Raw genomic sequence first — 55,888 nt, 5'->3', positions numbered from 1 at the left:
CCCGAGCTGACTCAGGCACTGCGTAACTTCAACCGTCAGGCGCTGCATGCCACCATGCTGCAACTGGCTCACCCCATCACGGGGGAAGTGATGCAGTGGCACTCAGCTACACCGCAAGACATGGTGGAGCTGATGGAAGTGCTGCGAGCGGATACTCTCGCCAATCCGGATGATTTAGTCTGGAACTGATGCGATAGGGCCTGCTGCGTCGGTTTCTGGCGTCATCCGGCCCGAACAGATGCCAAACGGGGTTCCCTTGCAGGAGCCCCGTTTTTATATCGGTGAATTGAAGGAGTCACAGATGAAATGGATCGAACCCGACTGGCCAGCCCCGGCGTGTGTCAGGGCGTTGTCGACCACCCGGGATGGCGGCGTCAGTGAAGGGGTCTTTGCCGGTCTCAATCTGGGCGCCCACGTGGGTGACGAACCGGCGCGAGTCGAGGCCAATCGCGCCCGCTTGCAGCAGGCGGCCGCCATCCCGGGACCCCTTAACTGGCTCAATCAGGTGCACGGCACCGTGGTTCATCCGGTCAGCAGCCATTATCAGCAAGCACCGGATGCCGATGCCGCCTGCGCCCATGAGGCGGAGCTGGCCTGCATCGTGATGACGGCTGACTGTCTGCCGGTGCTGTTCTGCGAGCGGGCCGGTACCGTGGTGGCCGCCGCCCATGCTGGCTGGCGTGGACTGAAAGAGGGCGTGCTGGAGGCGAGTATCGCCGCTATGGGCTGCGAGCCGGGCGAGATCCTGGCCTGGCTGGGCCCGGCCATCGGCCCTACCGCATTTGAAGTGGGTGGCGAGGTGCGCGAGGCCTTTATGGCTGAGCAGGCTGAAGCAGAAGCGGCGTTCGTCCCTTCGTCCAACGACGGCAAATGGCTGGCAGATATCTACCAGCTGGCGCGGTTGCGCCTCGCCCGTGCCGGCGTTACCGCCGTCTATGGCGGCGAATACTGCACCTTCAGCGATAGCGAGCAGTTTTACTCCTATCGTCGCGACGGCCAGACCGGCCGCATGGCCTCCCTCATCTGGTTGGCCCGCTAAGCAATCACCCGCCAAGTAATAGCCCGTCTCTCTCAAGAGCAGATTCGTATGGGAGAGGCGGGGATCCTGCACTCTCCCCGCTTTGCAGAAAAAATAACCAGCTCATGCCCTTGAAATAGCCCGTACGGGCCTCATCTTTCATCTCAGAAAGTTATGTTGTTTGCCGCGCAAGCGGCGTCTGCCTGTTTGAAGGGGGAGTGCAATGCGCCTCGATCGCCTTACCAGCAAATTCCAGATTGCTATTTCCGATGCCCAGTCTTTGGCACTGGGTCGTGACCACCAATTCATCGAACCCGTTCATCTGATGACCGCACTGGTCAATCAGGATGGCGGCTCTATCCGTCCGTTGCTCACTCTGACCGGGATGGATATCAATGCCCTGCGCTCCCGCCTCGGCGAGGAGCTGGATCGCCTGCCGCGCGTCAGCGGTGTGGAAGGGGATGTACAGCTCTCCAACGGCCTCGGCCGCCTGCTCAACGTCTGCGACAAGCTGGCCCAGCAGCGCAAGGATCAGTTCATCTCCTCCGAACTGTTTGTGCTGGCGGCCCTCGACGAGAAGGGCACGCTGGGCGAGCTGCTGCGCGCTCAGGGGCTGACCAAAGAGAAACTCGAAGCGGCCATCGACAAGGTGCGTGGCGGCAAGAAGGTTGAGGATGCCAACGCCGAGGAGAACCGTCAGGCGCTGGAGAAGTACACCATCGATCTGACCGAGCGGGCCGAAATCGGCAAACTTGACCCGGTGATCGGCCGCGATGACGAGATCCGCCGTACCATTCAGGTGCTGCAACGCCGCACCAAGAACAACCCCGTGTTGATCGGTGCTCCCGGTGTCGGCAAGACCGCCATCGTCGAGGGGCTGGCTCAGCGCATTATCAACGGCGAAGTGCCGGAAGGGCTCAAAAACAAGCGGGTGCTGTCGCTGGACATGGGGGCGCTGGTGGCCGGGGCCAAGTATCGCGGCGAGTTTGAAGAGCGGCTCAAGGCCGTACTGACCGATCTCGCCAAGGAGGAGGGCAACGTCATCCTCTTTATCGACGAGCTGCACACCATGGTCGGCGCCGGCAAGGGCGAGGGGGCCATGGATGCGGGCAACATGCTCAAACCTGCGCTGGCCCGTGGCGACCTGCACTGCGTCGGCGCCACCACCCTGGATGAGTACCGTCAGTACATCGAGAAAGATGCAGCGCTTGAGCGTCGCTTCCAGAAGGTGCTGGTGGAAGAGCCGAGCGTGGAGGATACCATCGCCATCCTGCGTGGCCTGAAAGAGCGTTATGAGCTGCACCACCATGTGCAGATCACCGACCCTGCCATCGTGGCGGCGGCCCAGCTGTCGCACCGCTACATTGCGGATCGCCAGCTGCCGGACAAGGCCATCGACCTTATCGACGAGGCTGCAGCCAGCATCCGGTTGCAGATCGACTCCAAGCCCGAGGCGCTCGATCGTCTCGAGCGGCGCATCATCCAGCTCAAGCTGGAGCAGCAGGCGCTGATGAAGGAGGACGATGACGCCAGCCGCAAGCGTCTGGAGCTGATCAATCAGGAGATTGGCGAGAAGGATCGGGAATACAACGAGCTGGACGAGGTATGGAAGGCCGAGAAAGCCGCCCTCGCCGGCACCCAGCATATCAAGGCTGCGCTGGAGCAGGCCCGTCAGGATCTCGATGTGGCGCGCCGGGCAGGCGACCTAGGCCGGATGTCAGAGCTGCAGTACGGCCGCATTCCAGAGCTGGAGAAACAGCTGGATCTCGCCACTCAAGCCGAGATGCAGGAGACCAGTTTGCTGCGCAACCGGGTCACTGACGTGGAGATTGCAGACGTCCTGGCCCGCTGGACCGGGATTCCGGTCGCCCGCATGCTGGAAGGGGAACGCGACAAGCTGCTGCGGATGGAAGATCAGCTGCACAGCCGGGTGATTGGTCAGGAGGAGGCGGTCGATGCGGTCTCCAACGCCATTCGTCGCTCCCGTGCCGGTCTCTCCGATCCGAATCGCCCCATCGGCTCCTTCCTGTTCCTGGGGCCCACCGGGGTGGGCAAGACCGAGCTGTGCAAGGCGCTGGCCGAGTTCCTGTTCGATACCCAGGATGCCATGGTGCGGATCGATATGTCCGAATTCATGGAGAAACACAGTGTGGCCCGTCTGGTGGGGGCGCCTCCCGGATACGTGGGTTATGAAGAGGGCGGGTATCTGACCGAGGCGGTACGCCGTCGTCCCTACTCGGTGATCCTGCTGGACGAGGTGGAGAAGGCGCATCCGGATGTGTTCAACATCCTGTTGCAGGTGCTTGATGATGGCCGCCTGACCGATGGTCAGGGTCGCACCGTCGATTTTCGCAACTCGGTGGTGATCATGACCTCCAACCTCGGGTCGGATCTGATTCAGGAGCACCACTCCGAGAAAGACTACGACGAGATGAAGGCCATGCTGATGGATGTGCTGACCCGCAGTTTCCGGCCGGAGTTTATCAACCGGATCGACGAGACCGTGGTGTTCCATCCCCTCGGCGAGGATCACATCAAGTCCATCGCCCGCATCCAGCTCAAGAGCCTGATGGGCCGTCTCGAGGCTCAGGGTTACGAGGTGGAGGTGAGCGAAGCGCTGCTCGAGAAGCTGGTTCACGCCGGGTTCGACCCCGTCTACGGGGCGCGGCCCCTCAAGCGGGCGATCCAGCAGAAGGTGGAGAACCCGCTGGCGCAGGCCCTGCTCTCCGGTCGCATCGTGCCGGGCAAAAAGCTGCTGCTGGGGGCCGACAGCAACGGTCTGACCATGACCCAGTAACCGATCTCGTGTCGATGTTTGCAACGCCAGCCTTCGGGCTGGTGTTGTCATATCTGGTGGCAGGGATTCGGGCGCAAAAAAAACGGCAATCCGAAGATTGCCGGGAGGAATGTAGTGAAGCGACCTGACGTGGGTTGAGCGGGTCGCAGGGGCAAGCCCCGGTTTCGCCGTGGGCCATCAGGGATGACCACGCGACTTACAGCATGTCCGGACTGCGCTCGTTCAGTCCGCACCGCCACACACCTTCAGGGCTGACCCGCGTGCCATTGCGCACAGGCCAGACCGATGAAATCAACGTGTTTACAGCATGCCAGGGATAGCGGCCTTCATTTCAGAGGGCCACACACCGACCTGCACCTGACCGATATGCTCTTTTTGCAGCAGCAGCATGGCCAGACGGGATTGGCCGATGCCACCGCCGATGGTCTGCGGCATCCGTGCGGCCAGCAGGTCCTGATGCCAGTCGTACTGCAGGCGATCCTCGTCGCCTGTGATGGCCAGCTGGCGGCGCAGCGCCTCGGCATCGACCCGGATCCCCATGGAGGAGATCTCGAAGCTGTCTTGCAGTACCGGGTTCCACACCAGAATGTCACCGTTCAGACCCGCCAGACCCAGCTCGCTGTGGCTGCTCCAGTCGTCGTAGTCCGGGGCGCGGACATCGTGACGCTCACCGTGGGAGAGGGCGCCGCCGATGCCGATCAGGAACACGGCCCCCAGCTCTTTGGCGATGGCGCGCTCGCGCCCCTTGGCATCGAGGTCCGGGTAACGGGCCAGCAGCTCTTCGCTGTGCAGGAACTGGATCTCCGCCGGCAGGAAGGGGGTCAGCTCATGTTCGGCGCAGACTGCGCGCTCGGTGGCCTTGATGGCGGCCCAGATGCCGTGCACGGTTTCCTGCAGATAGGCTAGATCGCGGCGCTCGCTCGGCATCACCTTCTCCCAGTCCCACTGATCCACGTAGACCGAGTGGATGGGGGTGAGCTTGTCTTCATCCGGACGCAGCGCCTTCATGTGGGTGTAGATCCCTTCACCCGGGCCGAAGCCGAAGCGCCCCAGGGTCTGGCGCTTCCATTTGGCCAGTGAATGAACCACTTCGTAGCTGTGCTCCGGCAGGGTTTTTACTTTGACCTGCACTGCATTCTCGTGGCCAGAGAGGTTGTCTTGAGTGCCATCACCGACTCGGCTCAGAATGGGGGCTTGCACCTCCATCAGACCCAGTTGTTGGGCGAGTTGGCGGGAGAACATCTCTTTGACGAAGCTGATCTGCTGTTGGCTGCGAATGTAGTGCTGTTTCATGCTGAATTCCTGTTTCAAACCCCGTTGGATGTGGTGATTCTTCAACGGAATGCCAACTAAATTCAATATTCGATAATAGAAATAGGCTTTGTGTATTTTTTTCTTCAAAATGAGCTGTTTTTTAATGAGATATCGTCAACGGGAGTGCAAAAAAATGCCGGAAAATTACCGGATCGATAATCTCGATCAGGCCATCCTCACCGCTCTGATGGAGAATGCGCGGATCCCGTACGCCGAACTTGCGAAACAACTGGCGGTCAGCCCGGGCACCATCCATGTGCGGGTGGAGAAGATGAAACAGGCGGGGATCATCGAGGGGACACGGGTGCAGGTTAACCCCAAGAAGCTGGGTTACGACGTCTGCTGCTTTATCGGGATCAATCTGAAGAGCGCTAAGGATTACCCATCGGCACTGGCCAAGCTGCAGGCGCTGGATGAAGTGGTGGAGGCCTACTACACCACGGGCCACTACAGCATCTTCATGAAGGTGATGACCCGCTCCATCGACGAGCTGCAGATTGTGCTGATCAACAAGATCCAGACCATCGACGAGATCCAGTCCACTGAAACCCTGATCTCGCTGCAGAATCCGATCCTGCGGGACGTGAAGCCTTGAGGTGGGTTGTATAAGGGGTAGGGTGTAGAGATCCATCTCCCGTGCGAAACCCTGACCCCCTTGATCAGGGTTCGATATAGGGGATGGCGTACTTGTCGTAGAGGGCCTTGAGGCTGCCGTTGCGCTTCATGCGCAGCAGTTCGGCATCGTAGGCCGCCATCAGGGCGGGGGTCTGTGCATCCGCTCGTGCGCGGGCCCAGGTGTTGAAGTAGGGACTGCTCTTGAGCGGTTTGGGCAGGTAATCGATCTTTCCCGTCAGCCCCTCTTCCTTGATCTGGGTGAAGGCGGTGACCAGCGGCATCGGCACGGTATCGATCCGTCCGGCCAGCAGTTTGCGCAGTTGCAGCTGGTTCATGGTGATCTCCTGAAACTGATAGGCCGGGTCGGTCATGGCCGCTGCCAGTTCAGGGGTGTAGGAGAAATCCTTGGTCACGCCGATGCGCCAGGGTTTGAGATCGGCCAGCGTCTCGTAACGGATCTTCATCAGGTCCGCCTTGCGCACGAAGAAGTGCCAGCTGTGGCGAAGATGGGCCTGTTGGGGATAGATGAGATAACTCTCCCGCTCTGCCTTGTAGGAGTGGGTCATCACCAGATCGCAGGCGCCGGTTTCGGCATTGCGGGTGAGGCGGGCGCCGGAGTCGGCCAGCTCGATCCGAAAGGGCGTCTCCAGCTTGTCGAAGATGGCGGTGACGATATCGATATCGAGTCCGCGGGGTTTCTGATCGGCATCGAGAAACTTGAGCGGGGGCTCCATGGTGCCGCAGATCACCAGCTCTTTGGCGGGCAATCCGAGTGGAAACAGCAACCAAAACAGGGGGATCACACGCAAACTACGTCTCCTGAGCCCGTTTGAAGATATTCCAAGACCTGATTCCAGTATATTGGATGGCACCTGATCCGTTAGAAGCGACTGTTTATGGCAAATCCTGAAATCGAGAGCCCGCTGGACGGGATCGACAAGTTGACCGTCTCGCTCTACCGCCTTGGCTTGAGTGCAGTTGCCCTGTTGCTGCTCTGTCGCGGTGCGGCGCTGCTGAGCGGGATGGCATTGCTTCCGTCGGCACAATGGTTGATGTCGCTGGCAGTGGCAAGCGCAATCTGCGGCTTCTCGCTGCATATCTACGACAAGCGGATTCGCCTGATTCTGCAGGGATTTGGGTGGGGCGCATTGGCCCTGGCAGCGGTGGGGGCGCCGGATGCGCTGGTGCTGGGGGCGGCGTTGGCGACCCTCTCCGGGTTGGCGTTCAAGGAGCAGTTTTGCTTCGCCATTCCCGGCATCAAGCTGGTGCCCGTGCTGCTACCGGCGTTATGGCTGCTGGAGTGGTTGCGGGTGGAGTGGGCCGCCGCACTGGTGGCGCTGGTCTGCGGCGCCCTGTTGACCTTGCTGGCGCTGGCCAAGTGGCGGATGCCCCTGCACTTTGATATCGGTGACAAGGGGCGTTACCAGATCTAGGTCTGCTGGCACACCTTCATCTGCTGGTTGAGGGCTTGCATCACCTGACGGCGGCTGATGATGCCGATCACCTTGCCCTGTTGCAGCACCGGGTAGATCTTGGGCTTGGCATCGGCCATCTGGCGAGCCAGATCCAGAATGCTCTCATCCGGCCCGACCGAGAGGGGCGAGCGGTTCATCAGATCCTCCACCCGGGTGCGGGTATCGCAGTGGTAGCTGCCGGTGAGCAGGCTGGGGATGCAATCTTGTTCGGAAAGAAAGCCGATCAGCCGTTTCTGTTCATCCAGTACCGGCAAGCCGCCAAGACCCGATTGATGCAGGCGATCCAGCGCTTCTGCCAGGCCGAGTCCGGCAGTGAGGGAGTGGGTCAGGCGACCCATGTGGTGGTGTACTTTCAGCATGGTGGTGACTCCGCAAGAGGGGGATGCCGCCACTATGACGCGGGTGGGTGGCCCGCAACCAATGGCTTGTGCCGCAGGGATTGATAGGCACAAGCCATCGGCGGTGATCCGCTGGCAGGCGGGCTTCGTTCATGCAAGACCATGAAAGGGAAAGGAGATCGTATGCGTGCATTGGTTACGGGCTGTGGCCGTCGACTCGGATTTTATCTCTGTGAACAGCTGGTGTCGGCGGGTTGGCTGGTGACGGGCAGTTATCGCAGCGAGCGGCCGGAGCTGGCCACGCTGGCTGCATTGGGGGTCGAACTGGTGCAGGCTGATTTTGGCCGGGAAGAGGACGTTGGCAAGCTTATCGCTCTGCTGGCAGCCCATCAGGATCTGGCGCTGGTGATCCACAACGCTTCGGCCTTCGAGCCGCAGGCAACTGATCCGGCGGCGCAACTGGCCCAGTTCGAACAGTTCTACCGGGTGCACATGGCGGCCCCCTTCCAGCTAAACCGGGCGCTGGCCCCCCAGCTGGCCAGCAATCCCAACGCCAGCATCATTCATATCACTGATATCTATATCCATGCCCCGGCCCCCCGTTTTGCCAGCTATGTGGCCACCAAGGCGGGAGCCCATTCGCTGGCCATGAGCTTTGCCCGGGAGCTGGCGCCTGCGGTGCGAGTCAACACCATAGAGCCGGGCCCCATTCTGTTTCTCGACGAGCATGACGAGGCGTGGCGCCAGCAGGTGTTGGCGAAAACGCCGCTGGCGCGGGAGGGAGGGCTGGAGCCCATCTGGCAGGCGGTGCAGTTACTGATGGGGAACAGTTATATGACCGGGGCCAGCATCAAGGTAGATGGCGGGCGCGCGCTGGCCACTCTCTGAAGATTTGCCAAGCACCAGCGGCTCCAGCCCGACCTGCCGGGTCAGCAAGCCCTTGCCGGGTTTGAGCTTGCCCGACGGGGCGGGGAGCGTCACTTGCAGCGCCACCTTGGGCTCATGCACCTCGCCATGGCCGTAGAGCTCGGCCAGCAGCTCCGCCAGATAGGAATCGACCTCTGCCGAGGCAAAGTCACCTCTCCTGTTGCTGGCCAGAATATCGATGTCGAGCGGCCGGTCGTGCACCTTGCAGAGCGGATCGCTGCGATCCCGGCCGTGAGCTACTTCAAGGGCGATAAAGTACTGCTTGAGGCTGGTGGCATCGAGCGGGCTCTCCACCACCAGCAGGCAGTTGAGAAAGTCGTGGCTGGAGTGCATTCCCACCGGCTTGGTGCGGATCACCGAACTCAGCCGCAGGGGGCCGACGTTCGCAAACAGCTCGGCCAGCGCGCGGCTGACATGAATATGCGGGTCAATATTGGAACCAATGCTACACAGATAGAACATGCTCACCTTCCCGGGGTTGGGCTCATCTGAAATGTATACGCAGCTCACGGTTATCGGATTAACTATGGCTTAACATTGTCTTATCTATTGTGATCCGGCACTGATTGGCAGAAAGGAGGTTTGCATGAGTGTGGAGCTGAAATGGGCGCTGTTGACCGCCTCGGGCGCGCTGGCGATGATCATGATTATCTGTCTGGCCTCTGTCGCGTTGGCGTGAATCACCACAATCCAGATAATACAAACCGGCCTGTTGGCCGGTTTTGTTTTTTGGGGCGGTGCGGCTATGCTGGCGCACCGGTGAGAATGCAAGAGAAGAGATGATGACCAAGGTTCGCCCACGCTCCCTGCTGCAGGTGGTATTGATGGGATTTGTGCTGGTATTGATGCCGCTGGGCGGCATGATCTGGCACAACAGCACCTCCCTTGCCCACCTCAGTCAGCTCACCAGCGACGAGATGGAGCGGGCGGTCAAGGATACCCGCCGCGCTACCCTGCTGACGGCGCAAGCCATCGATATCGAACGCACCTTGCGCCGCTTCGCGGTGCTGGGGGATCGTCGCAGTCTCACCAGCTACCAGCAGCAACTCGACGGGTATCGGGTGTTGCTGGCGGAACACCGCAACTCCATCACCGACGGCCAGCTTTACAGCGGGCTCGATCAGGGGCTGGCCTGGCTCGACAGCCTGCAGGATGCCGCGCTGGCCCGGGCGGCGGCAGCGGGGGACAAGCTCGAGCAGTTCAACGATGCCAACAAGCAGCTCGAAATAGTCACCCGCAGCCGGGTTGACGAACACATGGATCGGGTGCAGCTCACCATCGCCGGACTGACCAGCGAGCTCTGGTGGGTGAGCGGTGCGGTGGCGGCGCTCAGCCTGCTGATGGTCTTTATCTTCACCTACCTCATCATCCACCCGGTACGACAGATTGAGTCGCGCATCTTGAGTCTGGGTGCCGGGGTCGAACCCGATCCCAAGCCGGTTGACGGCCCTGCCGAGCTGGTATTGTTGGGGGAGCGGATCGTCTGGCTGCACGACAAACTCAAGGAGCTGGAGCTGCAGAAATACCAGTTCCTGCGCCATGTATCCCACGAGCTCAAGACCCCGCTGGCGGTGCTGCGGGAAGGGACGGATCTGCTCTGCGAGCAGCTGGTCGGGCCTTTGACGCCGGATCAGCTGGAGATCTGTCAGATGCTCGACGAGAACAGTCGGCGCCTGCAGACCCTGATCGAGCGGCTGCTCGACTTCAACCGGCTCAGTCAGCAGGAGGCCTTCGAACTGGAGCCCGTCCCCCTGCTGCCGATGTTGTCGGAACTTTCTGCCGAGTACCGGCTGGCATTGGAGTCCAAGCAGATCCGTGTACACTTGCCGACCGTGCCGGTTACCCTGTGGGCGGAGCCCTACCGGCTACGACTGATCCTCGATAACCTCTTCTCCAACGCCGTCAGTTACGGCGCCAGCGGAGGCAATATCTGGATCAGGGCAGGGCAGGATGAACAGATAAGCTGGCTGGAAGTGGCCAACGAGGGGCCCAAGATCCCCGTGGCCGATCAGCAACGCATTTTTGAACCCTTCGAGCAGGGCAGCACTGTGCGGCAAGGTCTCTTGAAAGGCTCGGGCATGGGCCTCTCCATCGCCCGCGAGTCTGCCAACAGCCTGGGGGGGGAACTGGTTCTGGTAGAGGATGAACAGGCGGATGTCTGTTTCAGGTTGACGTTGAAATGAGGACTATGAAGATACAACGCGTATTTCCAGCTCTGATGGCAGGGCTGCTCGCGGGTTGCTCCTTGCTGCCGCAACAGGCAGAGCGGGAGTCCTCCGATATCGCTTTTGCCAAGCGGATGGAGTTTGCCAACAAGGAGATGCAGGTGCGTCTGCAATACTCCGACTGGCTGCTGGCCAGTCACCCCCAGCAACGGGTGCAGGAGCGTCAGCGTCTGAAAGGGGCCGACGATCTGGAGAGCCGGGTCAGTCTGGCCATGGTGGACTCCCACCCCGCCGAATCGGTGGCCAATCGCACCGCCGGTCTGGCGCGCCTGAAGCAGATGCTGCCCGAGCTGGGTCTCGATGCGCAGGCCTTTTTGCGCAGCTGGATCGCCCTCGGCGAGCAGCTGCTGGCCCGCGACAGCCGTCGCGATGACCAGAGTCAGGAGATCCAGCGGCTGCGCCGCCAGATCGAGCAGCTGACCGCTATCGACGACCAGCTCAACCAGCGCAAGCTGAACGAGAATCGTGAGGTAATACCATGAGCCGGATCCTGTTGGTGGATGACGACGTCAGCCTGCTCAAACTGATGAGCATGCGGCTGCGCAGTCAGGGTTATGAAGTAGATACCGCCGACAGTGCGGAAGGGGCCCTCGACCGGTTGCGTCAGCAACGGGCCGATCTGGTGCTGAGCGATCTGCGGATGGCCGGCATGGACGGTCTGGCGCTGTTCGAGCGGATCCAGGCCCAGTGGCTGGGTTTGCCGGTGATCATCATGACCGCCCACGGCACCATCCCGGACGCCATTCAGGCGACCCGCTCCGGGGTCTTCAGCTTTCTGACCAAACCCATCAACAAGGATGAGCTGTTCGCCACCATCGAACATGCGTTGAGTCTGACGCGGCCGAAACAGCAGCAGGAGTGGCAGTCGCTGATCCTGACCCGTAATCCCCAGCTGGAACAGCTGCTGATCCAGGCTCACAGCATTGCCACCATGGAGGTGCCGGTGCTGATCATGGGGCCGTCAGGCTCCGGCAAGGGGGCGATGGCGCAGGCGCTGCATCAGGCCAGTCAGCGGCGCGACAAGCCGCTCCATACCATCAACTGTGCCGCCATTCCGTGGGCGTCACTCGACTTGCAGCTGTTTGGTGAAGATGGCCAGTCCGGGCTGTTCGAGCAGGCCAAGGGGGCGACCCTGTTTCTCGACGAGATTGGCAGCCTCTCCGAATCCCTGCAGGCCAAGCTGCTGCAGGTGATGGAGGAGTATGGTCAGGGCACGCCGGAGGTGCGGGTGCTTAGCTCCAGTCATCAGGATCTGGTCAAGGCGATGGAGGAGGGGCGCTTTCGGGAAGATCTCTTCTACCGTCTCAACGTCGCCAATATCACCTTGCCGTCTCTCAGTGCCCGCAGTGAGGATATCCCCCTGCTGGCCCGACAGGCGCTCGATGACTACCGTAGCCGCCACAGCGACTGCGCCGCCATGGGTTTTTCGCCCGAATCGCTGGCGATGCTGGCGGCCGCAGCATGGCCCGGCAACGTGCGCCAGCTCTGCAACGTGGTGGAGCAGCTCGCCAGCCTCTGTTGCAGCCCGGTGATCGGAGTATCCATGGTGGAGTCCGCCCTGAGCGGTGGTGGCGGCGGCATCCCCTCGTTCAACGAGGCGCGGGCCGAATTCGAGAAGGAGTATCTGATCCGTTTGCTACGCACCACCGAGGGCAACGTGACCCTGGCGGCCAACATGGCGGGCAGAAACCGTACCGATTTCTACAAGTTATTGAATCGGCACGGTATTGAAGCAGCAAACTTCAAATCGAAGGGATAAATCAGGCGGGATCAACTACTGCCGGAGCGGCGTCAGCTTTCTGGGTTTTATGGGAGAGCCAGAGGCCGCTCGCCTTCATCAGGTAACCGAACAAGGCGCCAATGATGAGGGAGGGCAGGATCAGCCGCCACTCGCCAGCCGCCCCGAAGGTGGCACAGCAACCGGCAAAGGTGCCGGGAATGTAGCCGAGCCACTGCAGCTTGGCCTGTACGCACATCAGGGTGGCGACTACCCCCGTCATCACATAACCCGCCACGCCCGCCCCCCACAGGCTGTCACCATGGATCAGCAGCAGTGCCCACAGCATGCCGCTGGTGTTGCAGAAGATGGTCTGCAGCAGTGCCTTGTAGCCGCCGCTTGACGCGAAATAGCTGGTGCAGCCGAGAAAGCCGACCCAGGAGATAAGGCCGAACGCGACGGCAATCCAGCCCCAGACGGCGGAGAGAATTCCAGTGGTGATGGCGATGGCGATCAGTGGGCTCATGGGGCGACTCTTCAGTTGGCTTCGCAAAATGGGCAGCCTACCCCCGGCAATCGGGGCGGCAAGCGGGGGCCGAATTGTGTGTGATCTTCATCACCCTTTTCAACTCAGGAATACGCTTGCGCTCGCGAAAAAAATTCATTGGTGACCGGCCTGACAGTCGGCCATAGTTAGAGGCCCTGTCCTGCTCATGGAGTGAGTCTGATGGCGCCAAATGTGATCGTTCCCCTGCTGGTGTTCGTAGTCCTGTTTCTGGTCGGCACCATGGCCAAGGCACTGCCCCTGCACCACATGATGTAAATTTGTGTGAAATAAAAATCTGCCGGGGCGGGTCTTATCCATAGTGCCTCACTCAGCCCCGGGAGTTTTTCATGTTGATCAAGCGTCGTACCGCCCACCACCTCACCGAACAGGATGTCACCCCGGAAGCCGTCTATCAGGACCGCCGCCTTATTCTCAAAGGGTTGGGTCTGGGCGCGGCCACCCTGGCGTTTCCCACTCAGGCCGGTGTACTCGATCTGCTGCGCGGTAAAGAGGATGCTCCCCAGTTAGCCACCAGGCCGCTCAACAGCAAGCCTGCCGAGCGCCCGGCCAATCTGGTGCTGACACCGGAAGAGAAGGCCACCAGTTACAACAACTTCTATGAGCTCGGCACCGACAAGTCCGACCCGGCTCGCAACGGCCATTACCTCAAGCCCGAACCCTGGACCCTCAAGGTGGAGGGGGAGGTGGCCAAGCCCTTTACCCTCGATGTGTGGGACCTCATCAACAAGAGCGAGCTGGAGGAGCGGATCTACCGGCTGCGCTGCGTCGAAGCCTGGTCCATGGTGCTGCCGTGGAACGGCATCTCGCTGGCGGAGATCATCCGCCGTGCCGAGCCTACCAGTCGTGCCAAGTTTGTCGCCTTCGAAACCCTGTTTGATCCGAAACAGCTGCCGGGACAGGCTTCCAGTCTGGGGGGCGGTATAGAGTATCCCTACGTCGAAGGGCTGCGTATCGACGAGGCGATGCACCCGCTCTCCTTCCTGGCTATGGGGCTCTACGGCAAGACCCTGCCCGCCCAGAATGGCGCGCCGATCCGGCTGGTGGTGCCGTGGAAGTACGGTTTCAAGAGCATCAAGAGCATCGTCTCGATCCGGCTGGTGGAGGAGATGCCGCCGACTACCTGGAATCTGCTGGCTCCCAACGAATATGGCTTCTACGCCAACGTCAATCCGCAGGTGGATCACCCGCGCTGGAGTCAGGCCAGCGAGCGTTTCATCGGCGAGGGCGGAGTGTTTGGCGCCAAGCGTCAGCCGACCCTGATGTTCAATGGCTATGGTGACGAAGTCGCCTCGCTCTATCAAGGGATGGATCTGCGCCAATGGTACTGAGATTGAAACCGGCCCATATCAGCGGCTTGCGGGTGCTGGTGCATCTGGGCTCCCTCGGCTTCCTGCTCTGGCTGGTTTTTGCCATTCCAGCGGGTCTGCTGGGGGGCGATCCGGTGCCCGAGCTTATCCACTACCTCGGCAAGGGGGCGCTCAATCTGCTGCTGCTCACCCTGCTGGTCTCGCCGCTGGCCAAGCGCTGGCGGCAGGGGCAGCTCATCAAGCTGCGCCGCCCCCTCGGGCTCTGGTGTTTTGCCTGGGCGCTGCTCCACTTCATGGCGTGGCTGGGGCTGGATCTGCAGTTTGACTGGGGCCTGATTGGCGGCGAGCTGGTCAAGCGCAGCTACATAGTAGTGGGGATGGTAGCGTTGTTGCTGCTGGCCGCCCTCAGCATCACTTCGCTGCCCGCATTGCAGCGCCGCATGGGCGCCGCATGGCAGAAGCTGCACAACTGGGTCTATGCCATCGCCCTGCTGGTGCCGGTGCATTACTGGTGGTCGCTCAAGAGTGGTTGGGGGGAGCCCCTCATCTACCTGCTGCTGGCCTGCGCCCTGCTCTGGCCGAGGCGGGAGAAGCTGCTGCGCCCCATGCGGGGACGCTGGAATGCAAAAGAGGCCTAATCGGCCTCTTGTTGTTTGATCTCGCCGGTGTAGGCATCGACGATGAGATGCACCTTCTGATCCCGGCGATTGAGGGTTTTGACCTCGAATTTGTCCCCTTCCAGCTCCACTTCCCGAATGTCGTGATACCCTTGCGCCAGCAGGAGTTTGACCAGCCCGGCCATGTCGAGACGGCTCTGGGCCGCCCAGCTTGTGGCACTCAACAGGCAAAGGATCAGCAGGAAACTGCGCGGGATCATATTCATTCCGGATTCATGGCTGGCAGACTATAAACGCCATTATGTTAGGTTTTTGGAGATGAATCATCCATGAATAGAGCGCTCCCTCTGCTTGGGTTATTGCTGCCGTTGCTGGCACAGGCGGTCACGCCTGATGAAGCCATGCTGCAGCAAGCTGTCCATGAGGGACGGGTTCGGCCCTTCCATGAAATGATGGAGGTGGCGGCCAGATTGCCGGTGCGGGTGTTGCGGGTGGATCTGGGGGAAGAGGATGGTATCTGGCTCTATGAACTGCGAGTCATCGATCGGGAGAACAGCGTGATCAAGGTAGCCTATCGGGCCGACAACCTTGAGCTGGTGTGGGCCAAGGGCCACCATCTGGAGCGGTTGTTCGAACCGCCAAAGCCCCCGGTCGAGGATGATGAATAACCCCTGTGTGGAAGCCTGTTCATGCGAATTCTGATTGTTGAAGACGAAAAAATTCTGGCTGGCCAGCTGGCCGAACAGCTGCGCCTCTCCGGCTTTGTCACCGACCTCTGCCACGATGGCAACGAGGCCGGTTTCCTCGGCGAGACCGAACCCTACGACGCCATCATTCTCGACCTCGGCCTGCCGGGGCGCGATGGCCTGAGCGTGCTGAAAGAGTGGCGCAGCAAGGGGATCGATACCCCTGTGCTGGTGCTGACCGCCCGTGGTCAGCTGCACGAGAAGATCGAGGGGCTCAACGCCGGTGCCGATGACTACCTCACCAAGCCGTTCCAGGTGGCCGAGCTGGTAGCGCGGGTCCATGCGCTGGTGCGCCGGGCGGCAGGCAACGCCAGCTCCATTCTGGAGATCGGCGGGGTGCGGCTCGACATGGCGGCGTCGCAGGTGTGGTACGAAGGGACTCCCATCAAGCTGACTGCCCACGAGTTCCGGGTGCTGGGTTACCTGATGCAGCACAGGGGCAAGGTGGTGTCGCGCAGCGAGCTGATCGACCACATCTACGCTCAGGATTTTGACCGCGACTCCAATACCGTGGAGGTGTTCATCGGCCGGATCCGCAAGAAAACCAACCCCGATCTGATTGAGACAGTGCGCGGCCTCGGGTACCGGATCAACGAATGAGGCTGGTCAGAACCCTGCGGGGGCGACTGGTCGCCATCGCGCTGGTCTGGTGCGGGCTCTTTCTGTTCGCCACCGGTTTCAGTCTGCAGACCATGATGCGCAACTACTGGCAGGAGGCGGAGGCCGACGGCCTTCGCCTGCAGCTCTATGATCTGCTCTCCCGGCTGGAAGTGGCCAAAACCGGCCTGCCAGTGGTCACCGGCTCCCTCTCTGATCCCCGCTTCAATCAACCCTACTCCGGCTACTACTGGCAGCTGGAGCTGGGCCGCGATGTGGTGGGGCGCTCCCGCTCCCTGTGGGATACCAACCTGAAGAGCGACGGCCTCAAGTCGGCGTTTGGCGATCCCGACCTCTTTGTCGGCAAGGGGCCCAACAAGGAGCCGCTGCTGATCATGACCCGTACCGTGCTGCTGCCCGGTTCGGATCGGGTCTTCACTTTGGTGATGGCCAAGGACAGCAGCGCCCTGACCCAGACCCTCAACAAGACCCGCATCAGCCTGTTCCTCGGCCTCGGCTTTGCCGCCGCCGGTCTGGTGCTCGGCTTCATGTTCCAGATCGTCTACGGCTTGCGGCCGCTGCACTTGCTGCGCCGTGAACTGGGGCGAGTTCATGAGGGCCATCAGGAGGGCTTCCGGCTGCGTTATCCGCTGGAGATCCAGCCGCTGGTGGAGGATATCAACCGGCTGCTGCACCACTACGGCGAGCTGCTGCAGCGGGCGCGCTCCCACACCGGCAATCTGGCCCACGCTCTCAAGACGCCGCTCAGCATCATGCGCAATCAGGTGGCTCAATTGCCGCCGGAGGATCAGGCCGCCATCGGCGAGCAGCTCGACCAGATCCAGCGCCATATTGATTACCACCTCGGCAAGGCGCGGGTGACCGGTGCTGCCAAGATCCTCGGGGTCTCGACCCCGGTGCGGGCGCGGGTGGAGTATATCTGCCGTGCCTTCTCCCGCCTCTATCCGGGCAAGACGGTGGACTTGCAGGTGCCCGCCAATCTGGCGGTCGGGGTGGAGGAGCAGGATTTCGACGAGATGGTGGGCAACCTGCTGGAGAACGCCTTCAAGTGGTCTGCCAGCGAGCTGCGCATCTCCAGCGCCGAGCTGGGGGGCTGGATCACCTTGCGTATCGAGGATGACGGCCCCGGCATGAGCGAGGATCAGATCGCCAAGGCGGTGCTGCGCGGGGTACGGCTCGACGAGAAGGTGCCAGGCTCGGGCCTCGGTCTCAACATCGTCTCCGATCTGGCGGAAGCCTATCGGGGCAGTTTCATCATGGGCCGCGCCGAACTGGGCGGTCTGGCCGCCTCCCTCTCGTTGCCCAAGGTGGCAAGAGTCGAGAGCTAGGCATAACATATGGCATTTGTTTTAGCCTGAGGAAGAGAAGCATGACCGACGATCCGTGGGCACTGTGTCACCTTGACGATTCGTTTGATGCCTCTGTGCTGGGGGTCAAGGGCGCCCAGATCCAGTGGTTTGAAGACAGGGATGGCCTGATCGCGTTCCTGCTGGAAGATTTTGTCGACCTGCTGGCCGATGTGGGCGAGCTGGACGAGGAGCAGACCGAGCAGGCGCGCGAGCGCTTCACCCTGCTGGTGGAGCAGAGCTTCGACGATCGCACCCTGATGGATGCCATCAACGATCTCGCCTCTGGCCTGCGTCGCATCGCCTGGTTGGGGCCGCTCTCGGAGCTGGCCGAGATCAGCGACGAGTTTGCCTCCGGACTGCGTCGCTATTTCTGGAGCCAGTACGACGGGGACGAAGATGACCCGGACGCCTGGGTGCCGGAAGAGCTGTGGCCGCAGCTGGTTGAGTGCGCGCAGGAGTATATGGAGGAAGGGGAGTTCTAAACCCATCCCCATGCCTGCGCTTTGGCAGACAGATAAAGAAACGGCGCCTTGATGGCGCCGTTTTTATTGGGTGGCAATCGCCTTAGCCGTTGGCCGGTACCGCGTGGGCGGTGTTGGCCAGTACCGGGCCTGTGTACTTCTCGATCTGCAGCTGGGCCATGTGGCCGCAGTTGCCCTGCGCCAGACTGGACGAGCCCTCGTCGAAGGTGAGGCAGTTGACGTTGCCGTTTTTGCAGATGCTGCCCGCTTCGCCCGGCTTGGCCGGGTCGTACCAGGCCCCTTCACAGATCCGCACCACCCCTTGGCGCACATCTTCGGAGAGCAGGGCGCCCACCAGGATCTGGCCGCGCTCGTTGAAGGCACGCACCAGATCCCCCTGGGCGATGCCGCGAGCCTTGGCATCGGCGGGATGGATCATGATCGCTTCGCGGTCGGCGATGGCGAACTTGTCCCGCAGCGGAGTGTTGTCGAGCTGGGAGTGCAGCCGCTGGGTCGGGTGGGAGGTGTTGAGCGACAGCGGATAGCGCGCCGCCACCTCGCTCTTCACCCACTCCTTGGGCTCATACCACTTGGGATGGCCGGCACAGTCGGCGTAACCCATCCCCGCCACCGTGTTGGAGAAGATCTCGATCTTGCCGGACGGGGTGCCGAGCGGGTTGAGCAGCGGGTTCTCGCGAAAATCGGCGTGACGGATCCACTGGCGGTTGGCCTCGGGGATCGGGAAGCGGATGTAGTTGTTGGACTCCCAGAACATGTTGAACGGCGGCAGCGCCACGCGGGCACCGCGGGCCTGCGCCGCCATGCCGTCGTACATCTGCTTGAGCCACCGCATCTCGTCCTTCCCTTCGGTGTACTGCTCCTGCACACCCAGTTTGGCGGCGATGGCACTGAAGATGTCGAAGTCGTTGCGGGCTTCAAACTGGGGCGGTACGCACTGGTGCATCGGGAACACATAGCGCTGGGAGTAGTCGCCGCCCATCTCCAGATCGTTGCGCTCGTAGCTGGTGGTGACCGGCAGCACGATGTCGGCGTGCTTGGCGGTGGCCGTCCAGTAGGGCTCGTGAACGATCACGGTCTGCGGCTTGCGCCACGCTTGCAGCAGGTTGTTGGTGTCCTGATGGTGGTGGAAGGGGTTGCCGCCCGCCACGTAGACCAGCTTGATGTCCGGATAGGTCACCTTGCGGCCGTTGAAGTCGATGGTCTTGCCCGGGTTGGCGAGACAGTCGGCGATGCGCGCCACCGGGATTGGGGCCGGGCTGTTCTTCGGTGCGTTGCCGGCGGAGATACCCGCCAGAATGCCGCCCTTGGCGGTGGGGCTGCCACCGGAGGAGTAGTGGTAGCTGAAGCCGTAGCCGCCGCCCGGCAGGCCGATCTGACCCAGCATGGAGGCCAGAGTGACCAGCATCCAGTTCGGCTGTTCGCCGTGCTGCTGACGCTGCATGCCCCAGCCGGCCATGATCATGGTGCGCTTGGTGGCCATGTCGAGAGCCAGCTGGCGGATCACCTTGGCATCGACACCGCAGACGGTGCTCGCCCATTCGGCGCTCTTCGGTTGGCCGTCATCCTTGCCGAGCAGATAGTCCAGAAACTTGTCGAAGCCGACGGTGTAGCGATCGAGGAAGGCCTGATCGTGCTTCTTCTCGCTGTAGAGGGTGTGAGCCACACCCAGCATCATGGCCACATCGGTGTAGGCGTTCGGGGCAATCCACTCGGCACCGACCAGCTTGGCGGTCTCGTTGTAGATGGGGTCGATGCTGATGACGCGGGTGCCCTTCTCTTTCAGCGCCATGAAACCGGCCTGACCTTCGTGATCCGGTATGTTCCAGCTGTTCTTCAGGGTCACCTGGGCGTTGACCCCCCACAGCACCACCAGTTCGGCGTTCTCCACCACATTGGGCCAGGCGGTCTGCTGCTCGTACACCTCGATGGAGCCCATCACGTGGGACATGATCACCTGAGCCGCACCGGTGGAGTAGTCGCCGGCATAACCGGTGAAGCCGCCGGAGAGGTTCATCAGGCGGTGCAGCAGGGTACGGCTGTTGTGGAACATGCCGACGCTTTTCCAGCCGTAGGAGCCGGCGTGGATCGCCTGCGGGCCGAAGTCACTCTGAACCCGCTGGATCTCACCGGCCACCAGTTCGATCGCCTTGTCCCAGCTCACTCGCACCCACTCGTCGGCACCGCGCAGCTCGGGTTTGGCGCCCGGGCCGTGCTCCAGCCAACTCTTGCGTACCATGGGGTATTTGATGCGGTTCTTGGCGTGCACCTGGAACGGCGCCATGTCGATGAGATCGTTTGGCGCCGGATCATCGGCCACCGGCTGAACGCGCACCATGCGGCCATCTTCGACGATCGCCTCGAAAGCACCCCAGTGGGCGCCGGTCAGAATACCCTTCTGGGCGGGCACCAGGGTCGGGAACTGACTCAATGCGGTGCTGATGGCTTGCGCCAGCGCACTCTTGGGAAAAATGCCGCCGAGCAGGGGCAGGGCTGCGCAGGCGCCGAGCCCCTTGAGCAGGTTGCGGCGGGACAGATTGGTCTTCTTGTCATTGAAAAAAGTCATAACGGTTTTCCTCTGTGCCAGCCTTAGTGGGCCGCGCTCATGTCACTGGCGTGTTTCTGGACATACTGGGTCAACATGCGAGCCTGTTCCGGGGTCAGGGAGGTACGAGACTCCATCCCCTTGATGACGCCGATCCACTGGTTGGCGTTGAAGTGATCCAGCGCGGTGAGGCCGTGGCAGCCGGTACAGTTGTTGGACATCAGGGTGGAGGCGTATTGCCACAGCTTGCCCTGATCGCCGATAAGCTGGCTCTGGTCGACCCAGGCGGTCAGCTTGACCTGATGCCAGGTGAGGTTGGTGGCGCTGTCGGTTTCGCTCTGGCCGGTGACCAGCGCTTTCTTGGCGGCATCGCCGACCAGTACGCTGAGGATCCGTTTGCCCGGTGCGGCGTAGAACACTTCGCTCACACCATCCTGTTGCCAGCCTTCGATCTGCACTTTGGCGCGGCCGTTTTCGTTGGCCAGCACTTCCACCTTGGTGGAAGGCATCAGGGTGCCTTCGTCGGTCTTGGCGGCAGCATCGAGGAACAGCGGGGTGGTGGCGATGGCGTAACGGGTGGTGACGTTGGCTGGGGTCTGGGCCGCAGCCTGCGCCAGCTCGCTGGCACCGGCGGCAGCCAGGCCGCTCATGTCAGGCATGATGTGGGCGACACCGCGGTGGCAGTCGATACAGGTCTGGCCTTCCTTGATGGCGACCGGGTGCTCGGCACGGGCATTGGGGCGCTGTGCCAGAATGTCCATCGCCTCGTAGCTGTGGCAGCTGCGGCAGGTGGCGGAGTCGTTGGCTTTCAGCTCGTCCCAGACGGACTGAGCCATCCGCAGCTTGTGGGCTTCATACTTTTCCGGGGTATCCAGCGTGCCGATCGCCTCGTGATAGATATCCTTCACGGCGCGGATCTTGGTCCACAGGTAGGAGGTGGGGTCGCCCGGGATGTGGCAGTCGGCGCACTCGGCGCGGATCCCCTTGGTGTTCTGGAAGTGGACACTGCCCTGATACTCGGCGAGCGGAGTCTGCATGGAGTGGCAGGAGACGCAGAATTCGGTGGAGCTGGTCTTGTGCAGCACGGTCACGGTGACACCCAGTGCCGCGACACCCAGCAGGGCCCCGAGCAGCAGGAGCCAGAACCAGGTTTTTCTTATCAGTTTTCCAATCATGGCGGCGTTTTCCTACGGTCAATAATTACCTACATAGTACTAGTCCAATAGTAGTAGTAATGATAGGGATAAGGCGTTGACCTCCATCATGGTTTATATTTTTGATTGTTGTCACATTTTGTCTTTTGTTTTGTTATTGACATAATTGTCGAATTAAATTCAATTGTTTTCTGTTTTATCTATTTGTGCACTTTCCGCGACAGCTGTTAGCCCCCTCGCAAAACCCCACAAGATTCGCTGATATAGTGAGCAGTGAGCCTCAACGGAGTGTCGCTGATGAGCCCTTTCTCACTGCTGTGTGTCGCCGCCAACGTGCAACTGCTGGCCGAATTCGAACAGGAGTTGGCTCCGCTGCTCGGCCATTTCGCGTTGGTGGTGGTGGTCGGTCAGGGGTCGGCTGAGCCGGCCTTGGACGAGTTGGATCGCAAGGGGCAGCCACCCGCCGTGGTGGTGTGTGACAGCGAGCTGGGGGATGGGCGAGGGGCCGATTTTCTGATCCGCCTTGGCAGCCGTCACGAGGCGTGCCGCAAGATCCTGCTCGGCAGCCAGCCGGAGATGAAATCGATCATCGAGGCGGTCAATCTCGGTCGTCTCGACTACTACCTGCAACGCCCCTGGCGTGATGGCAGCCTGCGCCGGGCGGTGATCGAGCAGGCGAGCCACTTTGTATTGCAGCGCCCCGAGGCGGACCTGCTGAGCTATGCCGCCGTGCTCGACAACCAGAAGCTGCTGCGAGCCCACGTCGATCGCCAGTTGGCTGCCTATCGGCAGGGCTTTATGGATTACACCCACTGCAGCGATGAAGAACTCTCCCGGGTGGTGATCGACGGCCTCTACCAGTTTTTCGAGGGCAATGACGAGGAGCGGGTCTGCCGCCACTACAGCCCGGGCCATGTGCTGACCCGCGAGGGGGAGCCCAACAGCTTCCTCTGGTTTATCGCCAAGGGGGAGGTGGTGCTGCGCAAGCGGGACGAGCAGGGGATTGATCAGGAGGTGGTGCACTACCGTACCGGCTCGCTGGTGGGGGGCATGTCATTTGTGACCGGCGAACCCGCCTTCACCACCGGCGTGACTCTGACCGGTGCCGAGGTGATCAAGCTCGACAAGCTGCAATTCTCCCGGGTGATGCAGGCGCGTAGCGAACTGCTCCCCTCCTTTACCAACCTGCTGCTGCGCCACTTCAATCGCCGTCTGCAAAACAGCATCCGCACCGAGATGCGGCTGCAACAGACCCTCAACTCCCTCGACGCCGCTCACGCCCAGCTGGTGGAGAGCGAAAAGATGGCGATGCTGGGTCAGCTGGTGGCCGGTGTCGCCCACGAGCTGAACAACCCGGTGGCAGCCATTATCCGTGGCAGCGAGACCTTGCGGGCCGCCATCCCCGATCTGGTCAATCTCGAACTACCTGCCTCCATCAAGGGGCTGGGCAACCAGACCCTCTGTCAGGCGCTCTCTTCCCAGCCGGTCTCGACCAGCGAGATCCGTGACAAGACCCGGCAGGCGGAGGGGCGCTTTGGCGATCGTCAGCAGGCGCGGCTGGCGGTGCAGATGAATCTGGATGACGAGCTGAACTGGCAGCGCTGGTTTGCCAGCCGCACCGCCGCTGAGCGGGAGGCGCTGCTCTCCCGGCTGGAGCTGTTCCAGCAGACCGGCAGCTTCCTGCGCAATATCGAGGTGTGCGCCCGCCGCATCGGCGATCTGGTCAAGAGCCTCAAGCAGTATGCCCGGCAGGATCGGGCCGAGCCCTCGCTGGTGGACCTGCACGAGGGGCTGGAAGATACCTTGATGATTTTCGAAAACCGCCTCAAGCATCATGAGCTCTGCAAGGAGTACCAGCCGTTGCCGCTGGTGCGCTGTCACCCTATCGCCCTGCAACAGGTGTGGACCAACCTGATCGCCAACAGTCTGGATGCCATGAGCGGCTCGGGGCGACTCACCATTCGCACCGGGTTGCAGGATCCCGAGTGGGTCATGGTGGAGATAGAGGATAGCGGTTGCGGCATCGAGCCCGAGCTGTGGCAGCGGATCTTCGATCTCAACTTCACCACCAAGCGGGAGGGCCATTTCGGCCTCGGTATCGGTCTGAGCGTTTCGCTGCAGATAGTGCAACAGCACCACGGCCGGATCGAGGTGGCCTCCGAACCTGGCCGTTACACCCGGATGCGGGTCTGTCTGCCGCTGGACGGCATGGGGCAGGCCGGTTACGGGGGCGAACCTGATCACAACAAGGAGCATGCGGCCTGAGCCGTCGCCAGCATCAATCGCGCGGCGTGCCAAACCATGTCGCCAAGGAGGAGCAATGAACAAACACTATCTGATCCTGTGTGTGGACGATGAGCGGGAGGTGCTGGATGCGGTGATCCATGATCTCGCCCCGTTCCGTTCCCACTTCGAGCTGGAAGCCGCCGAGAGCGTTGATGAGGCGCGTGCGGTGGTGGAGGAGTGGGAGCGCGACGGCAACAAGCTGGCGCTGATCCTCTGTGACCACATCATGCCGGGAACCCTGGGGGTAGATTTTCTGGTGGAGCTGAACCGGCGTGCCACCACCCGCGCCAGCCGCAAATTGCTGCTGACCGGACAAGCGGGGCTGGAGGCCACCGTCGAAGCGGTCAATCGCGGGGGGTTGCACTACTACCTTGCCAAGCCGTGGAAGCTGGAGACCTTGCAAGAGGCGGTGCGCGAACAGCTGACCGACTACCTGCTGGCGGAAGATGGCGAAAATGCCTTCCACTACGCGCCGCTGCTCAATCAGGCGCGGCTGTTTGCCGCCATCCACGATCACCCGTTCGACGAGTAGGGGGCAGTTGGGCTTTCGCGGCGGCGGTTGTATACTGTCTGCATATACAGTATTGCAGGTAGCCACCGATGCGACTCTTTATCGCCGAGAAGCCCACGCTGGGCCGCGCCATTGCCGATGCCCTGCCCAAGCCCCACAAGAAGGGCGACGGTTTTATCGAAACAGCCCAGGGGGATGTGGTCACCTGGTGCATCGGCCATCTGCTGGAGCAGGCCGAGCCCGATGCCTATGACGCCGCCTTCAAGCAGTGGCGGATGGAGCATCTCCCCATCATCCCCGCCCAGTGGCAGCTGGTGGCCAAGCCCAAGACCAAAACCCAGCTCACCGTCATCAAGCGGCTGATCAAGCAGGCGGACTGCGTGGTCAACGCCGGTGACCCGGATCGGGAAGGGCAGTTGCTGGTGGATGAGGTGATCGACTTTCTCGGCTACCCGAAAACCAAGCCGGTGCAGCGCTGCCTCATCAGCGATCTCAACCCGCCCGCGGTGCGCCGCGCCCTCGACAAACTGCGGGATAACAAGGAGTTCGTGCCGCTGGCGGTTTCCGCACTGGCCCGCAGTCGGGCCGACTGGCTCTACGGCATCAACATGACCCGCGCCTATACCCTGCTCGGGCGCAAGGCCGGTTGCAGCGAGCTGCTCTCGGTTGGCCGGGTGCAGACCCCGCTGCTGGGGCTGGTGGTGCGGCGGGATCTCGAGATCGAGGCCTTCGTGCCCAAACCCTTCTACGAGGTGCTGGCCCATCTGTTGACCGATAGCAACGAGCGTTTCACCGCCAAGTGGCTGCCATCGGAAGCCTGTCTGCCATGGCAGGATGAGGAGGGGCGGGTGCTCAACCGGGCGCTGGCCGACAAGGTGGTGAGCCGGATCAACGGCCAGCCCGCTCAGGTCGAATCGGTGGAGGAGCAGGCCCGCAAGCAGGCGGCGCCGCTGCCCTACAACCTCTCCAGCCTGCAGATCGATGCCGCCAAGCGCTTCGGCATGGATGCCAAGCGGGTGCTCGACATTTGCCAAAGCCTCTACGAGCGTCACAAGCTCATCACCTATCCGCGCTCCGACAGCCGCTATCTGCCGACCGACCATTTCAAGCGGGCCGAGCAGGTGCGCGGTGCCATCGCCGCCACAGCGCCTGTGCTGGCCAAGGCGGTGAGCGAGGCAGACGGCAAGATCCGCAGCAAGGCGTGGAACGATAGCAAGGTGGATGCCCACCACGCCATCATCCCCACCGAGAAGCAGGGCAACCCCGCCACGCTGGGGGCCGACGAGGCGAAGCTCTATGGCCTGATTGCCCGCCAGTATCTGCTGCAGTTCTATCCCCCGTTCGAATACAACGACAGCAAGGTGCTGCTGCGCATCGCCGGTGGTCTGTTTCAGGCCAAGGCTCGGCGCATTCTCAAAGCGGGCTGGAAGGCGCTGCTCGGGGTAGAAGAGGATGACGACGAAGAGAAGGCGGGCACGCTACCTGCGCTGAAGGAGGGTGAGCAGTTGCTCTGCGAGCGGGGCGAGCTGCAGGAAAAGATGACCCAGCCGCCCAAGTCATTCACCGATGCCACCCTGCTGGCGGCCATGACCGGAATCGCCCGTTATGTGCAGGATCCCGAGATCCGCAAGACCCTGCGCGATACCGACGGTCTCGGCACAGAAGCGACCAGGGCGGGCATTATCGATCTGCTGTTCAAGCGCCGCTTTCTGGTGCGCCAGGGCAAGAGCATCAAGGCGACCCCGACCGGGCGGGCGCTGGTGCAGGCGTTGCCAGCCACCGCCACCACGCCGGATATGACGGCGCTATGGGAGCAGAGCCTAGGCCAGATCGCCGAGCGTCACGGCAGCTACCAGCAGTTTATGGGGCCGCTCACCGAGCAGCTCTACGGCCTGATCGAGGGGGCGCGGCAGGACTCTGGCGCCAGCTTCAGCGCCCTGCCCAAGGAGGCGCCGGGTGCCGGCAAGCGGCGTTTTACCAAGCGAAAGAGTCCGGCGGCCAGCACGACTGGCGGGCCCCGACCGCGCAAGACGGCCAGCAAGCGCCAGACCAGGGCTGCATAACGAAAAAAGGCGCCCATCCCGGGCGCCAAAGGCATTGTTGTCAGGCTGCCTGAGTGGACAAGCTGGCACGGATCCTGTGCTGGTAGTGCAGAACCACACCGAGAAACACCAGGTCCTTGAACAGGAAGAACTCGGTGACTGGCACGCCGTCAACCATCTTCCAGACACCTGTCAGAGTCAGCAGGAAGCTCAGCGTCGCCAAGAAGGTGACGATAGCCCCCATGCTGCACCAGTAACCGATGCGAGGTTGCCACAGACCCACGACCAGTCCGATGGCGATCACTATCTCGACCACCCCGATCAGGTTCGATACGCTCTGTTCCGACAGGGGGCCATAGAGCCAGCTCATCAAGGGGTGGCTGGCTACCAGTGGTTTGATGGCGGCTGCCTCTGTCGGGGTAAACTTGAAGACGCCGATCCAGAGCAGGGTCAATACCACGCCCGCCAGGGCGACCAGAAAGCCTTTGTCATGTTGCTGCATGGGGGGGGGCCTTGTTTAAGGGGTCAGAGTGACGGGCGGGAAGTCGATCTCGGTCGCCGCCAGGTGGTTGCCATAGTTGGTCAGGGTATTGACCACCACCTGGCCGAGCACCTCCAGCAGCAGCTCGTCATCTACGCCTGCGGCACGGGCGCTAGCAAGCTGCTCGTCACTGATCACCCCGCGCTGACTGACCAGCGCTGTTGCCAGTTGCAGCAGGGCGTGATCAAGGGGAGCCGAGGCCTGGCCGAGTCGGGCAGCCCGGATCTCCTGGGCCGAGAATCCGGCCTTGCCCGCGAGCAGTGTGTGGGCAGACAAACAGTATTGGCAGGCGTTGGCTTGACCTATGGCCAGTGCCAGCAACTCCCGTTGTGGGGCAGTGAGACGCCCCTTGCCAAGCGCCTCGGCAAAGCCCAGGAAGCCATTGAGCAGGGCTGGCGAGTGGGCCAGGGTGGCGTAGAGGTTGGGCACCATGCCCAGATTGCGTTGCAGGGTGGCCAGGGTCTGGGCAGCTGCGGGTTGCGGTTGGGATACGGGTTGGATACGGCTCATGATCTTCTCCTGTGGTAGTGAAGGTACGGGAGACAGTGTGCCGTCATTCGTGATACGGTTTATCACTCATCGTCTGCAATTAAATACTATTCGTCTCAAATATGGATCCGCTCTCTGCCCTGTTGGTTCATGCCTCCCCCGAAGCCAAGATCTTCTTCGCCGGCAACCTGTGCCAGAACTCCTCCAGTGATGATTACCCGAGTGGCGGACATCTTCATCTGCTGCGCAGTGGCGCCGTCATGTTGCGTGAAGAGGGGGGCGCCAGCTTGCTGCTCGAGGAGCCGACCCTGATCCTGTTCCCTCGGGGACGTCCCCACAAGCTTGAACCCAGAACGCTGGGGGGTTGTGATTTGGTGTGCGCCAATGTCGCATTCGGCAAGGGGGGCGCATCGCCGTTGCAACTGGCATTACCGGGCTCGCTGGTGCTGCCGCTACGTGAGTTGCCTGCCCTGACGCCGGTGCTGAACCAGTTGTTTGACGAGGCATTTCACCCCCGCTACGGGCAGGATCCTCTGATCTCCCGCTTGCTGGAGGTACTGTTGATCCTGCTGCTGCGTCATCTGGTCGAGCAAGGGGTGTGTCAGCAGGGGATGCTGGCAGGCATTTCCGATCCCCAGTTGGCCAAGGCGATCTCGGTGATGCATCAGCGTGGGGATGAACCCTGGACGGTGGCCACGCTGGCGCGGGAGGCCGGCATGTCGCGGGCCCGCTTTGCCGCGAGGTTTCAGGAGCGGGTTGGTCAAGCGCCGCTGGGTTATCTGACCCACTGGCGCATGGCGCTAGCGTGCCAGCAACTGCTGGCGGGGGAGCCCATGGTGCAGGTGGCGTTGGGGGCGGGGTACAGCAGCAGTGTTGCCTTTGGTCGGGCATTCGAGCGGGAGCTGGGGGTGAGCCCGGGGCGCTGGCTCAAGGCGCAGCAACAAGCCGAATAAAAAAATGGGGCAGCCAGTGGCTGCCCCGTGTTCATGGCTGGTCAGCCGGTATAGACGTTCTCTTCCGGATAACGGATGCGGGTCTCGACCGGGCGGGCCAGCATAAAGGCCAGGGTGAGGGGGCCGAGACGGCCGCAGATCATCACAAGCACCAGGATCAGCTTGCCCGGCTCGCTCAGGGAGGCGGTGATGCCGGTGGAGAGGCCGACGGTGGCAAATGCCGAGATGGTCTCGAACATGATTTTGTCGAACGGCAGATCCTCGGTCACCATCAGCAGGAACATCGCCAGCATCAGCACCATGGTGCTGACGATAATGATGGCCAGCGAGCGGGTCACGATCTGGGGCGACAGGGTGCGGCCAAAAGCGGTGACATGGGGCCGTTTGGTCAGAAACGCCTTGGTCGCCAGTAGCACCACGGCGAAGGTGGTGACTTTGATACCGCCACCGGTGGAGGTGGCACCGGCACCGATAAACATCAGCATCATCAGGAACAGCAACGCCGCCGGGGTCATCAGCCCGATATCTATGGTATTGAAACCGGCGGTACGGGCACTGGCAGACTGGAAGAAGGCAGCCAGCAGCTGGCCACCGATACCGGCCTTGCCGAGGGTGCCCGGGTTGTTGTGTTCCAGCAGCCAGAACATCAGGGTACCGGCCAGCAGCAGCGCCGGGGTCATCAGCAACATCAGCTTGCTGTGCAGCTTCAGCTTGCGCCAGCGGCGGTTGCGCACCAGATCGACGATGACGGTAAAGCCGATCCCCCCCAGGATCAGCAGACCGGCGATGGTCAGGCTGATGATGGGGTCGTCCCTATAGTCCATCAGGTTGTTGGCAAACAGCGAAAACCCGGCGTTGTTGAAGGCCGATACTGCGTGGAAGAAGCTGACATAGAGGCCGTGCACCCACCCCATCTCGGGCACCCAGCGGATCGCCATGATGCCGGTGCCGATCAGCTGGGCAATAAAGGCGAACAGCACGATCCGTTTGACCAGCTGAATGATGTTGACCGAGCCTTCCTGTCCCAGCGCCTCCTTGGCCAGCACCTGTTGGCGCAGACCGACCCGCTTGCTGAAGATGGCGATCAGCAGCAGGGTCATGGTCATCTGGCCCAGACCGCCGATCTCCATCAGCATCAACAGAAAAATCTGCCCCTGCAGGGTGAAGGCGGTGCCTGTATCCACCACGCCAAGACCTGTCACGCTGATGGCCGAGGTGGCGGTAAACAGGGCGTTGACGAAGGTAACCTCGCCATTGTGGCTGGAGGGTTGCACCAGAAAGATGGTGCCAATCAGCAGAATGATCAGAAAGCTGCCGAGGATCAGCCGGGCTTCGCTCCAGCGAGAGTCCTGCTCCCGATGGAGGGCGAAGGCGTAGCTGCTGCGCCAGTTGATCATAGGGTTTCGAGCCAGTGGTCGATGGCGTGCTTGTTGCCCGCCAGGATCAGGATGTCGCCCAGTTGCAGCTCCATCTTGCCGGTCAGCACGTTGTGCAGCACATCACCGCGCTTGATGGCGAGCAGCTGGAAATCGCTCTGTTGCAGCAGGTGGAAGTCGCCCAGTTCCCGGCCGTTCTGTTGCAGGCCGATCACGAACTCGGTCAGCACCATGTCGTGGCCCAGCTCCAGATAGTCGAACAGCCGGTTGTCCAGCATGCTCTGGGCGACCCGGCGGCCCATGTCCCACTCCGGGTTGATCACCTTGTCGGCGCCCACTTTCTGCAGGATCTTGGCGTGGAACTTGTCGCGCGCCTTGACCCACACCTTTTTCACACCCGCCTCTTTCAAGACGAGGGTGGTGAGGATGCTGGTCTCCAGGTTGTCACCGATGGCAACGAAGACGATATCGAAATTGGCCAGTCCCAGCTCGGCCACGGTGGCCTCATCGGTGGCATCCGCCACGATAACGTGATTGCAGAGGGCGGCGATTTGCCGGGTCTTGCTCTCGTCGATATCGATGGCCAGTACTTCGGCATCTTGCCGTTGCAGCTCTTCGCACAGCGCGCTGCCAAACAGGCCCAGGCCGATGACGGCAAACTGGTTGTTCATGAGTTATTCCTCAGCAGTTGAAGTCGCCTACTCTAAACCACTGCTATTCCCCCGAAAAGGGCTCGGGTTTTTCGTCATGGGGCAACTTGAGGTAGACTGCGCCCTTGCACCAAGCCGGGATAGACCGATGAAACTGAATGCCAACGCCTCCTTGTTGAAGCTCAACACCCTTGCCCTCGATGCGTACTGCCTCTGGCTGGCCGAGGTGGAGCAGGTTGCCGATCTGGCGACCCTGCGTGCCGATCCGCAGTTCAACCAGCTGCCGCGCCTCAATCTGGGCGGCGGCAGCAACATGCTCTTCACCACCGATTTTCTCGGTCTGGTGGTGCTCAACCGGCTCAAGGGGATTACCGCTGAAGATGGTGGCGATCACTGGTTGCTCCATGTGGCGGCCGGTGAAGATTGGCATCAGCTGGTGCGCCATACCTTGCAACAGGGCTGGTTCGGGCTGGAGAATCTGGCGCTCATTCCCGGTACGGTCGGTGCCGCGCCGGTGCAGAACATCGGTGCCTATGGCGTTGAGCTGGCCGACTTCTGTTCCTATGTCGAGGCGTTCAACTGGCAGAGTGGCGAGATTGAGCGGATCGCGGCGGCAGAGTGCCGCTTCGGTTATCGCGACAGCATCTTCAAACACGAGTATCAGGATTCCCACCTGATCACCGCCGTCGGGCTCAAACTGCCCAAGGCGTGGCAACCTGTGCTCGGCTATGGCCCACTTGCGGCGCTCGGTGACGCGCCTTCGGCGCAGGCCATCTTCGATACCGTCTGTGCCACCCGCATGACCAAGTTGCCGGATCCCGCCGTACTCGGCAATGCGGGCAGCTTCTTCAAAAATCCGGTGGTGCCTGCCGCGCTGGCGGAGTCGCTCAAGTCGCGCTACCCGCAGATGCCCTGCTATCCGGCTGGAGAAGGGCAGGCCAAGCTGGCGGCGGGCTGGCTCATCGATCAGTGCGGTCTGAAAGGTTTCGCCATTGGCCGCGCCGCCGTCCATCAGGAGCAGGCGCTGGTGCTGGTCAATCTGGGGGGCGCCAGTGCCATGGAGCTGATCGCGCTGGCGGCTCATGTCCGCGACAGCGTGGAGCAGACGTTTGGCGTGGTGCTGGAGCATGAGGTGCGCTTTATGGGCGCGCACGGTGAAACCTGGCTCGACGAGGTGCTCTCATGACGTTGACTCCCATCAGACAGACCCTGATCACTCTGCTTAGCGACGGCCAGTTTCACTCCGGCGAACAGCTGGGTGAGCAGCTCGGCATCAGCCGGGCGGCGGTGAGCAAACACATGGCGGCGCTCAAGGAGCTGGGGCTGGATCTCTTTAGCCTGACCGGCAAGGGCTACCGGCTGGCGGTGCCGATGGCGCTCTATGATCAGGCTACCTTGCAGGCACTGGCCCCGATGGCGCCGGTGCACTGTTTTCCGGTCATTGGCTCGACCAACCAACACCTGCTGGATCGGGTCAATGAGCTGCGCTCTGGCGAGAGCTGTCTGGCCGAGTGCCAGACAGCCGGGCGCGGTCGTCGTGGCAAACCCTGGATTTCGCCGTTTGGTTGCCAGCTGATCCTCAGCATGTACTGGCGACTCGAACAAGGCATGGCGGCGGCCATGGGGCTGAGTCTGGCGGTCGGCGTGGCAGTGGTTGAAGCGCTGGAGTCCCTTGGCTATCAGGGGGTCGAGCTCAAGTGGCCGAACGACCTCTACTATCAGGGCCGCAAACTGGCGGGGATACTGGTGGAGATGAGCGGTAGCGCCGGGGCCAGCTGTCATCTGGTGATCGGCATCGGTCTCAATCTGGCGATGCCTGCCCGCGAAGGTGAGAAGATTGATCAGGCCTGGGCCGAGCTGCGCCACATCAATCCCGAGCTGGTCGATCGCAATCAACTGGCGGCCCGGATGATCGTCCATTTGCAGCGGGCGCTGCACACCTTTGAGCAGCAGGGGCTGGCAAGCTTTGTCGATGAGTGGAATCGGCTTGATCACTTTGCCGGCCGTCCGGTGCGCTTGCTGATGGGAGATCAGGAGATCCGCGGCATCGCTCGTGGCATCGACGATCGCGGCGCCCTGCGACTGGAGACAGGCGAGGGGATCAAATTCTATCTGGGCGGCGAGCTCTCCCTGCGCCGGGGCGACTGAGGGTCAGCAAGGCCGCTCATGATGCCAAACAGAAGAGGGGGCCTGCGGGCCCCCTCTTCGTTATCCGGCAATGGCTGTCATCATTTGCGCAGTTTGATCTGCTCGATGGCGTGCTCATGGCCCTTGGTCATGATCAGGTTGGCTCGCTCACGCGTTGGCAGGATATTTTCTTGCAAATTCAGATAGTTGATATCTTGCCAGATGTTGCTGGCGATCTGGGTCGCCTCACTCTCCGCCAGCTTGGCGTAGTTATGGAAGTAGGAGTCGGGATCCGAGAAGGCGCCGCTGCGGAATTTCAGGAAGCGTTCGATATACCAGGTACGCAGCAGTTCGGCATCGGCATCCACATAGATGGAGAAGTCGACGAAGTCCGACACGAAGACCCGATGGGGCTCCTGAGGGTAATCCATGCCGCTTTGCAGCACATTGAGCCCTTCCAGGATCAGGATGTCCGGCTGCTCCACCACCTTCTTCTCATCGGGAATGATGTCGTAGATAAGGTGGGAGTAAACCGGCGCTTCGACCTTCTCGTGACCAGCGCGGATGTTGGCGACAAACTCCACCAGATGGCGGATGTCGTAGGATTCCGGGAACCCCTTGCGGCGCATCAGGCCGCGCTCTTCCAGTACCTTGTTGGGATAGAGGAAGCCGTCGGTGGTGACCAGTTCTACCCGCGGGTGTTCCGGCCAGCGCTCCAGCAGGGCCTGCAAAATACGGGCCGTGGTGCTTTTGCCCCCGGCCACACTGCCGGCAATGCTGATGATATAGGTGCCCTTGCCACGGGACTGGCCGAGGAACTGCTCCAGCACCCGGCTGCGACGCTGTTTGGCTTTGACATAGAGATTGAGCAGGCGGGAGAGAGGCAGATATATCTCTTCCACTTCCCGCAATGACACCTTCTCGTTGATCCCGCGCAGGGTCTGCAGATCGTGTTCGGTCAGGGTCAGGGGGACCGAATCGCGCAATAACGCCCATTGTTCGCGGGTGAATTGCAGATAGGGGTTATGCTCTGTCGTCATGGTGTCATCACTGTTTCTTGGGCACGGCGACCATACACCAAGGGTGGGGGAGCGACAAGGGACGCAGCAGGATTGGCTTGTTTGCCCCCGCTTTTTTGCAAACTTCCCAGCAATAAAGCATATTTTGCCGGGTTCAATGGTTGCATCCCCCAAAACCTTACAATAAAATGCGCGACGCTTGACTGTCTGTCGTCTATTTGCCGTGCAAAAGCGATAAACACAACGGGTGCAAGCAGAATTACCGTTGTGACAATCTGGCGTCTGGAGGGGTTCCCGAGCGGCCAAAGGGATCAGACTGTAAATCTGACGGCTCTGCCTTCGAAGGTTCGAATCCTTCTCCCTCCACCATATTTCTCTGCGGTTTGAGTTCTTTGGGTTAGAGAAATGCGGGCATCGTATAATGGCTATTACCTCAGCCTTCCAAGCTGATGATGCGGGTTCGATTCCCGCTGCCCGCTCCAAGATGCTGATATGGCTCAGGCGTTAGCAGAGCCGCACCCTAGGGTGAGTTCGGCAAGCGAACCAGCCATCAGTACCTCTCTCTTTCCCACCAGATTCAAATCCATCATATAAACTGTTCTGTGGTTAGCTTGCCACCGCGTACTCAGCGTTAGTTTAGAGGGACGATCATGTCTAAAGAAAAATTTGAGCGTAATAAACCGCACGTTAACGTGGGTACCATCGGCCACGTTGACCACGGTAAAACCACCCTGACTGCAGCTATCACCAACGTGCTGGCCAAGCACTTCGGTGGTAAAGCTTTCGCCTTCGACCAGATCGACAAGGCACCGGAAGAGCGTGAGCGTGGTATCACCATCAACACCTCCCACGTAGAATACGACACCGCTACCCGTCACTACGCCCACGTAGATTGCCCGGGTCACGCCGACTACGTTAAAAACATGATCACCGGTGCTGCCCAGATGGACGGCGCGATCCTGGTAGTAGCAGCGACTGACGGCCCGATGCCGCAGACTCGTGAGCACATCCTGCTGGGTCGTCAGGTAGGCGTTCCGTACATCATCGTGTTCATGAACAAGTGTGACATGGTAGATGACGAAGAGCTGCTGGAACTGGTCGAGATGGAAGTTCGTGAACTGCTGTCCGAGTACGACTTCCCGGGTGATGACCTGCCGGTAGTTCGTGGTTCTGCACTGAAAGCGCTGGAAGGCGAAGCTCAGTGGGAAGAGAAGATCCTGGAACTGGCTGGCCACCTGGACAGCTACATTCCGGAGCCGGAGCGCGCGATTGACCAGCCGTTCCTGATGCCGATCGAAGACGTATTCTCTATCGCTGGCCGTGGTACTGTAGTTACCGGTCGTGTAGAGCGCGGTATCGTTAAAGTAGGTGAGACCGTAGAAATCGTTGGTATCAAAGATACCGTTTCTACCACCTGTACTGGTGTTGAAATGTTCCGCAAGCTGCTGGACGAAGGTCGTGCAGGCGAGAACATCGGCGCCCTGCTGCGTGGCGTGAAGCGTGAAGAAGTTGAACGTGGTCAGGTACTGGCCAAGCCGGGCACCATCAAGCCGCACACCAAGTTTGAATCTGAAGTGTACGTGCTGTCCAAAGAAGAAGGTGGTCGTCATACCCCGTTCTTCAAAGGCTACCGTCCGCAGTTCTACTTCCGTACTACCGACGTGACCGGTACCATCGAACTGCCGGAAGGCGTAGAGATGGTAATGCCGGGCGACAACATCAAGATGGTTGTTACCCTGATTGCGCCGATCGCGATGGACGACGGCCTGCGTTTCGCTATCCGTGAAGGTGGCCGTACCGTAGGTGCTGGTGTTGTAGCTAAAGTTATCGCTTAATCTTTGGCTTACATAAATAAAGCAAAGCCCCTATAATAGGGGCTTTCTTGTGTAGGGGCGTAGTTCGAATTGGTAGAACAGCGGTCTCCAAAACCGATGGTTGCGGGTTCGAGTCCTGCCGCCCCTGCCATATACCTCGTCTCGTACGGGGCTTTTGTGTCTTTGGTTACGTCAGATACAGGTGGGTTGTATGAGTGTTAGTTCTGAGAGCCAGGGCGGAAGCAAGGATACCCTGCTTTGGGGCCTGGTTTTCATTATCCTGGCGGCCGCTGTAGTGGGTAATTACCTGCTCAACGATGTTGTCGCTGCCGTCCGCGCCCTGGGTGTGGTCGTTGTCATTGCTGCTGCCGGTGCAGTAGCCCTGCAAACCACCAAGGGAAAGGCAACACTGGCATTCGCCCGTGAGTCTCGCCTGGAAGTCCGCAAGGTCGTATGGCCGACCCGTCAGGAAGCCATTCAGACAACCCTGATTGTGCTGGCGGTGACCGCCGTGATGGGGCTGCTGCTGTTCGTTCTGGACGGTGCCTTGGTCTGGTTGGTCAACCTGATTACCGGTGTGTAAGGATAAGCCATGACTGAACAACGTGAACAACGTATGAGATGGTATGTCGTGCAGGCTTTTTCCGGCTATGAAGGCCGTGTAGCCAAGTCCCTGCGCGAGCATATCAAGATGCATGGCATGGAAGACATGTTCGGTGAAGTACTGGTCCCGACCGAAGAAGTGGTCGAGATGCGTGCTGGCCAGAAGCGCAAGAGTGAGCGCAAGTTTTTCCCGGGTTATGTCCTGGTCCAGATGATCATGGATGAAACCACATGGCACCTGGTGCGTAACGTACCGCGTGTAATGGGCTTCATTGGCGGTACTTCCGACCGTCCGGCACCGATCTCCGACAAAGAGGCCGATGCCATCCTGAACCGTCTGCAGGATGCCCACGACAAGCCGCGTCCGAAAACCCTGTTTGAACCGGGCGAAATGGTGCGGGTTGCCGATGGTCCGTTTGCCGACTTCAACGGTACCGTTGAAGAGGTCGATTATGAGAAGAGCCGCGTGAAGGTCTCTGTACTGATCTTCGGTCGTTCTACTCCTGTTGAACTGGATTTTGGTCAGGTCGAAAAGGGCTGATTGAATTCTGTACGTTTAACGGTTGTCAGGGGCAGCGAATATCTCTATAATTCGCTGCCCCTTTATTAGTTGGGGAGCCGTTTGCAGGAGCAAGTCTCCGAGGCGCTAGAACCCATTTTTGAGGTATTTTCCTAATGGCTAAGAAAGTCACAGCTTATATCAAGCTGCAGGTTGCTGCTGGTGCAGCCAACCCGTCTCCTCCCGTTGGTCCTGCACTGGGTCAACACGGTGTTAACATCATGGAATTCTGTAAGGCGTTCAACGCTCGTACAGAGAAGCTGGAAAAAGGTTCACCGACTCCGGTCGTGATCACCGTTTACAGCGACCGTTCCTTCACCTTCGAAACCAAGACTCCGCCTGCTTCCTTCCTGCTGAAGAAAGCTGCTGGCATCAAGTCTGGTTCTTCCAAGCCGAACAAAGACAAGGTTGGTAAGGTGACCGTTGCCCAGCTGCAAGAAATCGCCAAGACCAAAGAGCCGGATATGACTGGTGCCGATCTGGATGCAAAAGTACGTTGCATCGCAGGCTCCGCTCGTTCCATGGGTCTGGTAGTGGAGGATTAAGACAATGGCTAAACTTTCCAAGCGTATGCGCGTTATTCGCGAAAAAGTTGACGGTACCAAAGAGTACTCCATCAACGAAGCCATTGCCCTGCTGAAAGAACTGGCTACCGCCAAGTTCGTTGAAAGCGTTGACGTTGCTGTCAACCTGGGTATCGACGCTCGTAAATCTGACCAGAACGTACGTGGTGCTACTGTACTGCCGCACGGTACCGGTCGTGATGTACGCGTTGCCGTATTTACCCAAGGTGCCAACGCCGAAGCAGCTAAAGCTGCCGGTGCTGACCTGGTAGGTATGGATGACCTGGCCGATCTGGTTAAGAAAGGCGAGATGAACTTCGACGTAGTTATCGCATCCCCGGATGCCATGCGCGTTGTTGGTCAACTGGGTCAAATCCTGGGCCCGCGCGGCCTGATGCCGAACCCGAAAGTTGGTACTGTAACTCCTAACGTTGCCGAAGCTGTCAAGAACGCCAAGGCTGGTCAGGTTCGTTACCGTAACGACAAGAATGGTATCATCCATACCACTCTGGGTAAGGTTTCTTTCAACGAAGTTCAGCTGAAAGAAAACTTGGAAGCTCTGCTGGTTGCCCTGAAAAAAGGCAAGCCCTCTTCCGCCAAAGGTCAATTCATCAAGAAAGTCAGCATCTCCACCACCATGGGTGCCGGTGTTGCCGTAGACCAAGCTTCTCTGGAAGCTCAGGCCTAATTGATGGGTTTTACAAGGCGCAAAATTTAATCTATAATTTTGCGCCTTGATTGGTTGGGGGTTTCGACCTCCGTCCAAGACCGCAGGAGGCTGCAAAGCCTTAATGTTTCCTGCGTAGACGGTGCCGGAAACCCAGCGAGAAAGATTCTTTCTCTTCTGGAATCCTGCTACCGCATCGTTCCCCTCTGTTGTAAAGGTAGGGGGGATGTGTCAGTACTGGGTCAATAGACCCGGATTCAATCCAGGAGTTAAGCCAATGGCATTGGGACTCGAAGACAAAAAGGCAATTGTTGCTGAAGTCAACGAAGCTGCCAAAGGCGCTCTTTCTGCAGTTGTTGCCGATTCTCGCGGTGTAACTGTAGACAAGATGACCGTCCTGCGTAAAACCGCTCGTGAAGCCGGTGTGTACATGCGCGTTGTGCGTAACACCCTGCTGCGTCGCGCGGTAGAAGGTACCGAATACGAGTGCCTGAACGACGCATTTACCGGTCCTACCTTGATTGCTTTCTCTAACGAACACCCGGGCGCTGCTGCTCGTCTGTTCAAAGAGTTTGCCAAAGCGAACCAAAAGTTCGAAATCAAGGCTGGCGCTTTTAACGGTGAGTTTATCGCCGCAGCACAAATTGATCGTCTGGCCACGCTGCCGACTTACGAAGAAGCAATTGCGAAGTTGATGGCGACTATGAAAGAAGCCTCTGCTGGCAAGCTGGTTCGTACTATCGCTGCTGTTCGCGACCAGAAACAAGCTGCTGCTTGATTCTCGCCTATTTAGGCTGTTTGAGTTTATTCAACATCAGGAATTTTTGTCATGTCTATCACTAAAGACCAAATCATCGAAGCCGTTGCTTCCATGTCCGTAATGGAAGTTGTTGAGCTGATCGAAGCTATGGAAGAGAAGTTCGGTGTTTCTGCCGCTGCTGCCGTAATGGCTGGCCCGGCTGCTGCTGAAGCAGTAGAAGAGAAGACCGAGTTCGACGTAGTTCTGACTGCTGCTGGCGCCAACAAAGTTGCCGTTATCAAAGCCGTTCGTGGCGCTACCGGTCTGGGCCTGAAAGAAGCCAAAGACCTGGTAGAAGCTGCTCCGGCTAACCTGAAGGAAGGCGTGTCCAAGGACGAAGCTGAAGCTCTGAAGAAAGAGCTGGAAGCTGCCGGTGCTTCTGTTGAGATCAAATAATCTGCATTTATGTAGATTAGCCTGATAAAACAGGCTAGGGCTGGTGAATTTTTGTTCACCAGCCTTTTTGCGCTGTAGACTGAGAGCATTTCACACCGTTTACGACTCTCGGTGCACCAGCAATCCGGACTGTCTTCTTTCGTCCGGGCCAACACAAAACGGTGTTGAGACAGAGCTGTCCCGCGGGACAGAGTGGGTCACTTATCAGCGAGCTGAGGAACCCTATGGTTTACTCTTATACCGAAAAAAAACGCATTCGTAAGGACTTCGGTAAGCGAGACCAGGTACTGGACACGCCTTATCTGTTGTCCATTCAGCTGGACTCCTTCAAGCAGTTCATCGAGGCTGACCCGGAAGGTGAATATGGCCTAGAGGCCGCTTTCCGTAGCGTTTTCCCGATCACCAGTTACTCCGGTAGTGCTGAGCTTCAGTATGTCAGCTATCGCCTGGGTGAGCCGGTATTTGACGTAAAAGAATGCCAGATCCGTGGAGTGACCTACTCCGCGCCGCTGCGTGTCAAGCTTCGTATGGTTCTGTACGACCGTGAAGCAGCTGCCGGCACCGTCAAAGACATCAAGGAACAAGAAGTATACATGGGCGAAATTCCGCTCATGACCGAGAACGGCACCTTTGTTATCAATGGTACCGAGCGGGTTATCGTCTCCCAGCTGCACCGCAGCCCGGGCGTCTTCTTCGACCACGATAAAGGCAAAACTCATTCATCCGGTAAGGTACTGTATAACGCTCGCGTTATCCCCTACCGTGGCTCCTGGCTGGACTTCGAGTTCGATGCGAAAGACAACCTGTTTGTCCGTATCGACCGTCGTCGCAAACTGCCAGCATCCATTATTCTGCGCGCCCTGGACTTCACTTCCGAACAAATCCTGGCCACCTTCTTCGAGACCATCGGTTTTGAAGTAAAAGATGGCAAGTTGATGATGGATCTGGTGCCGGAGCGTCTGCGTGGTGAAACTGCGACCTTTGACATCGTGGCCAATGGCGCCGTGGTGGTTGAGACCGGTCGTCGTGTGACTGCGCGTCACATCCGTCAGTTGGAAAAAGACGCCGTTACCCAGATTGAGGTACCGGTTGAGTATGTTGTTGGCAAAGTTGCTGCCAAGGACTACGCACATCCGCAAACTGGCGAGATGGTCGTGACCGCCAACCAGGCGTTGAGCCTGGAAGCGATCGCCAACCTGTCCCAAGCCGGCTTCAAGCATTTCGAGGTTCTGTTCACCAACGAACTGGATCACGGTGCTTACATGTCCGAGACCCTGCGTGTCGACTCCAGCTCCAACCGTTTGGAAGCGCTGGTCGAGATCTATCGCATGATGCGTCCGGGCGAGCCGCCTACTCGCGAAGCTGCAGAACAGCTGTTCGAAAACCTGTTCTTCTCCGCCGAGCGTTACGACCTGTCTACCGTAGGTCGGATGAAGTTCAACCGCCGTCTGGGTCGTGAAGACGAGACTGGCGCGGGTGTGCTGACCAAAGACGACATCGTCGATGTGATGAAGCGCCTGATCGACATCCGTAACGGTAACGACGAAGTGGACGATATCGACCACTTGGGTAACCGTCGTATCCGTTCTGTCGGTGAAATGGCTGAAAACCAGTTCCGCGTCGGTCTGGTGCGTGTCGAGCGTGCGGTCAAGGAGCGTCTCTCCCTGGGCGACCTGGACACCCTGATGCCGCAGGATCTGATCAACGCCAAGCCGATCTCCGCCGCAGTCAAAGAGTTCTTTGGTTCCAGCCAGCTGTCCCAGTTTATGGACCAGAACAACCCGCTCTCCGAAGTGACCCACAAGCGTCGTATCTCCGCGCTGGGCCCGGGCGGTTTGACTCGTGAGCGTGCCGGCTTTGAAGTCCGAGACGTACACCCGACCCACTACGGTCGTCTGTGCCCTATCGAGACTCCTGAAGGTCCGAACATCGGTCTGATCAACTCTCTGTCCGTGTACTCTCGTACCAACGAGTACGGTTTCCTCGAGACCCCGTACCGCAAGGTCATTGACGGTGTGATCACCGACGAAGTGGACTACCTGTCTGCTATTGAAGAAGGCAAGTACGTGATCGCACAGGCTAACGCCGCGACCACCGAAGATGGCCGTCTGAAAGATGAATTGATCCCGTGCCGTCACAAAGGTGAATCCACCTTTATGAACGCCGACCAGATCCAGTATATGGACGTGAGCCCGCAGCAGATCGTATCTGTGGCAGCCGCTCTGATCCCGTTCCTGGAACACGATGACGCGAACCGCGCATTGATGGGTTCAAACATGCAACGTCAGGCTGTACCGACTCTGCGTGCTGACAAGCCGCTGGTAGGTACTGGTATGGAACGCGCTGTGGCCGTTGACTCCGGTGTAACCGTAGTAGCCAAGCGTGGCGGCGTAATCGACTATGTCGATGCCTCCCGTATCGTCCTGAAGGTCAATGAAGATGAGCTGATGCCAGGCGAAGCCGGTATCGACATCTACAACCTGACCAAATACACCCGTTCCAACCAGAACACCTGTATCAACCAGCGTCCTTGCGTGATGTTGGGTGAGCCGGTGATGGCTGGCGACGTACTGGCTGACGGCCCGTCCACCGATCTGGGTGAACTGGCACTGGGTCAGAACATGCGCGTCGCTTTCATGCCGTGGAACGGTTACAACTTTGAAGACTCGATCCTGGTGAACGAGCGTGTTGTTCAGGAAGATCGCCTGACCACCATCCATATCCAGGAACTGGCCTGTATCTCCCGTGACACCAAGCTGGGTCCGGAAGAGATCACTGCTGACATCCCGAACGTGGGTGAGGCCGCTCTGTCCAAGCTGGACGAGTCCGGTATCGTCTATGTGGGTGCCGAAGTGAAGGGCGGCGACATTCTGGTCGGTAAGGTAACCCCGAAAGGTGAAACCCAGCTGACGCCGGAAGAGAAGCTGCTGCGCGCCATCTTCGGTGAGAAGGCGTCCGATGTGAAGGACTCCTCCCTGCGTGTACCGAACGGTGTGTACGGTACCGTGGTTGACGTGCAAGTCTTTACCCGCGATGGCGTGGAAAAAGACAAGCGCGCCAAAGAAATCGAAGAGATGCAGCTGAAGGAAGCGAAGAAGGACTTGACCGAAGAGTTCAAGATCCTGGAAGACGGCATTTTCGGCCGCTCCCGCAACCTGCTGCTGGCCGCCGGTTACAGCGAAGATCGTCTGAACAAGCTCGATCGCTCCAAGTGGTTTGAACTGGCCATCGAAGACGAAGGCAAGCAGACCGAACTGGAACAGATCGCTGAACAGCACGTTGAGCTGAAAGCCGAGTTCGACAAGAAATTCGAGAACAAGCGTCGCAAGATTATCCAGGGTGATGATCTGGCACCGGGCGTACTGAAAATCGTCAAGGTTTATCTGGCAGTCAAGCGTCGCATCCAGCCGGGTGACAAGATGGCGGGCCGTCACGGTAACAAGGGTGTTATCTCCAAGATCTGTCCGGTCGAGGATATGCCTCATGACGAGTTCGGCCGTCCGGTCGACATCGTACTGAACCCGTTGGGCGTACCATCCCGTATGAACATCGGTCAGATCCTCGAAGTGCACCTGGGCCTTGCGGCCAAGGGTATCGGCGAGAAGATCGATCGCATGGTCAAAGAGCAGCGCGAGCTGCACGAGATGCGCAACTTCCTGCAACAGGTCTATGACCTGGGCGAGAAGGACACCCAGCAAGTGAACATCGCCGAACTGTCTGACGACGACGTACGTACCCTGGTGGGTAACCTGCGTAAGGGTCTGCCGGTTGCTACTCCGGTCTTTGATGGTGCCAAAGAGCGCGAAATCAAAGCCCTGCTGAAGCTGGCTGATCTGCCGGAGTCCGGTCAGATTGATCTGTTTGATGGCCGTACCGGTAACCGCTTCGAGCGTAAAGTAACCGTTGGTTACATGTACATGCTCAAGCTGAACCACTTGGTCGACGACAAGATGCACGCGCGTTCTACCGGTTCTTACAGCTTGGTTACCCAGCAGCCGCTGGGTGGTAAGGCTCAGTTCGGTGGTCAGCGTTTCGGTGAGATGGAAGTGTGGGCCCTGGAGGCTTACGGTGCGGCATATACCCTGCAGGAAATGCTGACCGTCAAGTCTGACGATGTGAATGGCCGTACCAAGATGTATAAGAACATCGTGGATGGCGACCACCGTATGGAGCCGGGCATGCCCGAATCCTTCAACGTATTGCTGAAGGAAATCCGCTCTCTGGGTATCAACATCGAGCTGGACGAAGAGTAAGAGCTCGCTCTTATTGTTCGAGAATTGACGTGGGCGCCCCGCTGTTTTGGCAGCCGGGGCGCCGAGGTTAGACTCCTGACAGGGGAAACACGTGAAAGACTTACTCAAGTTTTTGAAGGCTCAGACCAAGACCGAAGAGTTTGACAGTATCAAGATCGGTCTGGCCTCTCCTGACATGATCCGCTCCTGGTCATTCGGTGAGGTCAAAAAGCCTGAGACCATCAACTACCGGACTTTCAAGCCGGAGCGTGATGGTCTGTTCTGCGCCCGTATCTTCGGACCGGTGAAGGACTACGAGTGTCTGTGCGGCAAGTACAAGCGCCTGAAACACCGTGGTGTGATCTGTGAGAAGTGCGGCGTTGAAGTGACCCAGACCAAGGTCCGTCGTGAGCGTATGGGCCACATCGAGCTGGCCAGCCCGACTGCCCACATCTGGTTCCTGAAGTCCCTGCCGTCCCGTATCGGTCTGCTGCTGGACATGACCCTGCGCGACATCGAGCGCGTGCTCTACTTCGAATCTTTCGTCGTAATCGAGCCGGGCATGACCAACCTCGAACGCAGCCAGATGCTCTCTGAAGAGCAGTACCTGGATGCGCTGGAAGAGTGGGGCGACGAATTTGACGCCAAGATGGGTGCCGAAGCAATCCTGGCATTGCTGCGCGCTATCGATCTGGAAGGTGAAGTCAAAACCATGCGTGAGGAGCTGGATCAAACCAACTCCGAGACCAAGCGCAAGAAGACCACCAAGCGTCTGAAGCTGATGGAAGCTTTCCTGCAGTCCGGCAACAAGCCGGAGTGGATGATCATGACAGTGCTGCCTGTGCTGCCGCCGGACCTGCGTCCGCTGGTACCGCTGGACGGCGGCCGTTTCGCGACTTCCGATCTGAACGATCTGTACCGTCGCGTGATCAACCGTAACAACCGCTTGAAGCGTCTGCTGGATCTGGCGGCTCCGGACATCATCGTGCGCAACGAAAAGCGTATGTTGCAAGAGTCCGTCGATGCGCTGCTGGATAACGGCCGTCGCGGTCGTGCCATCACCGGTTCCAACAAGCGCCCGCTGAAATCCCTGGCCGACATGATCAAGGGTAAGCAGGGTCGTTTCCGTCAGAACTTGCTCGGTAAGCGTGTCGACTACTCCGGTCGTTCCGTTATCACCGTAGGCCCTACTCTGCGTCTGCATCAGTGCGGTCTGCCGAAGAAGATGGCGCTGGAACTGTTCAAGCCGTTCATCTATGGCAAGCTGGAAACCCGCGGTCTGGCGACCACGATCAAGGCCGCCAAGAAGATGGTGGAGCGCGAGGAAGCTGTCGTTTGGGATATCCTGGACGAAGTGATCCGCGAACACCCGGTTCTGCTGAACCGTGCACCGACTCTGCACCGTCTGGGTATCCAGGCATTCGAACCGACTCTGGTCGAAGGCAAGGCAATCCAGCTGCACCCGCTGGTTTGTGCTGCGTATAACGCGGACTTCGATGGTGACCAGATGGCTGTTCACGTACCGCTGACCCTGGAAGCCCAGCTGGAAGCGCGTGCGCTGATGATGTCTACCAACAACATCCTGTCGCCTGCATCCGGTGAGCCGATCATCGTTCCTTCTCAGGACGTGGTCTTGGGTCTCTACTACATGACCCGTGCCCGTATCAACGCCAAAGGCGAAGGTATGGTGCTGGCCGGCCCGAAAGAAGCCGAGAAAGTATATCGCGCCGGTCTGGCCGACCTGCATGCTCGCGTCAAGTGCCGCATCACCGAGTACGTGAAGAACGAAGCCGGTGAACTGGTTGCCAAGACCGAGATGAAGAACACCACCGTTGGTCGTGCGATCCTGAGCCTGATCCTGCCGAAAGGCATGGAATACGCCCTGATCGACGAGCCGAAGGTGCTGACTGCTGCAGAACAGGCTGATCTGGATGCCAATCCGCAGAACTGGATCAAGTGCGTATCCAACAAGGCGCTGGGCAAAAAGCTCATCTCCCGTCTGCTGAACACCTGCTATCGCAAGCAGGGCCTGAAGGACACCGTTATCTTCGCTGACCAGCTGATGTATACCGGTTTCCACTACGCGGCCCTGTCCGGTGCTTCCGTTGGTATCGATGACATGGTCATCCCGGATGCCAAGAAAGACATCATCGCAGCAGCCGAAGCCGAAGTTGCCGAGATCCAGGACCAGTTCCTGTCAGGTCTGGTAACTGCGGGCGAGCGTTACAACAAGGTTATCGATATCTGGGCCAGCGCCAACGAGCGCGTCTCCAAGGCCATGATGGAGAACTTGTCCAAAGAGCGTAACGTCAACTCGCTGGGTGAAGAAGAAGAGCAGGCCTCGTTCAACAGCATCTTTATGATGGCCGACTCTGGTGCGCGTGGTTCCGCCGCCCAGATCCGTCAGCTGGCCGGTATGCGTGGCCTGATGGCCAAGCCGGATGGCTCCATCATCGAGACCCCGATCATCGCGAACTTCCGAGAAGGTCTGAACGTACTGCAGTACTTTATCTCTACCCACGGTGCTCGTAAGGGTCTGGCGGATACTGCACTGAAGACTGCGAACTCCGGTTACCTGACTCGTCGTCTGGTAGACGTGGCGCAAGACATGGTGATCACCGAGGACGATTGCGGCACTACCGACGGTCTGTGGATGACTCCGCTGATCGAGGGTGGCGACGTGGTCGAGCCGCTGCGTGAGCGCGTGCTGGGTCGTGTGGTGGCAGAAGATGTCATCAAGCCGGGTACCGAGGACGAGATCCTGGTTGCTCGCAACACCCTGCTCGACGAGCAGCTGTGTGACCTGCTGGAACGCAACTCCGTTGACCGTGTGAAGGTGCGTTCTGCCATCACCTGTGAAACTGACTTCGGTAACTGTGCTCACTGCTACGGCCGTGATCTGGCCCGTGGTCACTTGGTTAACAAGGGTGAGGCTGTCGGTGTTATCGCCGCCCAGTCCATCGGTGAACCGGGTACCCAGCTGACGATGCGTACTTTCCACATCGGTGGTGCTGCATCTCGTGCCGCTGCTGAAAGCAGCATCCAGGTCAAGAACACCGGTACCATCAAGCTGCAGAACGCCAAGTTCGTTCACAACAGCGATGACAAACTGGTTATCACCTCACGTTCTACCGAACTGACCATCATGGACGACATGGGCCGTACCAAGGAAAGCCACAAGCTGCCTTACGGTTCCGTGCTGGAAGTGAAGGACGGCCAGGCCGTGAGTGCTGGCGAGACCGTTGCCAATTGGGATCCGCACACCCACCCGATCATCACCGAAGTGGCAGGTCGCCTGCAGTTCGAACACATGATCGATGGCGTGACCATCACTCGTCAGACCGACGAGCTGACCGGTCTCTCTTCTATCGTCGTACTGGACGTCAACGAGCGTCCGAGCGCCGGTAAAGAGATGCGTCCGACCGTTAAACTGGTCGACCTGAACGGCAAAGATGTGATGATCCCGGGTACCGATGTAGCCGCCCAGTACTTCCTGCCGGGCAAGGCGATCGTGAACCTGGAAGATGGTGCCAACGTGGGCGTGGGTGACGCGGTAGCGCGTATCCCGCAAGAGTCCGGCGGTACCAAGGACATCACCGGTGGTTTGCCGCGCGTTGCGGATCTGTTCGAAGCACGTCAACCGAAGGAACCGGCAATTCTGGCCGAGATCTCCGGTACCATCTCCTTCGGGAAAGAGACCAAGGGCAAACGCCGTCTGGTCATCACCCCGACCGATGGTGGCAACGTCTACGAAGAGATGATTCCGAAGTGGCGTAACCTGAACGTGTTCGAAGGTGAAAAAGTTGAGAAGGGTGAAGTGCTGGCGGACGGTCCTGAGTCTGCTCACGACATCCTGCGTCTGCGCGGTATCAGCCCGGTCGCCAACTACATCGCCAACGAAGTGCAGGACGTTTACCGTCTGCAAGGCGTTAAGATCAACGACAAGCACATCGAAGTCATCGTTCGTCAGATGCTGCGCAAGTGCGAGATCCTGAGCGCTGGCGATACCGATCTGATCGAAGGCGAACAGGTTGAAGTGGCTCGTGTGAAGATTGCCAACCGTAAGCTGGTTGCCGAGGGCAAGACCCCTGCGACCTACCGTCATGTACTGATGGGTATTACCAAGGCATCTCTGAGCACCGAGTCCTTCATCTCCGCGGCTTCCTTCCAGGAAACCACTCGCGTTCTGACCGAAGCCGCCGTAGGTGGCAAGCGTGATGAACTGCGTGGTCTGAAAGAGAACGTCATCGTGGGTCGTCTGATCCCGGCTGGTACCGGCTTTGCCTACCACCACAGCCGGATCAACCAGCGTGCCGCCGCAGCTCGTGCTGTTGGTACCCCGCAGGTGACCGCTGATGAAGCGGAGCAGAACCTGGCGGATCTGCTGAACGCAGCCGGTAGCTTCGACGAAGAGTAACTCGTCATCCGTGATTAAAAAGGGCTCCTTCAAGGAGCCCTTTTTGTTGGCCAATTCCTCGGCAAAGGTAGACGCAGCGCGGGTTTCAGGATGATCCAGAGCAAAGTTGTAGAGTAAAAAATCAAAAAAAGTTGACTTTACTCCCCTGCAATTTAAAACTCGGGAAAGTTGAATGGTTATTACAGGGGTAGAACATGACTGTCGGTATCGAGGAAGCCATGCTTCCCGAAGAACAGCTGATCAGCCGCACTTTTACAGATGAAGACAGGGAATTGTTGCGCTCATACGATGGGCTCATCGATGGTTTGGCCGAGCTGTTCGGCAAGCATTGTGAAGTGGTACTCCACTCCCTGGAAAATCTGCACGAGTCGGTGATCAAGATCGCCAACGGCTTCAATACCGGACGCACCCTCGGGGCGCCCATCACCGATCTCGCCCTGCGCATGCTCAAGGACATCGAGAGCACCGGCCAGGATTACACCCAGAGCTATTTCGCTCGCAGCCGTACCGGCGCGCTGATGAAGTCGAGCACCATCGCCATTCGCAACAGCGAGCGGCAAGTTGTGGGGCTTATCTGCATCAACCTGCACATCAATGCGCCTTTCCACGAGTTCGTTGCCGAATTTTTCCCGACGCCCCAGCAGGCGGCGCGCCAGTCACCAGAGACCTTTGCCAACAGCGTGGAAGAGCTGGTTGCCCAGACGGTGGATAACACCATCGACGAGATCAATCGCGATCCCACCGTGGCCAACAATGCCAAGAATCGCTTCATCGTGACCCAGCTGTTCGAGAAGGGCATTTTCGATATCAAGGATTCGATCAATCTGGTGGCTGACAAACTCAATATTTCAAAACATACCGTTTATCTTTACATCCGACAGCGCAAGCAGGGTGAAGACGAGAACGAGTAACTCATTCCAGAAGGGGATAGATGAATGGCTAAAGAAGTGATTGCAACCGACAAGGCGCCTGCCGCGATTGGTCCGTATGTTCAGGCTACCAAGGTTGGCGAGATGATCTTCACCTCCGGGCAGATCCCGCTCGATCCTGCCACCATGGAAATCGTGGCTGGCGGCATTGAAGAGCAGGCCGAACGGGTGATGAAGAACCTGGTTGCCGTGTTGCACGCTGCCGGTGCCGATGCCAGCAAAGTGGTCAAAACCACCTGCTTCCTGAGCGACATGAACAACTTCGTTGCCTTCAACCAGGTCTATGCCCGCTACTTTGGCGATGCAGCGCCAGCCCGCTCCTGCGTGGAGGTGGCCCGTCTGCCGAAAGATGTGCTGGTCGAGGTCGAGGCGATTGCCCATCTCTGATCAACAGATCGAATCAAGCCCCTCCTGGCAGGGGCTTTTTTGTTTTTGGCGTAAAATGGACCGGGTCAGCACAGGAGTCCTGCTATGAGTCTGAGTTTTGCCATCCTGGTCACGGGGCCCGCCTATGGCACCCAATCGGCCAGCACAGCCTATCGTTTTGCCCGCACCCTGTTGGCACAGGGGCATACCTTGTCCCACCTGTTCTTCTATCAGGACGGGGTCTGCAACGGCAACGGTTTGCATCTGCCTGCATCCGATGAGACTGACCTGGTGCGTCTGTGGCGAGAGCTGGCAGCAGAGCAGGGGATCCGTATCGACGTCTGCGTCGCCGCTGCCATGCGACGCGGTGTGCTCGATGAACAGGAAGCCAAGGGGGCAGGGCAGGTACACTTCAATCTGCAAGCGCCATTTTGTCTGAGCGGTCTGGGCCAGTTGGCCGAGGCGGCGCTCACCGCCGATCGACTGGTTCAGTTTTAGGGGGAGTCATGAGCAAGAAAATCGCCTTTATCTGCAGTCGTGGCCCCCATGGCCATGCCGCCGGCCGGGAAGGACTGGATGCCTTGTTGGCCACCTCGGCCATGAGCGATGAGCTGGCGCTCTTCCTGATTGGGGACGGTGTGCTGCAACTGCTCAAGGAGCAGCAGCCTGCCGCCATTTTACAGCGCCACTACGCACCTACCTTCAAGATGCTGGAACTCTACGACATCGAAGAGGTCTATGTTTGTGCTGACTCGCTGGCAGAGCGTGGCGTGACTGTGGATGATCTGCTGATCCCCGTCGAGAGTCTACCGCGCCAGGAACTGGCTCGGCGCTGGGCACAATGTTCGACTCACATCAGCTTTTGAGGTCTCCATGTTGCATCTGATATTGAACTCCCCTTTTCAGAGTCAGGCTCTGGCAGAGGCGCTCTCATACCTTCAGCCCGAGGATGAGCTGGTACTGATGCAGGATGCCGTGATTGCGGCATCGGCTCCCCAGTGGAGCGCGCGGCTGGCGGGTATCCCGCTTTATGTGATGCAGGAAGATCTGCAAGCTCGCGGTTTGCAGCATCGGGTGGGTAATGTGCTCGATATGGCGGGTCTGGTGGCACTGATTGCGCAAAAAGGTTCCCCGCGCACCTGGGGTGGCTGAGAAGCACATTTCCAAGAAAATTCAAGATGATGTCGTGAAATCAAACGGATCCGAATTGCCCTTTTGTGACGCAAATTGTATAAATCTTGACTCCCCAGACAACAGGGCATAAAATTTCGCGTCCCCGTATCTGCGGGGAGGATTTTCCACACGTTTATGAAGTCATTATCAGGAGCCTTTTGATGGCAACTATTAACCAGTTGGTTCGCAAGCCACGCATCAAGCTCGTTGTGAAAAGCAACGTGCCGGCGCTGGAAGCGTGCCCTCAGAAGCGTGGCGTATGCACTCGTGTATATACCACCACCCCGAAGAAGCCTAACTCTGCACTGCGTAAAGTGTGCCGTGTACGTCTGACCAACGGCTTCGAAGTCACCTCCTACATCGGTGGTGAAGGTCACAACCTGCAAGAGCACTCTGTTGTTCTGATCCGTGGCGGTCGTGTAAAAGACTTGCCAGGTGTTCGTTATCACACCGTTCGTGGTGCGTTGGACTGTGCCGGTGTTAAAGACCGTAAGCAGGCTCGCTCCAAGTATGGCGTGAAGCGTCCTAAAGCTTAATGGTTCTCCGTTAAGTAAGGCCAAACGTTAATTCGTTTCTAGTTAGATAGCTTTCTAGTTTTGGGTAATCCCTGAAGTTACGGAGAATTTGAAATGCCAAGACGTCGTGTTGTTGGTCAGCGTAAAATCCTGCCAGATCCCAAGTTCGGATCAGAGCTGCTGGCTAAATTTGTCAACGTAGTAATGGTTGACGGTAAGAAATCTGTTGCAGAAGCCATTGTTTATGGCGCCCTGGACATCATTGCCACCAAATCTGGCAAAGAGCACCTGGCCGTATTCGAAGAAGCTCTGGATAACATTCGTCCGGCGGTCGAGGTTAAATCTCGTCGCGTCGGTGGTGCAACCTATCAGGTGCCGGTAGAAGTTCGTCCGGTACGTCGCAATGCCCTGGCAATGCGCTGGTTGGTTGATGCCGCTCGTAAACGTGGTGAAAAATCAATGGCTCAGCGTCTGGCTGGCGAGCTGCTGGATGCCGCTGACAATAAGGGTTCGTCTGTCAAGAAACGTGAAGACGTTCACCGTATGGCTGAAGCGAACAAAGCCTTCGCTCACTTCCGCTGGTAATCCGCTTGCGCAGGGTCTTTTGACTCTGCGCACCTTTAATTATCTAGGGACAAGCGCCTTAGTAAGAGGATGACAATGGCTCGTACAACCCCCATTGAGCGTTATCGTAACATCGGTATCTCCGCTCACATTGACGCCGGTAAGACTACTACTACCGAGCGTGTACTGTTTTACACCGGTGTAAGTCACAAGATCGGTGAAGTTCACGATGGCGCTGCCACCATGGACTGGATGGAACAGGAACAAGAGCGTGGTATCACCATCACCTCAGCCGCGACCACCGCTTTCTGGTCCGGTATGGGTAAACAGTTCCAACCGCACCGTATCAACATCATCGATACCCCGGGCCACGTTGACTTTACTATCGAAGTAGAGCGTTCAATGCGTGTTCTGGACGGTGCCGTGATGGTGTACTGTGCCGTAGGTGGCGTACAGCCACAGTCTGAAACCGTATGGCGTCAGGCTAACAAGTACAAGGTTCCCCGTATCGCGTTCGTCAACAAGATGGACCGTACCGGCGCCAACTTCCTGCGCTGCGTTGAGCACATCAAGACCCGTCTGAAAGGTACTCCGGTTCCCCTTCAGCTGAACATCGGCTCTGAAGAGAACTTCAAGGGCGTTGTTGACCTGGTCAAGATGAAAGCCATCAACTGGAATGAAGCTGATCAGGGCGTATCCTTCGATTACGAAGACGTCCCGGCCGAGTTGCTGGAACAGGCGCAAGAAATGCGCATGAATCTGGTTGAAGCCGCTGCTGAAGCGTCTGAAGACCTGATGGAAAAATACCTGGGCGGCGAAGAGCTGACCGAGGAAGAGATCAAAGGTGCTCTGCGTCAGCGCGTGCTGAACAACGAAATCATCCTGGTAACCTGTGGCTCCGCGTTCAAGAACAAGGGCGTACAGGCAATGCTGGATGCCGTGATTGAGTACCTGCCGGCTCCGACCGACGTTGCTGCTATCGACGGCCTGAAAATGGACGGCGAGACCAAAGACGAGCGTCACGCTTCTGATGACGAGCCGTTCTCTGCTCTGGCGTTCAAGATCGCTACCGACCCGTTCGTTGGTAACCTGACCTTCTTCCGTGTCTACTCTGGCGTGATCAACTCCGGTGACACCGTGCTGAACTCCGTCAAGGACAAGCGCGAGCGTTTTGGCCGTATCGTTCAGATGCATGCCAACAAGCGTGAAGAGATCAAAGAAGTACGCGCTGGTGACATCGCTGCTGCCATCGGTCTGAAAGACGTGACCACTGGTGACACCCTGTGTGACCCGAACGCACCGATCATCCTCGAGCGTATGGAATTCCCGGAGCCGGTAATTTCTATCGCGGTTGAGCCGAAAACCAAGGCTGACCAGGAGAAGATGGGCCTGGCACTGGGCCGTCTGGCTCAGGAAGATCCGTCCTTCCGCGTATGGACTGACGAAGAGTCAGGTCAAACCATCATCGCTGGTATGGGTGAGCTGCACCTGGACATCATCGTTGACCGTATGCGTCGCGAGTTCAAGGTTGAAGCCAACGTAGGTAAGCCGCAGGTTGCCTACCGTGAAACCATCCGTACCACCGTTAAAGACATCGAAGGCAAGCATGCCAAGCAGTCTGGTGGTCGCGGTCAGTACGGTCATGTTGTTATCGACATGTACCCGCTGGAAGAAGGCAAAGCCTACGAATTCGTCAACGACATCAAAGGTGGTGTCATTCCTGGTGAATTCATCCCGGGTGTTGATAAAGGTATCCGTGAGCAGCTCAAATCTGGTCCGCTGGCTGGTTACCCGGTTATGGATCTGGGTGTGCGTCTGCACTTCGGTTCTTACCACGATGTCGACTCTTCCGAACTGGCGTTCAAAATCGCTGCTTCCATGGCCTTTAAGGCTGGCTTCATGAAAGCCAACCCGGTTCTGCTCGAACCGATCATGAAAGTAGAAGTTGAAACTCCGGAAGATTACATGGGCGATGTTATCGGTGACCTGAACCGTCGTCGTGGCCTGATCGAAGGTATGGAAGATGGTCCGTCCGGCAAGATCGTACGTGCTCTGGTGCCGCTGGCCGAAATGTTCGGTTATGCAACTGCACTGCGTTCCGCTACCCAGGGTCGTGCTTCCTACGCCATGGAATTCGCCAAGTATCACGATGCACCGACCAACGTTGCACAAGCCGTGATCGAAGAGCGCAAATCCAAGTAATTTAAGATTCCCCGCCTACGACGGTAGGCGGGTTTAACCTAGAAGGACTACGTCGTGTCTAAAGAAAAATTTGAGCGTAATAAACCGCACGTAAACGTCGGCACCATCGGCCACGTTGACCACGGTAAAACCACCCTGACTGCAGCTATCACCAACGTGCTGGCCAAGCACTTCGGTGGTAAAGCTTTCGCCTTCGACCAGATCGACAAGGCACCGGAAGAGCGTGAGCGTGGTATCACCATCAACACCTCCCACGTAGAATACGACACCGCTACCCGTCACTACGCCCACGTAGATTGCCCGGGTCACGCCGACTACGTTAAAAACATGATCACCGGTGCTGCCCAGATGGACGGCGCGATCCTGGTAGTAGCAGCGACTGACGGCCCGATGCCGCAGACTCGTGAGCACATCCTGCTGGGTCGTCAGGTTGGTATCCCGTACATGATCGTGTTCATGAACAAGTGTGACATGGTTGATGACGAAGAGCTGCTCGAACTGGTTGAGATGGAAGTTCGTGAACTGCTGACCGAGTACGACTTCCCGGGTGATGACCTGCCGGTAGTTCGTGGTTCCGCACTGAAAGCGCTGGAAGGCGACGCTCAGTGGGAAGAGAAGATCATCGAGCTGGCTGGCCACCTGGATACCTACATCCCGGAGCCGGAGCGCGCGATTGACCAGCCGTTCCTGATGCCTATCGAAGACGTATTCTCTATCGCTGGCCGTGGTACCGTAGTTACCGGTCGTGTAGAGCGCGGTATCGTTAAAGTAGGTGAGACTGTAGAAATCGTTGGTATCAAAGATACCGTTTCTACCACCTGTACCGGTGTAGAAATGTTCCGCAAGCTGCTGGACGAAGGTCGTGCAGGCGAGAACATCGGCGCGCTGCTGCGTGGTGTTAAGCGTGAAGACGTAGAGCGTGGTCAGGTACTGGCCAAGCCGGGTTCTATCAAGCCGCACACCAAGTTCGAATCTGAAGTGTACGTACTGTCCAAAGAAGAAGGTGGTCGTCATACCCCGTTCTTCAAAGGCTACCGTCCGCAGTTCTACTTCCGTACTACCGACGTGACCGGTACCATCGAGCTGCCGGAAGGCGTAGAGATGGTAATGCCGGGCGACAACATCAAAATGGTTGTTACCCTGATTGCTCCGATCGCGATGGACGACGGCCTGCGTTTCGCTATCCGTGAAGGTGGCCGTACCGTAGGTGCTGGTGTTGTAGCTAGCGTAATCGCCTAATCGATTCGTTATATACAAGCATGAAAAGGGGTGGCTTCGGCCACCCCTTTTATTTTTGGGGCTATTTATGGCCTGTGAGATACTGGGCAAAACCATTGATAGAGGTAGTTTCCGTGAGCAACCCCGCCATTTTTCTGGATCGTGACGGTGTCATCAATGAAGACACTGGCTATGTCAGTCAGGTCGATGATTTTCATTTTCTGCCCGGAGTCATAGACGCCCTGCAGCTCCTCAAAAAGAAAGGCTATCTGCTGGTTGTCGTCACTAACCAGTCCGGAATCGCCCGCGGCTACTTCAGTGAAGATGACTTCATGAATCTGACTGAATGGATGGATTGGTCACTGGCTGATCGGGATGTGGATCTCGATGGTATCTACTTCTGCCCCCATCATCCGGATCACGGCGCCCCCTGTGATTGCCGCAAACCGGAGCCAGGCATGCTGCTGTTGGCGCAACAGGAACTGGGGATCGACATGAGTCGTTCCTATATGGTGGGTGACAAGCCCTCTGATCTGAAAGCTGCCATCAATGCCGGGGTTGGTCACAAGATCATGGTCAGAACCGGCAAGCCGGTGACCGAAACGGGTAGTGCGCTGGCCGACGCTCTCTATGACAATCTGCACGATTTTGCTGTTGCGGTGCCTGCAGTGCGCTGATTTCGCCGGTTTAATATGCCAATTGGTGGCTTTGTGAGCGAACAAACAGCAAAAGCCATCTTTTTGCAATTATCTGCTTGCCAGAAAGAATCTGTTCCCTATAATGCGCCTCCATCGACAGGGCAAGCGGCAACGCAGAAAGCCAAGTCGGTAACCTCGAAAAGCCTTTGAAAATAAGGCTTGACTCGAGAAGGCGGTTGAGTAGAATTCCACTCCCGCAGCAACACACTGTTGCGTCGCTCTTTAACAATTTGAATCAAGCAATCTGTGTGGGCACTCGCAGCATCGAACATCAAAAACAATTTTTGATTTTCAATGTCTGGTGAAGTGACCAAGACGATTTCTTAGCAATAAGAAGTCGAACAGTTTATTTCAGCAATTCATTGAGCCG

54 protein-coding genes and 3 tRNA genes (1 of these 57 cut by a window edge) are annotated in these 55,888 nt (G+C 58.9%); 44 read left to right on the top strand and 13 right to left on the bottom strand.

Features of this window, described 5'->3' with window-relative positions; translation table 11 throughout:
- The 3 genes from rluD to clpB form a co-directional block, all read left to right on the top strand.
- Positions 1–189, top strand: the 3' end of a protein-coding gene (gene rluD, locus ACB035_RS12055; protein ID WP_371167356.1) for a 23S rRNA pseudouridine(1911/1915/1917) synthase RluD. The gene continues 792 nt to the left of window position 1, outside the view; only the last 189 of its 981 coding nucleotides appear in the window; the start codon falls outside the window, past its left edge; it ends in the stop codon at positions 187–189.
- Between the two features lie 112 nt (positions 190–301).
- Positions 302–1,039 carry a peptidoglycan editing factor PgeF gene (gene pgeF / locus ACB035_RS12050; RefSeq protein WP_371167355.1) on the top strand — a complete coding sequence of 246 codons (738 nt, stop codon included), beginning with the start codon at positions 302–304 and terminating at the stop codon, positions 1,037–1,039.
- A gap of 202 nt (positions 1,040–1,241) precedes the next feature.
- Positions 1,242–3,815 carry an ATP-dependent chaperone ClpB gene (gene clpB, locus ACB035_RS12045; protein ID WP_139405377.1) on the top strand — a complete coding sequence of 858 codons (2,574 nt, stop codon included), beginning with the start codon at positions 1,242–1,244 and terminating at the stop codon, positions 3,813–3,815.
- 300 nt (positions 3,816–4,115) lie between these two features.
- On the opposite strand, the gene asnA is transcribed toward clpB, so the two are convergent.
- The gene (asnA, locus tag ACB035_RS12040) at positions 4,116–5,108 is read right to left on the bottom strand and encodes an aspartate--ammonia ligase (protein ID WP_302246780.1); all 993 of its coding nucleotides are present in this window, start codon (positions 5,106–5,108) and stop codon (positions 4,116–4,118) included.
- A gap of 154 nt (positions 5,109–5,262) precedes the next feature.
- On the opposite strand from asnA, the gene asnC reads away from it, so the two are divergent.
- Positions 5,263–5,724, top strand: a complete 462-nt coding sequence (gene asnC, locus ACB035_RS12035; protein ID WP_005339783.1) for a transcriptional regulator AsnC — start codon at positions 5,263–5,265, stop codon at positions 5,722–5,724.
- Positions 5,725–5,788: 64 nt separating this feature from the next.
- Here the strand turns inward: asnC and ACB035_RS12030 are convergent, their stop codons facing one another.
- Positions 5,789–6,553 (bottom strand): ABC transporter substrate-binding protein, encoded by a 765-nt coding sequence (locus ACB035_RS12030; protein WP_123173967.1) that lies wholly within the window; start codon positions 6,551–6,553, stop codon positions 5,789–5,791.
- An 87-nt stretch (positions 6,554–6,640) separates the two neighbouring features.
- Here ACB035_RS12030 and ACB035_RS12025 point away from each other — a divergent pair, with 87 nt between their 5' ends.
- Entirely contained in the window at positions 6,641–7,177 is a 537-nt protein-coding gene (locus tag ACB035_RS12025; RefSeq protein ID WP_058056215.1) for a DUF2301 domain-containing membrane protein, read from the top strand.
- Here the strand turns inward: ACB035_RS12025 and ACB035_RS12020 are convergent.
- Entirely contained in the window at positions 7,174–7,578 is a 405-nt protein-coding gene (locus tag ACB035_RS12020) for a CBS domain-containing protein (RefSeq protein ID WP_005356342.1), read from the bottom strand. The genes ACB035_RS12025 and ACB035_RS12020 overlap by 4 nt on opposite strands.
- 162 nt (positions 7,579–7,740) lie before the next feature.
- Between ACB035_RS12020 and ACB035_RS12015 the strand changes: the two genes are divergently transcribed.
- Complete coding sequence (locus ACB035_RS12015; RefSeq protein WP_371167354.1) at positions 7,741–8,445, top strand: SDR family oxidoreductase; 705 nt, start codon at positions 7,741–7,743, stop codon at positions 8,443–8,445.
- Here the strand turns inward: ACB035_RS12015 and ACB035_RS12010 are convergent.
- The gene (locus tag ACB035_RS12010; RefSeq protein ID WP_371167353.1) at positions 8,371–8,946 is read right to left on the bottom strand and encodes a 2-amino-4-hydroxy-6-hydroxymethyldihydropteridine diphosphokinase; all 576 of its coding nucleotides are present in this window, start codon (positions 8,944–8,946) and stop codon (positions 8,371–8,373) included. The two genes, ACB035_RS12015 and ACB035_RS12010, sit on opposite strands and share 75 nt — an antisense overlap.
- Positions 8,947–9,070: 124 nt before the next feature.
- Here ACB035_RS12010 and ACB035_RS12005 point away from each other — a divergent pair, with 124 nt between their 5' ends.
- The 4 genes from ACB035_RS12005 (at position 9,071) to ACB035_RS11990 (ending at position 12,468) form a co-directional block, all read left to right on the top strand.
- Positions 9,071–9,163 (top strand): YnhF family membrane protein, encoded by a 93-nt coding sequence (locus ACB035_RS12005; protein ID WP_005339800.1) that lies wholly within the window; start codon positions 9,071–9,073, stop codon positions 9,161–9,163.
- Between the two features lie 103 nt (positions 9,164–9,266).
- Positions 9,267–10,667 carry a HAMP domain-containing sensor histidine kinase gene (locus ACB035_RS12000; RefSeq protein ID WP_005339801.1) on the top strand — a complete coding sequence of 467 codons (1,401 nt, stop codon included), beginning with the start codon at positions 9,267–9,269 and terminating at the stop codon, positions 10,665–10,667.
- Positions 10,664–11,191 (top strand): hypothetical protein, encoded by a 528-nt coding sequence (locus ACB035_RS11995; protein WP_005356347.1) that lies wholly within the window; start codon positions 10,664–10,666, stop codon positions 11,189–11,191. Before ACB035_RS12000 ends, ACB035_RS11995 begins: the two co-directional genes overlap by 4 nt.
- Positions 11,188–12,468 (top strand): sigma 54-interacting transcriptional regulator, encoded by a 1,281-nt coding sequence (locus ACB035_RS11990; RefSeq protein WP_005339807.1) that lies wholly within the window; start codon positions 11,188–11,190, stop codon positions 12,466–12,468. Before ACB035_RS11995 ends, ACB035_RS11990 begins: the two co-directional genes overlap by 4 nt.
- A gap of 1 nt (position 12,469) precedes the next feature.
- Here the strand turns inward: ACB035_RS11990 and ACB035_RS11985 are convergent, their stop codons facing one another.
- Positions 12,470–12,952: a DUF1097 domain-containing protein gene (locus ACB035_RS11985; RefSeq protein WP_371167352.1), complete on the bottom strand. Its 483-nt coding sequence runs from the start codon at positions 12,950–12,952 to the stop codon at positions 12,470–12,472.
- 368 nt (positions 12,953–13,320) lie between these two features.
- Between ACB035_RS11985 and msrP the strand changes: the two genes are divergently transcribed.
- Both msrP and msrQ read left to right on the top strand, forming a co-directional pair.
- Complete coding sequence (gene msrP, locus ACB035_RS11980) at positions 13,321–14,322, top strand: protein-methionine-sulfoxide reductase catalytic subunit MsrP (RefSeq protein WP_128834743.1); 1,002 nt, start codon at positions 13,321–13,323, stop codon at positions 14,320–14,322.
- Positions 14,313–14,939, top strand: coding sequence for a protein-methionine-sulfoxide reductase heme-binding subunit MsrQ (gene msrQ, locus ACB035_RS11975; RefSeq protein ID WP_236322620.1), 627 nt, complete (start codon positions 14,313–14,315; stop codon positions 14,937–14,939). The genes msrP and msrQ overlap by 10 nt, the downstream gene beginning before the upstream one ends.
- On the opposite strand, the gene ACB035_RS11970 is transcribed toward msrQ, so the two are convergent.
- On the bottom strand, positions 14,936–15,184 hold the full coding sequence (locus tag ACB035_RS11970; protein ID WP_128834747.1) for a PepSY domain-containing protein: 249 nt from the start codon (positions 15,182–15,184) through the stop codon (positions 14,936–14,938). The genes msrQ and ACB035_RS11970 overlap by 4 nt on opposite strands.
- A gap of 63 nt (positions 15,185–15,247) precedes the next feature.
- Here ACB035_RS11970 and ACB035_RS11965 point away from each other — a divergent pair, with 63 nt between their 5' ends.
- Genes ACB035_RS11965 through ACB035_RS11950 form a run of 4 tightly spaced genes read left to right on the top strand, consistent with a single transcriptional unit; the run spans position 15,248 to position 18,113 of the window.
- Entirely contained in the window at positions 15,248–15,586 is a 339-nt protein-coding gene (locus tag ACB035_RS11965; RefSeq protein WP_005339825.1) for a PepSY domain-containing protein, read from the top strand.
- Between the two features lie 21 nt (positions 15,587–15,607).
- Positions 15,608–16,264: a response regulator transcription factor gene (locus tag ACB035_RS11960; RefSeq protein ID WP_005339826.1), complete on the top strand. Its 657-nt coding sequence runs from the start codon at positions 15,608–15,610 to the stop codon at positions 16,262–16,264.
- Positions 16,261–17,610 carry a sensor histidine kinase gene (locus tag ACB035_RS11955; protein ID WP_005339828.1) on the top strand — a complete coding sequence of 450 codons (1,350 nt, stop codon included), beginning with the start codon at positions 16,261–16,263 and terminating at the stop codon, positions 17,608–17,610. Before ACB035_RS11960 ends, ACB035_RS11955 begins: the two co-directional genes overlap by 4 nt.
- Before the next feature lie 41 nt (positions 17,611–17,651).
- Entirely contained in the window at positions 17,652–18,113 is a 462-nt protein-coding gene (locus tag ACB035_RS11950) for a hypothetical protein (protein ID WP_005339830.1), read from the top strand.
- Positions 18,114–18,195: 82 nt separating this feature from the next.
- On the opposite strand, the gene torA is transcribed toward ACB035_RS11950, so the two are convergent.
- A complete protein-coding gene (gene torA / locus ACB035_RS11945; RefSeq protein WP_371167351.1) occupies positions 18,196–20,676 on the bottom strand; it encodes a trimethylamine-N-oxide reductase TorA in 2,481 nt (826 codons plus the stop codon).
- A 23-nt stretch (positions 20,677–20,699) separates the two neighbouring features.
- Positions 20,700–21,830: a NapC/NirT family cytochrome c gene (locus tag ACB035_RS11940; protein ID WP_005339847.1), complete on the bottom strand. Its 1,131-nt coding sequence runs from the start codon at positions 21,828–21,830 to the stop codon at positions 20,700–20,702.
- Positions 21,831–22,106: 276 nt separating this feature from the next.
- On the opposite strand from ACB035_RS11940, the gene ACB035_RS11935 reads away from it, so the two are divergent.
- The 3 genes from ACB035_RS11935 to ACB035_RS11925 all read left to right on the top strand — a co-directional run bounded on the left by ACB035_RS11935 (position 22,107) and on the right by ACB035_RS11925 (position 26,669).
- A complete protein-coding gene (locus ACB035_RS11935; protein WP_371167350.1) occupies positions 22,107–24,074 on the top strand; it encodes an ATP-binding protein in 1,968 nt (655 codons plus the stop codon).
- A 55-nt stretch (positions 24,075–24,129) separates the two neighbouring features.
- Positions 24,130–24,627, top strand: coding sequence for a response regulator (locus ACB035_RS11930; RefSeq protein WP_042054822.1), 498 nt, complete (start codon positions 24,130–24,132; stop codon positions 24,625–24,627).
- A gap of 68 nt (positions 24,628–24,695) precedes the next feature.
- Entirely contained in the window at positions 24,696–26,669 is a 1,974-nt protein-coding gene (locus ACB035_RS11925) for a DNA topoisomerase III (protein ID WP_371167349.1), read from the top strand.
- 40 nt (positions 26,670–26,709) lie between these two features.
- Here the strand turns inward: ACB035_RS11925 and ACB035_RS11920 are convergent, their stop codons facing one another.
- Positions 26,710–27,150, bottom strand: coding sequence for a DUF417 family protein (locus ACB035_RS11920; RefSeq protein WP_005357613.1), 441 nt, complete (start codon positions 27,148–27,150; stop codon positions 26,710–26,712).
- 15 nt (positions 27,151–27,165) lie between these two features.
- Entirely contained in the window at positions 27,166–27,699 is a 534-nt protein-coding gene (locus tag ACB035_RS11915) for a carboxymuconolactone decarboxylase family protein (RefSeq protein WP_236301802.1), read from the bottom strand.
- Between the two features lie 101 nt (positions 27,700–27,800).
- On the opposite strand from ACB035_RS11915, the gene ACB035_RS11910 reads away from it, so the two are divergent.
- Positions 27,801–28,631 carry a cupin domain-containing protein gene (locus ACB035_RS11910; protein WP_368177411.1) on the top strand — a complete coding sequence of 277 codons (831 nt, stop codon included), beginning with the start codon at positions 27,801–27,803 and terminating at the stop codon, positions 28,629–28,631.
- A 41-nt stretch (positions 28,632–28,672) separates the two neighbouring features.
- Here the strand turns inward: ACB035_RS11910 and ACB035_RS11905 are convergent, their stop codons facing one another.
- Both ACB035_RS11905 and ACB035_RS11900 read right to left on the bottom strand, forming a co-directional pair.
- Complete coding sequence (locus ACB035_RS11905) at positions 28,673–30,028, bottom strand: TrkH family potassium uptake protein (protein WP_005356363.1); 1,356 nt, start codon at positions 30,026–30,028, stop codon at positions 28,673–28,675.
- The gene (locus ACB035_RS11900; protein WP_005339863.1) at positions 30,025–30,678 is read right to left on the bottom strand and encodes a TrkA family potassium uptake protein; all 654 of its coding nucleotides are present in this window, start codon (positions 30,676–30,678) and stop codon (positions 30,025–30,027) included. The genes ACB035_RS11905 and ACB035_RS11900 overlap by 4 nt, the downstream gene beginning before the upstream one ends.
- A gap of 127 nt (positions 30,679–30,805) precedes the next feature.
- Between ACB035_RS11900 and murB the strand changes: the two genes are divergently transcribed.
- Both murB and birA read left to right on the top strand, forming a co-directional pair.
- Positions 30,806–31,843, top strand: coding sequence for a UDP-N-acetylmuramate dehydrogenase (murB, locus tag ACB035_RS11895; RefSeq protein WP_335841927.1), 1,038 nt, complete (start codon positions 30,806–30,808; stop codon positions 31,841–31,843).
- A complete protein-coding gene (birA, locus tag ACB035_RS11890; RefSeq protein ID WP_021231448.1) occupies positions 31,840–32,805 on the top strand; it encodes a bifunctional biotin--[acetyl-CoA-carboxylase] ligase/biotin operon repressor BirA in 966 nt (321 codons plus the stop codon). The genes murB and birA overlap by 4 nt, the downstream gene beginning before the upstream one ends.
- Positions 32,806–32,885: 80 nt before the next feature.
- Here birA and coaA read toward each other — a convergent pair whose 3' ends face one another.
- On the bottom strand, positions 32,886–33,824 hold the full coding sequence (gene coaA / locus ACB035_RS11885) for a type I pantothenate kinase (RefSeq protein WP_005339877.1): 939 nt from the start codon (positions 33,822–33,824) through the stop codon (positions 32,886–32,888).
- 263 nt (positions 33,825–34,087) lie between these two features.
- Here coaA and ACB035_RS11880 point away from each other — a divergent pair.
- The 22 genes from ACB035_RS11880 to gmhB all read left to right on the top strand — a co-directional run bounded on the left by ACB035_RS11880 (position 34,088) and on the right by gmhB (position 55,497).
- Positions 34,088–34,172: transfer RNA gene (locus tag ACB035_RS11880), tRNA-Tyr, on the top strand.
- Positions 34,173–34,210: 38 nt separating this feature from the next.
- Positions 34,211–34,285 (top strand) — tRNA-Gly (locus tag ACB035_RS11875).
- 168 nt (positions 34,286–34,453) lie between these two features.
- Positions 34,454–35,638, top strand: a complete 1,185-nt coding sequence (tuf, locus tag ACB035_RS11870) for an elongation factor Tu (protein ID WP_005341825.1) — start codon at positions 34,454–34,456, stop codon at positions 35,636–35,638.
- Positions 35,639–35,691: 53 nt separating this feature from the next.
- Positions 35,692–35,768, top strand: a tRNA-Trp gene (locus ACB035_RS11865).
- 60 nt (positions 35,769–35,828) lie between these two features.
- Positions 35,829–36,200: a preprotein translocase subunit SecE gene (secE, locus tag ACB035_RS11860; protein WP_005306322.1), complete on the top strand. Its 372-nt coding sequence runs from the start codon at positions 35,829–35,831 to the stop codon at positions 36,198–36,200.
- 9 nt (positions 36,201–36,209) lie between these two features.
- Entirely contained in the window at positions 36,210–36,761 is a 552-nt protein-coding gene (nusG, locus tag ACB035_RS11855) for a transcription termination/antitermination protein NusG (protein ID WP_005306318.1), read from the top strand.
- A 134-nt stretch (positions 36,762–36,895) separates the two neighbouring features.
- On the top strand, positions 36,896–37,324 hold the full coding sequence (gene rplK, locus ACB035_RS11850; protein WP_005339887.1) for a 50S ribosomal protein L11: 429 nt from the start codon (positions 36,896–36,898) through the stop codon (positions 37,322–37,324).
- A gap of 4 nt (positions 37,325–37,328) precedes the next feature.
- Positions 37,329–38,030: a 50S ribosomal protein L1 gene (gene rplA, locus ACB035_RS11845; RefSeq protein WP_005339888.1), complete on the top strand. Its 702-nt coding sequence runs from the start codon at positions 37,329–37,331 to the stop codon at positions 38,028–38,030.
- A gap of 256 nt (positions 38,031–38,286) precedes the next feature.
- Positions 38,287–38,787: a 50S ribosomal protein L10 gene (gene rplJ / locus ACB035_RS11840; RefSeq protein WP_005339895.1), complete on the top strand. Its 501-nt coding sequence runs from the start codon at positions 38,287–38,289 to the stop codon at positions 38,785–38,787.
- A 51-nt stretch (positions 38,788–38,838) separates the two neighbouring features.
- Positions 38,839–39,204 carry a 50S ribosomal protein L7/L12 gene (rplL, locus tag ACB035_RS11835; RefSeq protein WP_005306304.1) on the top strand — a complete coding sequence of 122 codons (366 nt, stop codon included), beginning with the start codon at positions 38,839–38,841 and terminating at the stop codon, positions 39,202–39,204.
- A 224-nt stretch (positions 39,205–39,428) separates the two neighbouring features.
- Positions 39,429–43,457, top strand: coding sequence for a DNA-directed RNA polymerase subunit beta (rpoB, locus tag ACB035_RS11830; RefSeq protein ID WP_005339897.1), 4,029 nt, complete (start codon positions 39,429–39,431; stop codon positions 43,455–43,457).
- A gap of 91 nt (positions 43,458–43,548) precedes the next feature.
- Entirely contained in the window at positions 43,549–47,853 is a 4,305-nt protein-coding gene (rpoC, locus tag ACB035_RS11825; protein WP_371167348.1) for a DNA-directed RNA polymerase subunit beta', read from the top strand.
- Positions 47,854–48,047: 194 nt separating this feature from the next.
- On the top strand, positions 48,048–48,764 hold the full coding sequence (locus ACB035_RS11820) for a transcriptional regulator (RefSeq protein WP_005339902.1): 717 nt from the start codon (positions 48,048–48,050) through the stop codon (positions 48,762–48,764).
- 24 nt (positions 48,765–48,788) lie between these two features.
- Positions 48,789–49,169: a RidA family protein gene (locus ACB035_RS11815; RefSeq protein ID WP_005339904.1), complete on the top strand. Its 381-nt coding sequence runs from the start codon at positions 48,789–48,791 to the stop codon at positions 49,167–49,169.
- 84 nt (positions 49,170–49,253) lie between these two features.
- Positions 49,254–49,646 (top strand): sulfurtransferase complex subunit TusD, encoded by a 393-nt coding sequence (gene tusD / locus ACB035_RS11810; protein ID WP_042054810.1) that lies wholly within the window; start codon positions 49,254–49,256, stop codon positions 49,644–49,646.
- Positions 49,647–49,654: 8 nt separating this feature from the next.
- Complete coding sequence (gene tusC, locus ACB035_RS11805) at positions 49,655–50,014, top strand: sulfurtransferase complex subunit TusC (RefSeq protein ID WP_368152836.1); 360 nt, start codon at positions 49,655–49,657, stop codon at positions 50,012–50,014.
- Between the two features lie 7 nt (positions 50,015–50,021).
- Complete coding sequence (gene tusB, locus ACB035_RS11800) at positions 50,022–50,300, top strand: sulfurtransferase complex subunit TusB (protein ID WP_005339909.1); 279 nt, start codon at positions 50,022–50,024, stop codon at positions 50,298–50,300.
- A 182-nt stretch (positions 50,301–50,482) separates the two neighbouring features.
- Positions 50,483–50,857, top strand: coding sequence for a 30S ribosomal protein S12 (rpsL, locus tag ACB035_RS11795; protein ID WP_005306278.1), 375 nt, complete (start codon positions 50,483–50,485; stop codon positions 50,855–50,857).
- A gap of 93 nt (positions 50,858–50,950) precedes the next feature.
- Positions 50,951–51,421 (top strand): 30S ribosomal protein S7, encoded by a 471-nt coding sequence (gene rpsG, locus ACB035_RS11790; RefSeq protein WP_005339911.1) that lies wholly within the window; start codon positions 50,951–50,953, stop codon positions 51,419–51,421.
- A gap of 75 nt (positions 51,422–51,496) precedes the next feature.
- On the top strand, positions 51,497–53,602 hold the full coding sequence (gene fusA / locus ACB035_RS11785; RefSeq protein WP_021229318.1) for an elongation factor G: 2,106 nt from the start codon (positions 51,497–51,499) through the stop codon (positions 53,600–53,602).
- A 54-nt stretch (positions 53,603–53,656) separates the two neighbouring features.
- Positions 53,657–54,841, top strand: coding sequence for an elongation factor Tu (gene tuf / locus ACB035_RS11780; protein ID WP_005339879.1), 1,185 nt, complete (start codon positions 53,657–53,659; stop codon positions 54,839–54,841).
- A gap of 113 nt (positions 54,842–54,954) precedes the next feature.
- Positions 54,955–55,497 carry a D-glycero-beta-D-manno-heptose 1,7-bisphosphate 7-phosphatase gene (gene gmhB, locus ACB035_RS11775; protein WP_371167347.1) on the top strand — a complete coding sequence of 181 codons (543 nt, stop codon included), beginning with the start codon at positions 54,955–54,957 and terminating at the stop codon, positions 55,495–55,497.
- Positions 55,498–55,888: the final 391 nt, after the last annotated feature.

It is taken from the genome of Aeromonas sp. S12(2024), from assembly GCF_041402305.1.
GTDB lineage: Bacteria > Pseudomonadota > Gammaproteobacteria > Enterobacterales > Aeromonadaceae > Aeromonas > Aeromonas veronii.
This window is presented reverse-complemented; position numbering and strand designations above follow the sequence as displayed.

Bases quoted from the DNA above. Each gene is read 5' to 3' on its own strand.
- ACB035_RS12005 (WP_005339800.1), top strand. From the start codon at position 9,071: ATGAGTGTGGAGCTGAAATGGGCGCTGTTGACCGCCTCGGGCGCGCTG.
- ACB035_RS11995 (WP_005356347.1), top strand. From the start codon at position 10,664: ATGAGGACTATGAAGATACAACGCGTATTTCCAGCTCTGATGGCAGGG.
- rpsG (WP_005339911.1), top strand. From the start codon at position 50,951: ATGCCAAGACGTCGTGTTGTTGGTCAGCGTAAAATCCTGCCAGATCCC.
- ACB035_RS11930 (WP_042054822.1), top strand. From the start codon at position 24,130: ATGAACAAACACTATCTGATCCTGTGTGTGGACGATGAGCGGGAGGTG.
- ACB035_RS11965 (WP_005339825.1), top strand. From the start codon at position 15,248: ATGAATAGAGCGCTCCCTCTGCTTGGGTTATTGCTGCCGTTGCTGGCA.
- ACB035_RS11905 (WP_005356363.1), bottom strand. From the start codon at position 30,028: ATGATCAACTGGCGCAGCAGCTACGCCTTCGCCCTCCATCGGGAGCAG.
- ACB035_RS11950 (WP_005339830.1), top strand. From the start codon at position 17,652: ATGACCGACGATCCGTGGGCACTGTGTCACCTTGACGATTCGTTTGAT.
- ACB035_RS11925 (WP_371167349.1), top strand. From the start codon at position 24,696: ATGCGACTCTTTATCGCCGAGAAGCCCACGCTGGGCCGCGCCATTGCC.
- ACB035_RS11820 (WP_005339902.1), top strand. From the start codon at position 48,048: ATGACTGTCGGTATCGAGGAAGCCATGCTTCCCGAAGAACAGCTGATC.
- msrQ (WP_236322620.1), top strand. From the start codon at position 14,313: ATGGTACTGAGATTGAAACCGGCCCATATCAGCGGCTTGCGGGTGCTG.
- secE (WP_005306322.1), top strand. From the start codon at position 35,829: ATGAGTGTTAGTTCTGAGAGCCAGGGCGGAAGCAAGGATACCCTGCTT.
- asnC (WP_005339783.1), top strand. From the start codon at position 5,263: ATGCCGGAAAATTACCGGATCGATAATCTCGATCAGGCCATCCTCACC.
- murB (WP_335841927.1), top strand. From the start codon at position 30,806: ATGAAACTGAATGCCAACGCCTCCTTGTTGAAGCTCAACACCCTTGCC.
- ACB035_RS12010 (WP_371167353.1), bottom strand. From the start codon at position 8,946: ATGTTCTATCTGTGTAGCATTGGTTCCAATATTGACCCGCATATTCAT.
- ACB035_RS11955 (WP_005339828.1), top strand. From the start codon at position 16,261: ATGAGGCTGGTCAGAACCCTGCGGGGGCGACTGGTCGCCATCGCGCTG.
- ACB035_RS11920 (WP_005357613.1), bottom strand. From the start codon at position 27,150: ATGCAGCAACATGACAAAGGCTTTCTGGTCGCCCTGGCGGGCGTGGTA.
- ACB035_RS11915 (WP_236301802.1), bottom strand. From the start codon at position 27,699: ATGAGCCGTATCCAACCCGTATCCCAACCGCAACCCGCAGCTGCCCAG.
- ACB035_RS11935 (WP_371167350.1), top strand. From the start codon at position 22,107: ATGAGCCCTTTCTCACTGCTGTGTGTCGCCGCCAACGTGCAACTGCTG.
- nusG (WP_005306318.1), top strand. From the start codon at position 36,210: ATGACTGAACAACGTGAACAACGTATGAGATGGTATGTCGTGCAGGCT.
- rpsL (WP_005306278.1), top strand. From the start codon at position 50,483: ATGGCAACTATTAACCAGTTGGTTCGCAAGCCACGCATCAAGCTCGTT.
- ACB035_RS11815 (WP_005339904.1), top strand. From the start codon at position 48,789: ATGGCTAAAGAAGTGATTGCAACCGACAAGGCGCCTGCCGCGATTGGT.
- ACB035_RS11940 (WP_005339847.1), bottom strand. From the start codon at position 21,830: ATGATTGGAAAACTGATAAGAAAAACCTGGTTCTGGCTCCTGCTGCTC.
- ACB035_RS12000 (WP_005339801.1), top strand. From the start codon at position 9,267: ATGACCAAGGTTCGCCCACGCTCCCTGCTGCAGGTGGTATTGATGGGA.
- tusB (WP_005339909.1), top strand. From the start codon at position 50,022: ATGTTGCATCTGATATTGAACTCCCCTTTTCAGAGTCAGGCTCTGGCA.
- coaA (WP_005339877.1), bottom strand. From the start codon at position 33,824: ATGACGACAGAGCATAACCCCTATCTGCAATTCACCCGCGAACAATGG.
- asnA (WP_302246780.1), bottom strand. From the start codon at position 5,108: ATGAAACAGCACTACATTCGCAGCCAACAGCAGATCAGCTTCGTCAAA.
- tusC (WP_368152836.1), top strand. From the start codon at position 49,655: ATGAGCAAGAAAATCGCCTTTATCTGCAGTCGTGGCCCCCATGGCCAT.
- rpoB (WP_005339897.1), top strand. From the start codon at position 39,429: ATGGTTTACTCTTATACCGAAAAAAAACGCATTCGTAAGGACTTCGGT.
- rplA (WP_005339888.1), top strand. From the start codon at position 37,329: ATGGCTAAACTTTCCAAGCGTATGCGCGTTATTCGCGAAAAAGTTGAC.
- fusA (WP_021229318.1), top strand. From the start codon at position 51,497: ATGGCTCGTACAACCCCCATTGAGCGTTATCGTAACATCGGTATCTCC.
- ACB035_RS11985 (WP_371167352.1), bottom strand. From the start codon at position 12,952: ATGAGCCCACTGATCGCCATCGCCATCACCACTGGAATTCTCTCCGCC.
- ACB035_RS11970 (WP_128834747.1), bottom strand. From the start codon at position 15,184: ATGAATATGATCCCGCGCAGTTTCCTGCTGATCCTTTGCCTGTTGAGT.
- rplL (WP_005306304.1), top strand. From the start codon at position 38,839: ATGTCTATCACTAAAGACCAAATCATCGAAGCCGTTGCTTCCATGTCC.
- rplJ (WP_005339895.1), top strand. From the start codon at position 38,287: ATGGCATTGGGACTCGAAGACAAAAAGGCAATTGTTGCTGAAGTCAAC.
- tusD (WP_042054810.1), top strand. From the start codon at position 49,254: ATGAGTCTGAGTTTTGCCATCCTGGTCACGGGGCCCGCCTATGGCACC.
- pgeF (WP_371167355.1), top strand. From the start codon at position 302: ATGAAATGGATCGAACCCGACTGGCCAGCCCCGGCGTGTGTCAGGGCG.
- msrP (WP_128834743.1), top strand. From the start codon at position 13,321: ATGTTGATCAAGCGTCGTACCGCCCACCACCTCACCGAACAGGATGTC.
- ACB035_RS11990 (WP_005339807.1), top strand. From the start codon at position 11,188: ATGAGCCGGATCCTGTTGGTGGATGACGACGTCAGCCTGCTCAAACTG.
- ACB035_RS11960 (WP_005339826.1), top strand. From the start codon at position 15,608: ATGCGAATTCTGATTGTTGAAGACGAAAAAATTCTGGCTGGCCAGCTG.
- ACB035_RS12025 (WP_058056215.1), top strand. From the start codon at position 6,641: ATGGCAAATCCTGAAATCGAGAGCCCGCTGGACGGGATCGACAAGTTG.
- ACB035_RS11910 (WP_368177411.1), top strand. From the start codon at position 27,801: ATGGATCCGCTCTCTGCCCTGTTGGTTCATGCCTCCCCCGAAGCCAAG.
- ACB035_RS12020 (WP_005356342.1), bottom strand. From the start codon at position 7,578: ATGCTGAAAGTACACCACCACATGGGTCGCCTGACCCACTCCCTCACT.
- clpB (WP_139405377.1), top strand. From the start codon at position 1,242: ATGCGCCTCGATCGCCTTACCAGCAAATTCCAGATTGCTATTTCCGAT.
- tuf (WP_005341825.1), top strand. From the start codon at position 34,454: ATGTCTAAAGAAAAATTTGAGCGTAATAAACCGCACGTTAACGTGGGT.
- ACB035_RS11900 (WP_005339863.1), bottom strand. From the start codon at position 30,678: ATGAACAACCAGTTTGCCGTCATCGGCCTGGGCCTGTTTGGCAGCGCG.
- torA (WP_371167351.1), bottom strand. From the start codon at position 20,676: ATGACTTTTTTCAATGACAAGAAGACCAATCTGTCCCGCCGCAACCTG.
- birA (WP_021231448.1), top strand. From the start codon at position 31,840: ATGACGTTGACTCCCATCAGACAGACCCTGATCACTCTGCTTAGCGAC.
- ACB035_RS12015 (WP_371167354.1), top strand. From the start codon at position 7,741: ATGCGTGCATTGGTTACGGGCTGTGGCCGTCGACTCGGATTTTATCTC.
- rplK (WP_005339887.1), top strand. From the start codon at position 36,896: ATGGCTAAGAAAGTCACAGCTTATATCAAGCTGCAGGTTGCTGCTGGT.